Origin of the sequence: Caviibacterium pharyngocola, from assembly GCF_002795405.1 — a bacterium.
Classification (GTDB): Bacteria; Pseudomonadota; Gammaproteobacteria; order Enterobacterales; family Pasteurellaceae; genus Caviibacterium; species Caviibacterium pharyngocola.
Window position 1 is genome coordinate 1 of the sequence record NZ_PHGZ01000032.1, and the last position, 57671, is coordinate 57671.

At 42.2% G+C, this 57671-nt stretch carries 61 protein-coding genes, 2 tRNA genes and 1 pseudogene (1 of these 64 running past the window's edge); 33 read left to right on the forward strand and 31 right to left on the reverse strand.

Annotated elements, in window-relative coordinates; all coding sequences use genetic code 11:
- Nucleotides 1-115 precede the first annotated feature (115 nt).
- From CVP04_RS11285 to CVP04_RS11375, 19 genes are all read left to right on the forward strand, one after another.
- Entirely contained in the window at nt 116-1354 is a 1239-nt protein-coding gene (locus tag CVP04_RS11285; protein ID WP_100297612.1) for a phage portal protein, read from the forward strand.
- Nucleotides 1338-1694, forward strand: coding sequence for a phage head closure protein (locus CVP04_RS11290; RefSeq protein ID WP_165772799.1), 357 nt, complete (start codon nt 1338-1340; stop codon nt 1692-1694). The genes CVP04_RS11285 and CVP04_RS11290 overlap by 17 nt, the downstream gene beginning before the upstream one ends.
- Nucleotides 1681-2001: a head-tail connector protein gene (locus CVP04_RS11295; RefSeq protein ID WP_100297614.1), complete on the forward strand. Its 321-nt coding sequence runs from the start codon at nt 1681-1683 to the stop codon at nt 1999-2001. The genes CVP04_RS11290 and CVP04_RS11295 overlap by 14 nt, the downstream gene beginning before the upstream one ends.
- A 7-nt stretch (nt 2002-2008) precedes the next feature.
- Nucleotides 2009-2371, forward strand: coding sequence for an HNH endonuclease signature motif containing protein (locus tag CVP04_RS11300; RefSeq protein ID WP_100297615.1), 363 nt, complete (start codon nt 2009-2011; stop codon nt 2369-2371).
- 345 nt (nt 2372-2716) lie between these two features.
- The gene (locus tag CVP04_RS11305) at nt 2717-3085 is read left to right on the forward strand and encodes a phage terminase small subunit P27 family (protein WP_100297616.1); all 369 of its coding nucleotides are present in this window, start codon (nt 2717-2719) and stop codon (nt 3083-3085) included.
- Nucleotides 3086-3087: 2 nt separating this feature from the next.
- The gene (locus tag CVP04_RS11310; protein WP_100297617.1) at nt 3088-4755 is read left to right on the forward strand and encodes a terminase large subunit; all 1668 of its coding nucleotides are present in this window, start codon (nt 3088-3090) and stop codon (nt 4753-4755) included.
- Nucleotides 4756-4831: 76 nt separating this feature from the next.
- Nucleotides 4832-5284 (forward strand): HK97-gp10 family putative phage morphogenesis protein, encoded by a 453-nt coding sequence (locus CVP04_RS11315; RefSeq protein WP_100297618.1) that lies wholly within the window; start codon nt 4832-4834, stop codon nt 5282-5284.
- A gap of 135 nt (nt 5285-5419) precedes the next feature.
- Nucleotides 5420-5803: a hypothetical protein gene (locus tag CVP04_RS11320; protein WP_100297619.1), complete on the forward strand. Its 384-nt coding sequence runs from the start codon at nt 5420-5422 to the stop codon at nt 5801-5803.
- A 104-nt stretch (nt 5804-5907) separates the two neighbouring features.
- Nucleotides 5908-6942, forward strand: a complete 1035-nt coding sequence (locus CVP04_RS11325; RefSeq protein WP_100297620.1) for a SlyX protein — start codon at nt 5908-5910, stop codon at nt 6940-6942.
- Between the two features lie 164 nt (nt 6943-7106).
- Nucleotides 7107-7316 (forward strand): helix-turn-helix transcriptional regulator, encoded by a 210-nt coding sequence (locus CVP04_RS11330; RefSeq protein ID WP_100297621.1) that lies wholly within the window; start codon nt 7107-7109, stop codon nt 7314-7316.
- Nucleotides 7313-7453 carry a hypothetical protein gene (locus CVP04_RS12295; RefSeq protein ID WP_165772798.1) on the forward strand — a complete coding sequence of 47 codons (141 nt, stop codon included), beginning with the start codon at nt 7313-7315 and terminating at the stop codon, nt 7451-7453. Before CVP04_RS11330 ends, CVP04_RS12295 begins: the two co-directional genes overlap by 4 nt.
- A gap of 527 nt (nt 7454-7980) precedes the next feature.
- A complete protein-coding gene (locus tag CVP04_RS12410) occupies nt 7981-8931 on the forward strand; it encodes a host cell division inhibitor Icd-like protein (protein WP_243385313.1) in 951 nt (316 codons plus the stop codon).
- Nucleotides 8924-9142, forward strand: coding sequence for a hypothetical protein (locus tag CVP04_RS11345; RefSeq protein ID WP_100297622.1), 219 nt, complete (start codon nt 8924-8926; stop codon nt 9140-9142). Before CVP04_RS12410 ends, CVP04_RS11345 begins: the two co-directional genes overlap by 8 nt.
- On the forward strand, nt 9139-9381 hold the full coding sequence (locus CVP04_RS11350) for a hypothetical protein (RefSeq protein WP_100297623.1): 243 nt from the start codon (nt 9139-9141) through the stop codon (nt 9379-9381). Before CVP04_RS11345 ends, CVP04_RS11350 begins: the two co-directional genes overlap by 4 nt.
- Nucleotides 9353-9565 (forward strand): hypothetical protein, encoded by a 213-nt coding sequence (locus CVP04_RS11355; RefSeq protein ID WP_100297624.1) that lies wholly within the window; start codon nt 9353-9355, stop codon nt 9563-9565. The genes CVP04_RS11350 and CVP04_RS11355 overlap by 29 nt, the downstream gene beginning before the upstream one ends.
- 4 nt (nt 9566-9569) lie before the next feature.
- A complete protein-coding gene (locus tag CVP04_RS11360) occupies nt 9570-10097 on the forward strand; it encodes a hypothetical protein (RefSeq protein WP_100297625.1) in 528 nt (175 codons plus the stop codon).
- A 2-nt stretch (nt 10098-10099) separates the two neighbouring features.
- The gene (locus CVP04_RS11365; protein WP_100297626.1) at nt 10100-11395 is read left to right on the forward strand and encodes a DUF5906 domain-containing protein; all 1296 of its coding nucleotides are present in this window, start codon (nt 10100-10102) and stop codon (nt 11393-11395) included.
- 10 nt (nt 11396-11405) lie between these two features.
- Entirely contained in the window at nt 11406-11933 is a 528-nt protein-coding gene (locus CVP04_RS11370; protein WP_165772800.1) for a primase-like DNA-binding domain-containing protein, read from the forward strand.
- A gap of 599 nt (nt 11934-12532) precedes the next feature.
- Nucleotides 12533-13150: a hypothetical protein gene (locus CVP04_RS11375; RefSeq protein WP_100297628.1), complete on the forward strand. Its 618-nt coding sequence runs from the start codon at nt 12533-12535 to the stop codon at nt 13148-13150.
- A gap of 72 nt (nt 13151-13222) precedes the next feature.
- On the opposite strand, the gene nrdR is transcribed toward CVP04_RS11375, so the two are convergent.
- On the reverse strand, nt 13223-13675 hold the full coding sequence (gene nrdR, locus CVP04_RS11380) for a transcriptional regulator NrdR (RefSeq protein ID WP_100297629.1): 453 nt from the start codon (nt 13673-13675) through the stop codon (nt 13223-13225).
- 184 nt (nt 13676-13859) lie between these two features.
- Between nrdR and tehB the strand changes: the two genes are divergently transcribed.
- Nucleotides 13860-14723: an SAM-dependent methyltransferase TehB gene (gene tehB / locus CVP04_RS11385; protein WP_100297630.1), complete on the forward strand. Its 864-nt coding sequence runs from the start codon at nt 13860-13862 to the stop codon at nt 14721-14723.
- A gap of 33 nt (nt 14724-14756) precedes the next feature.
- Here the strand turns inward: tehB and modC are convergent, their stop codons facing one another.
- The 3 genes from modC to modA all read right to left on the reverse strand — a co-directional run bounded on the left by modC (nt 14757) and on the right by modA (nt 17355).
- Nucleotides 14757-15815 carry a molybdenum ABC transporter ATP-binding protein ModC gene (gene modC, locus CVP04_RS11390; protein ID WP_100297631.1) on the reverse strand — a complete coding sequence of 353 codons (1059 nt, stop codon included), beginning with the start codon at nt 15813-15815 and terminating at the stop codon, nt 14757-14759.
- Entirely contained in the window at nt 15802-16530 is a 729-nt protein-coding gene (modB, locus tag CVP04_RS11395) for a molybdate ABC transporter permease subunit (RefSeq protein WP_100297632.1), read from the reverse strand. Before modB ends, modC begins: the two co-directional genes overlap by 14 nt.
- A 66-nt stretch (nt 16531-16596) precedes the next feature.
- Nucleotides 16597-17355, reverse strand: a complete 759-nt coding sequence (gene modA, locus CVP04_RS11400; protein WP_100297633.1) for a molybdate ABC transporter substrate-binding protein — start codon at nt 17353-17355, stop codon at nt 16597-16599.
- A 127-nt stretch (nt 17356-17482) separates the two neighbouring features.
- Here modA and CVP04_RS11405 point away from each other — a divergent pair, with 127 nt between their 5' ends.
- The gene (locus CVP04_RS11405; protein WP_100297634.1) at nt 17483-18259 is read left to right on the forward strand and encodes a TOBE domain-containing protein; all 777 of its coding nucleotides are present in this window, start codon (nt 17483-17485) and stop codon (nt 18257-18259) included.
- A 189-nt stretch (nt 18260-18448) separates the two neighbouring features.
- Here CVP04_RS11405 and CVP04_RS11410 read toward each other — a convergent pair whose 3' ends face one another.
- The 4 genes from CVP04_RS11410 to CVP04_RS11425 form a co-directional block, all read right to left on the reverse strand.
- Nucleotides 18449-18739 carry an ArsR/SmtB family transcription factor gene (locus CVP04_RS11410; protein WP_100297635.1) on the reverse strand — a complete coding sequence of 97 codons (291 nt, stop codon included), beginning with the start codon at nt 18737-18739 and terminating at the stop codon, nt 18449-18451.
- 106 nt (nt 18740-18845) lie between these two features.
- On the reverse strand, nt 18846-21032 hold the full coding sequence (gene uvrD, locus CVP04_RS11415) for a DNA helicase II (protein WP_100297636.1): 2187 nt from the start codon (nt 21030-21032) through the stop codon (nt 18846-18848).
- A gap of 126 nt (nt 21033-21158) precedes the next feature.
- Nucleotides 21159-22250, reverse strand: a complete 1092-nt coding sequence (gene rlmM / locus CVP04_RS11420) for a 23S rRNA (cytidine(2498)-2'-O)-methyltransferase RlmM (RefSeq protein ID WP_100297637.1) — start codon at nt 22248-22250, stop codon at nt 21159-21161.
- Entirely contained in the window at nt 22243-23139 is an 897-nt protein-coding gene (locus CVP04_RS11425) for a transcriptional regulator GcvA (RefSeq protein ID WP_100297638.1), read from the reverse strand. Before CVP04_RS11425 ends, rlmM begins: the two co-directional genes overlap by 8 nt.
- Nucleotides 23140-23609: 470 nt before the next feature.
- Here CVP04_RS11425 and CVP04_RS11430 point away from each other — a divergent pair, with 470 nt between their 5' ends.
- The 4 genes from CVP04_RS11430 (at nt 23610) to CVP04_RS11445 (ending at nt 25645) form a co-directional block, all read left to right on the forward strand.
- On the forward strand, nt 23610-24629 hold the full coding sequence (locus CVP04_RS11430; RefSeq protein ID WP_100297639.1) for a branched-chain amino acid aminotransferase: 1020 nt from the start codon (nt 23610-23612) through the stop codon (nt 24627-24629).
- A 117-nt stretch (nt 24630-24746) separates the two neighbouring features.
- On the forward strand, nt 24747-25304 hold the full coding sequence (pgsA, locus tag CVP04_RS11435; RefSeq protein WP_100297640.1) for a CDP-diacylglycerol--glycerol-3-phosphate 3-phosphatidyltransferase: 558 nt from the start codon (nt 24747-24749) through the stop codon (nt 25302-25304).
- 173 nt (nt 25305-25477) lie between these two features.
- Nucleotides 25478-25553 (forward strand) — tRNA-Gly (locus CVP04_RS11440).
- A 5-nt stretch (nt 25554-25558) separates the two neighbouring features.
- A tRNA-Leu gene (locus CVP04_RS11445) sits at nt 25559-25645 on the forward strand.
- Nucleotides 25646-25868: 223 nt separating this feature from the next.
- On the opposite strand, the gene CVP04_RS11450 is transcribed toward CVP04_RS11445, so the two are convergent.
- The 12 genes from CVP04_RS11450 to CVP04_RS11505 all read right to left on the reverse strand — a co-directional run bounded on the left by CVP04_RS11450 (nt 25869) and on the right by CVP04_RS11505 (nt 36599).
- Nucleotides 25869-26336 carry an Lrp/AsnC family transcriptional regulator gene (locus tag CVP04_RS11450; RefSeq protein WP_100297641.1) on the reverse strand — a complete coding sequence of 156 codons (468 nt, stop codon included), beginning with the start codon at nt 26334-26336 and terminating at the stop codon, nt 25869-25871.
- A gap of 165 nt (nt 26337-26501) precedes the next feature.
- Entirely contained in the window at nt 26502-28019 is a 1518-nt protein-coding gene (locus CVP04_RS11455) for a YfcC family protein (RefSeq protein WP_100297642.1), read from the reverse strand.
- A gap of 69 nt (nt 28020-28088) precedes the next feature.
- Nucleotides 28089-29018, reverse strand: a complete 930-nt coding sequence (arcC, locus tag CVP04_RS11460) for a carbamate kinase (protein WP_100297643.1) — start codon at nt 29016-29018, stop codon at nt 28089-28091.
- An 8-nt stretch (nt 29019-29026) separates the two neighbouring features.
- Nucleotides 29027-30031 (reverse strand): ornithine carbamoyltransferase, encoded by a 1005-nt coding sequence (locus CVP04_RS11465; RefSeq protein WP_100297644.1) that lies wholly within the window; start codon nt 30029-30031, stop codon nt 29027-29029.
- Between the two features lie 280 nt (nt 30032-30311).
- Nucleotides 30312-30632 (reverse strand): stress response translation initiation inhibitor YciH, encoded by a 321-nt coding sequence (gene yciH / locus CVP04_RS11470; RefSeq protein WP_100297645.1) that lies wholly within the window; start codon nt 30630-30632, stop codon nt 30312-30314.
- Nucleotide 30633: 1 nt separating this feature from the next.
- Entirely contained in the window at nt 30634-31326 is a 693-nt protein-coding gene (pyrF, locus tag CVP04_RS11475) for an orotidine-5'-phosphate decarboxylase (protein ID WP_100297646.1), read from the reverse strand.
- Between the two features lie 19 nt (nt 31327-31345).
- Entirely contained in the window at nt 31346-32536 is a 1191-nt protein-coding gene (lapB, locus tag CVP04_RS11480; protein WP_100297647.1) for a lipopolysaccharide assembly protein LapB, read from the reverse strand.
- Nucleotides 32536-32832: a LapA family protein gene (locus CVP04_RS11485; RefSeq protein ID WP_100297648.1), complete on the reverse strand. Its 297-nt coding sequence runs from the start codon at nt 32830-32832 to the stop codon at nt 32536-32538. Before CVP04_RS11485 ends, lapB begins: the two co-directional genes overlap by 1 nt.
- Nucleotides 32833-32925: 93 nt before the next feature.
- Nucleotides 32926-33210 carry an integration host factor subunit beta gene (locus tag CVP04_RS11490; RefSeq protein WP_100297649.1) on the reverse strand — a complete coding sequence of 95 codons (285 nt, stop codon included), beginning with the start codon at nt 33208-33210 and terminating at the stop codon, nt 32926-32928.
- 71 nt (nt 33211-33281) lie between these two features.
- The gene (gene rpsA, locus CVP04_RS11495; protein WP_100297650.1) at nt 33282-34928 is read right to left on the reverse strand and encodes a 30S ribosomal protein S1; all 1647 of its coding nucleotides are present in this window, start codon (nt 34926-34928) and stop codon (nt 33282-33284) included.
- 105 nt (nt 34929-35033) lie between these two features.
- The gene (cmk, locus tag CVP04_RS11500) at nt 35034-35717 is read right to left on the reverse strand and encodes a (d)CMP kinase (protein WP_100297651.1); all 684 of its coding nucleotides are present in this window, start codon (nt 35715-35717) and stop codon (nt 35034-35036) included.
- Between the two features lie 3 nt (nt 35718-35720).
- Nucleotides 35721-36599, reverse strand: a complete 879-nt coding sequence (locus CVP04_RS11505; RefSeq protein ID WP_100297652.1) for a VirK/YbjX family protein — start codon at nt 36597-36599, stop codon at nt 35721-35723.
- Between the two features lie 250 nt (nt 36600-36849).
- Here CVP04_RS11505 and CVP04_RS11510 point away from each other — a divergent pair, with 250 nt between their 5' ends.
- From CVP04_RS11510 to nadE, 3 genes are read left to right on the forward strand one after another with little or no spacing between them, the layout of a single operon-like run.
- Entirely contained in the window at nt 36850-37971 is a 1122-nt protein-coding gene (locus CVP04_RS11510; RefSeq protein WP_100297653.1) for a nicotinate phosphoribosyltransferase, read from the forward strand.
- A gap of 5 nt (nt 37972-37976) precedes the next feature.
- Nucleotides 37977-38996 carry a PTS sugar transporter subunit IIC gene (locus tag CVP04_RS11515; RefSeq protein WP_100297654.1) on the forward strand — a complete coding sequence of 340 codons (1020 nt, stop codon included), beginning with the start codon at nt 37977-37979 and terminating at the stop codon, nt 38994-38996.
- A gap of 28 nt (nt 38997-39024) precedes the next feature.
- Nucleotides 39025-39756 (forward strand): NAD(+) synthase, encoded by a 732-nt coding sequence (nadE, locus tag CVP04_RS11520; RefSeq protein ID WP_100297655.1) that lies wholly within the window; start codon nt 39025-39027, stop codon nt 39754-39756.
- An 81-nt stretch (nt 39757-39837) separates the two neighbouring features.
- On the opposite strand, the gene argG is transcribed toward nadE, so the two are convergent.
- The 3 genes from argG to CVP04_RS11535 form a co-directional block, all read right to left on the reverse strand.
- Complete coding sequence (argG, locus tag CVP04_RS11525; protein WP_100297656.1) at nt 39838-41172, reverse strand: argininosuccinate synthase; 1335 nt, start codon at nt 41170-41172, stop codon at nt 39838-39840.
- A gap of 111 nt (nt 41173-41283) precedes the next feature.
- Nucleotides 41284-42114 carry an SDR family oxidoreductase gene (locus CVP04_RS11530; protein WP_100297657.1) on the reverse strand — a complete coding sequence of 277 codons (831 nt, stop codon included), beginning with the start codon at nt 42112-42114 and terminating at the stop codon, nt 41284-41286.
- A 114-nt stretch (nt 42115-42228) separates the two neighbouring features.
- The gene (locus CVP04_RS11535) at nt 42229-43110 is read right to left on the reverse strand and encodes a phosphoribosylaminoimidazolesuccinocarboxamide synthase (protein ID WP_279324792.1); all 882 of its coding nucleotides are present in this window, start codon (nt 43108-43110) and stop codon (nt 42229-42231) included.
- A gap of 209 nt (nt 43111-43319) precedes the next feature.
- Between CVP04_RS11535 and prfC the strand changes: the two genes are divergently transcribed.
- Nucleotides 43320-44909 (forward strand): peptide chain release factor 3, encoded by a 1590-nt coding sequence (gene prfC / locus CVP04_RS11540; protein ID WP_100297678.1) that lies wholly within the window; start codon nt 43320-43322, stop codon nt 44907-44909.
- A 241-nt stretch (nt 44910-45150) separates the two neighbouring features.
- Nucleotides 45151-46320 carry an ABC-2 transporter permease gene (locus CVP04_RS11545; RefSeq protein ID WP_100297659.1) on the forward strand — a complete coding sequence of 390 codons (1170 nt, stop codon included), beginning with the start codon at nt 45151-45153 and terminating at the stop codon, nt 46318-46320.
- 143 nt (nt 46321-46463) lie between these two features.
- On the opposite strand, the gene CVP04_RS11550 is transcribed toward CVP04_RS11545, so the two are convergent.
- Nucleotides 46464-47624, reverse strand: a complete 1161-nt coding sequence (locus CVP04_RS11550) for a cytochrome-c peroxidase (protein WP_100297660.1) — start codon at nt 47622-47624, stop codon at nt 46464-46466.
- A gap of 239 nt (nt 47625-47863) precedes the next feature.
- On the opposite strand from CVP04_RS11550, the pseudogene CVP04_RS11555 reads away from it, so the two are divergent.
- Nucleotides 47864-48322 (forward strand): annotated as a pseudogene (locus tag CVP04_RS11555) (hemerythrin domain-containing protein); the annotation flags it as partial.
- A gap of 51 nt (nt 48323-48373) precedes the next feature.
- Here the strand turns inward: CVP04_RS11555 and qseC are convergent.
- The 3 genes from qseC to CVP04_RS11570 all read right to left on the reverse strand — a co-directional run bounded on the left by qseC (nt 48374) and on the right by CVP04_RS11570 (nt 51021).
- Nucleotides 48374-49750, reverse strand: coding sequence for a quorum sensing histidine kinase QseC (gene qseC / locus CVP04_RS11560; protein WP_100297662.1), 1377 nt, complete (start codon nt 49748-49750; stop codon nt 48374-48376).
- Complete coding sequence (locus tag CVP04_RS11565; protein ID WP_100297663.1) at nt 49737-50408, reverse strand: response regulator; 672 nt, start codon at nt 50406-50408, stop codon at nt 49737-49739. The genes qseC and CVP04_RS11565 overlap by 14 nt, the downstream gene beginning before the upstream one ends.
- Before the next feature lie 82 nt (nt 50409-50490).
- On the reverse strand, nt 50491-51021 hold the full coding sequence (locus CVP04_RS11570) for a YgiW/YdeI family stress tolerance OB fold protein (RefSeq protein WP_100297664.1): 531 nt from the start codon (nt 51019-51021) through the stop codon (nt 50491-50493).
- 115 nt (nt 51022-51136) lie between these two features.
- On the opposite strand from CVP04_RS11570, the gene CVP04_RS11575 reads away from it, so the two are divergent.
- Nucleotides 51137-52246, forward strand: coding sequence for a pyridoxal phosphate-dependent aminotransferase (locus CVP04_RS11575; RefSeq protein WP_100297665.1), 1110 nt, complete (start codon nt 51137-51139; stop codon nt 52244-52246).
- A gap of 16 nt (nt 52247-52262) precedes the next feature.
- On the forward strand, nt 52263-53558 hold the full coding sequence (locus CVP04_RS11580) for an L-cysteine desulfidase family protein (RefSeq protein ID WP_100297679.1): 1296 nt from the start codon (nt 52263-52265) through the stop codon (nt 53556-53558).
- Between the two features lie 240 nt (nt 53559-53798).
- On the opposite strand, the gene CVP04_RS11585 is transcribed toward CVP04_RS11580, so the two are convergent.
- The 4 genes from CVP04_RS11585 to purD all read right to left on the reverse strand — a co-directional run.
- Nucleotides 53799-54077: a DUF1294 domain-containing protein gene (locus tag CVP04_RS11585; RefSeq protein ID WP_100297666.1), complete on the reverse strand. Its 279-nt coding sequence runs from the start codon at nt 54075-54077 to the stop codon at nt 53799-53801.
- Nucleotides 54070-55329 (reverse strand): serine hydroxymethyltransferase, encoded by a 1260-nt coding sequence (gene glyA, locus CVP04_RS11590; RefSeq protein WP_100297667.1) that lies wholly within the window; start codon nt 55327-55329, stop codon nt 54070-54072. The genes CVP04_RS11585 and glyA overlap by 8 nt, the downstream gene beginning before the upstream one ends.
- A gap of 149 nt (nt 55330-55478) precedes the next feature.
- The gene (locus CVP04_RS11595) at nt 55479-56717 is read right to left on the reverse strand and encodes an MFS transporter (RefSeq protein ID WP_207761645.1); all 1239 of its coding nucleotides are present in this window, start codon (nt 56715-56717) and stop codon (nt 55479-55481) included.
- Nucleotides 56710-57671 carry the 3' portion of a phosphoribosylamine--glycine ligase gene (purD, locus tag CVP04_RS11600; protein ID WP_100297668.1) on the reverse strand. The gene runs 328 nt beyond the window's last position, so the window shows 962 of its 1290 coding nt (coding positions 329-1290); its start codon lies beyond the right edge, outside the window; its stop codon occupies nt 56710-56712. Before purD ends, CVP04_RS11595 begins: the two co-directional genes overlap by 8 nt.

The following is a 57671-nucleotide window of genomic DNA, read 5'->3' on the forward strand; positions in this document are numbered from 1 at the left end:
ACTGCTACATAATACCGTAACGTTCAGATTGCACAACGTTCGAAAGCGCGCGCCAAACAACGACAAAATCCGACCGCACTTTTAAGCAAATGGGCAGAATTAGCGGAGCTTTAAAATGTTGGGATTTTTTAAACGCAAAACAGAACGGCGCAACACCGTGACGATTGACGAATTGCTTTCTTATATGGGCGTCGCCAACACCGGCGCCGGCGAGTTTGTCAGTCCGCAGACGGCGGAGGCGTTGCCGGCGGTAATGAACGCCGTTACGGTGATCAGTGAGGCGGTGGCAAGTATGCCGTGCTATTTGTATCGATTAAAAGGTGACGGACGGGAAAGAGTGCTTGATCATCCGATTGATTATTTACTCAATGAAATGCCTAATCGGTCACAAACACCCTATCAGTTCAAATACACAATGATGAGGCATTGTTTATTAAACGGCAATGCTTACGCGGTGATCGGGTGGGATAAACAAGGACAGCCGGAAAGTTTAACGCCTTATGCGCCGAGTGCGGTCAATATTCAGCGCACACCGAAAGGCGAATATATTTATCAAATCACCGATTTAGACGGCAAAGTAAAAACCTATTTGCAAGATGAAATTCTCCATTTGCGTCATTCGTCCATTGACGGCTTTATGGGGCGTTCGCCGGTGGCGATTTGTCGCGAAACCGTGGGATTAGGTTTAGCACAGCAACGACACGGCGCAAGCGTAATGAAAAACGGTTTAATGGCAAGCGGGATTATTACTACCGGCGAATGGTTGGATGATGTCAAAGCGAATAAAGCGATTAAAGCGCTTGAACGCTATAAGGGTGCGAAGAACGCGGGTAAAACGCCCGTGCTTGAAGGCTCAATGCAATATCAACAGCTTGGAATGACAAACCAAGATGCGGAATGGTTACAAAGCCGCGCGTTTACGATTGCGGACATTGCGCGGATCTACAATATTAGCCCGATTTTCTTGCAAGATTATTCACATTCGAGCTATGCCAATTTTAGCGAGGCAAGCCGTGCTTTCTTGTCGCAAACGTTGCGCCCGTGGCTAACGAACTTTGAACAGCAATTAAAAGACGCCTTAATGATTGATATAACGGATCGCAATGCACCGCGCTATTTAATCGAATTTGATACAAGCGATTTATTGCGTATTAGTCAAACGGAACGCTTTCAGTCTTACGATGTGGCGATTAAATCGGGTGTAATGAACCCGAACGAAGTCCGCAGACGCGAAGGCTTGCCGCCTTATGCCGGCGGAGAGGAATTTAGTCAGGCGTGGAAACAAACCGTTAAAGTCGAAAAAGACGCCGATAAGGAAAAAGACAAAGAGGCAAGCAATGGCGAGAATGATTAAAGCCGGCAAATATAACAAACTTATCACGTTGCAAGCGCGCGATTTTGAACGGGAAAAGCAACATAATCAATATGGGGCGGGAACTCCGATTTGGGCGGATGTTGTCACGGTTCGGGCTAGCGTCGAACCGATTCAAGGGCGTGAATATTTTTCCGGTCCATTCCAATTAGGTGAAGACATTATTCGGGTACGCCTCCGCTATCTGCCGAATATTACCCGAAAAATGCGCGTGAAATACGGCGATCGCTATTTAGAAATTAATTCGGTGATTGATAGCAAAGAAGAACACCGAGAACTTCAATTAATGTGCAAGGAGGGTGAGGCTTATGGCAAGCGTTAATATTACGTTGGAAGAAATCAAGGCGCATTTGAACCTAATGGAAGATTTTGAACTTGATGACACCCTATTACGCACCTATGCGAAAGTCGCGCTTGAAGTCTCCCAGAATCATATAGGCAAAACATTCAGTGATGAAAACAGCGAAAAAACGGTGATATTCACCCAAGGCATAAAAGCCGGCTGTTTGATGTATATCGCTTATCTGTATGCTAACCGTGAGGCAGTAACGGATATAGCGAATCTAAACCCTGTACCTATGGGGATTAAATCGCTTTGGGAAGTCTATCGCGAGCCGTGCGTGTATTAGGTGATGTATGCCCTATCAACCGTTAAAGCGTTGCACCTATCCGAGTTGCAAGAATCGCGTAAAAGCCGGTCGGTGCGAACTTCACCAACAGAAGAAACCGGATAACCGCCTACCGGCAAGCAAACGCGGTTACGATCACAAATGGAGTAAATATCGCGCCGAGTACCTCAAACATAACCCGCTATGCGTGATGTGTTTAGCCAAGGGCATTTATACACCCGCAACCGTCATAGACCATATTAAACCCGTAGAGAACGGGCAAACCGACCCGCTATTCTGGGATATGCATAATCATCAAGCCTTATGCCGTGATTGCCATAGCTATAAGACAAGGGTAATCGACAAGCGTGGTTATGGGGCGAAGAAATAGACGGTTGCGCTATCACAACAGTTCAACCGTTACCCTATGGAAACCTTTAGTTGTGGTCATATGACCATAACTTAACCGTGGTGATATAACCATACTTCAGTTGTGTACATATGTACACAGTTGAACGGGCTCAAAATCGAGCTTGTTAACCAAACCGATTTTGGATTGGTTAAGTTATTGATTTTAAAACAAACCTCAAATCTGAGTTTAGTTTAAATTTTAATCAATGAAATGCAAATGAGAGAGGTGGGGGGGAGTTTTGAAAAGAAAAAGGCAACCCGAAAAAACCGCCCACCCACTCAAATTTTTACGCAAAACAATTTTTTAGAAAATAAGGAAAAAAGAATGACGAAACAAACTGCCTATAACGCACCGGATTTTTTGGATGACATTGCAAAAGCACAATGGAACGCCCGCATAGCACAGCTTGCCGAGCGTAACGATATTAAACCGGAAGATTTAACCAATTTAGAAATTTATTGCGTGAATTATTCATTATTTAGACAAGCGTCCGAAGATATTACGAAAAACGGCTTTTCTTTTAAGAATAGTCAAGGTTCACGCTCCCGCAATCCGGCACTTTCTGCTAAATCAGACGCCGAAAAAGTAATGATTAAAATGTCGTCTTTGTTAGGTTTCGATCCAGTCAGTCGCCGCAGAAATCCGATTGAAACCGAAGAAACGGACGTAATTGATGAAATTTTGAGTTTATAGTAATGAGTATCTGGCACGATTACGCCGAGCAAGTCAGAACCGGCGAGATTGTCGCGTGTAAGCGCATTAAACAAGCCGTCGAACGTTACTTTCAAGACTTGGCAAACCCTGACTATTATTTTGATGAAAATGTCGTGAATAAATTTATCGCCTTTTCTCAGTTATGCCCGCACGTCAAAGGGCATTTACGCGGACAACCGATAATACTTTCAGACTGGCAAGTTTTTTTATTTGCGAACCTTTTCGGCTTTAAGCATAAAAACACCGGCTTGAGAAAATACCGCTCCGCCTATATTCAAGTTGCGCGCAAAAATGCAAAATCCACAGTCGCGGCAGTGTTGGCAAATTGGTTTTTGATAATGGAAAGCGGACAGCAAGACATTTACACGGCGGCAGTTAGTCGCGATCAAGCGCGCATTGTTTTCGACGACGCGCGACAAATGTGCCTACTCTCCAAACCGCTTAGAAACCGCGTCAGCATTCAACAGCATAAAATGGTTAACCCAAAATCGAACAGCTTAATGCGCCCGTTAGCGGCGAAATCAAGCACAATCGAGGGCACTAACCCAAGTCTTGCGATTGTGGACGAATACCACTTACACACCGACAACAGCGTGTATAGTGCGCTTGAATTAGGGCAAGGCGCGCGCCCGCAAGGGCTATTATTTGCCATTACGACCGCCGGCAGTAACACGATTTCCGCGTGCAAACAGCATTATGATTATTGTTGCCAAATTCTGGACGGCAACGAACACAACGACAGCATTTTTATAATGATTTTCGAATTGGACGAAGAAAGCGAAATCGATCATCCTGAAAATTGGATCAAAGCTAACCCGAATATCGGCAAATCCATACCCTATTTAGACTTTGAAAACACCATAAAAAAAGCGCGCGGCATTCCTTCCGAATGGGTGGAAATGTTGACGAAACGCTTTAACGTCTGGTGCCAAGGTGCGACGCCGTGGCTTGCGCTAGACAGTTGGGCGCAGTGCAAAGACGACTACGACGATAGCGATTTATTGCACCTTGATTGTTATATGGGGCTAGATTTATCCAGTACGAACGACTTAACCAGTATTTGCTATACCTTTCCGCACGAAAATAAAGTGCGGTTATTTTGCCGGCATTATATCCCTGAATATCAGCTTGAGAACGTGGCAAATAAAAACCGCGCAATCTATCGGCAATGGGAGCGTCAAGGGTGGCTAATCACCACGCCGGGCGATTGTATCGATTACGACAAAATCCGCGATGATATTTTAAAAGACAGTGAACGATTTAATATCAAAATGATTGGTTTTGACGTATGGAACGCAACACACTTAAGAACGCAGTTGCAATCTGCCGGCTTAGAAGTGGAACCCTTTCCGCAAACCTATCAGCGGTTTAGTCCGGTGGCGAAATCCGCCGAGGTGCTTATTAATCGCAAAATGATATTACACAACGGCGATCCGGTTCTGGCGTGGGCATTATCTAACGTCGTAATGGAAACCGACGCAAACGCTAACATTAAACCGAACAAGAAAAAAGCCGCGAATAAAATCGATCCGGCAATCGCGTTTTTAATGTCATTCGGCACTTATCAGCTTGAATTTGGCGACGTCATTTTTGAATTATCGCCGGAACACCAAGCCTTACTCGAAAACTTTAACGGGATTGATTTATAAAATGCAGCTAGAAACAATTTATTTACTAATCTATAGTTCGATACTTTATGCGTTATTTTATTATTGGAGCGAATAAATGGGCGATTTTACACAGCAAATTGAGAAATTTCTTCAAAAAGTTGACACAAAATTAGCCCGTCATCCGAAAGCCGCACGCGAGGCGCTCGGCGAGGCGGGCAAAGCGATGAAAAAAGCACTCGAACCGAATGTACCGGTTCAGGGAAAAAGCACGCCGACGCGTCGCAAAGGGACATTAAAGCGACACGTTAAAGCACGCATAAAAAGAAAAGACGGTAGTCTGGTGATTTATGTCGGTATATGGAAGAAAGGCGCACAGAAAAATAAAGAAAAGAATTTAGCGAAAGGCAAACACGCCTATTTAAACGATCCGTTTTTCTGGCATTTTGTGGATAAAGGCACGCAGAAAATGAGTGCGCGTAATTTCTTATCAAGCAAAAAAGAACATTATGAACAAATAGGCTTTGACAAAATGAAAGAGGTTTATCTCAGTAAGATGACCGAAAAATAAAAAACGCCGGTTGATCAGAACGGCGTTATTTGTGCAAATCAATTTTAGAAGTTTGCTTATTTATCGTATCGAGGATGAACGACTAACCAAGCAATAAAATTATAGCAAAACAGTAAAAATCATCAAGGAAAACCTATGAACGACGAATTAAATTCATTATTAGACGATGTATCTACCGTATTGGAAGAATTAAAAAAAGTCGATAGAGATACCTTTATTAAACGGATATTTGAAAAACAAAATAAAGGCGAGGAAGTCAATAACACGGATGACATAAAATTTGTTTTTGAATATTTGAAAACAATCTTTTTCTATTTTGACCGAAACAAAACAAAAATCATTAAACTGATGATGAAAGACGAGCGATTTGATGACGAAGATAGACAACAGATTAATCAATTTATCAACGTGAATAATCAGAAATTGGACTGGATGATCGGTTTTATCGAACAAGCGCTAGCGGTGCATACGACAAGCCTAGATAAACAGCTCGAAGGCTTTAATCAGCGCCTGAATTAATTTATAATCATTGACAGACGCGCCTAGGGTCGCTCCCGAAAGCAAAGCACCTTACTTTGTCGGCGCGTTTCCATTCATAAGGACAAATGCAAAAGGGGCATTATATGAGTAATCTAAGAGTATTGCCTAAAAAGGCTTATTCTATCTCGGATGTCGTGAGATATATCACGATTAATCATCATATTAGCTTATCAGAAAGGGATATTCTTGAATATATCCAAAATGGTGATTTACAAGCGTCTATTTTTCTTCAAGGAAATATAAACGAAATCACCGCCATTAATAGAAAAACGATACCTAAAAAAGAGCATTTAGGCATAAGAAAAAGCAATATTTTTATAAAAATCAATCAAGCAATAACCGATTTTCAAGTTTCTTATTTTGGTGATGAATTATCTTACGAAATAAAAGCGAACAATCATTTATTCGATCTCAATATTTATCTAGATAGTCGTTATTATTTAGCAAGTTATTTTTCAGAAAACAATATCATTCAGCTTTTTAGCGGCGAAACAGATAAATTCAAACGTTTAACATTCACCAGTTATTTTAATTTACCTAAGCATATTTTTGAAAATCAAAATACAGATAATTTACTCGAAAGCAAAGTAATAAATTATTTTCCTAATATTTCTATAGCAGAAAAAGACGGTATTTATTTAAGTATTCCGGTCGCAGAAAATAAAACAAAAATATTGCTTGATGATATTTGTATATTACACGAAGATGTTTTGCGTTTCTTAGAAATGTTTTCCGTGATTGATTCCGAATCGAATTTAACCGAATTACAAAAACTCAACGAAGAAATTAACAAGAAAAATCAAGAAATCAACGCCCTTTATCAAAAAACCGAAAGTCAGAAAATAACGATTGAACAGCAAGCGAAAGAAATTAATAATTTAAAGATTGCCGCAAGCGAGGAAAATCGCCCTATTCTGCTTGGCGCTTATCGGGAAAAAGATCCGTTAAAAATAGCGATTGATATTCGACGGAAATATTGGGCTAACTATCCCGAAAATGTGAAAACTGATACACAAATCACAAATAACATTGTGCGAGATTATCAAGTCAAAAGAACGTTTGCCAAAGAAATAGAAAAAATCGCTTGCCCTATCGACAGAAGAAAAAACAAATCTTAACCTAACATATTGATTTTATTATAGCCTCCCTATATAGGGAGGTTATTTTTTTATCGCCTTGCTATAACACCGCCCTATTCCTTTAGTGCTTAAATACCTTCCGACGAAATACTTAACGGGATGCAACAGCGTACTACGCAGTTTAACAAATGGAGGGCATTTTTATGACAGACACACAAACCCAATCTAAACAGCTTATTTCAGGCAAAAAAGTCACTGAAATTGTCGGCATTGGTCGTACAAAACTCAATCTTTTAGTCAAAGCGAATCAATTCCCGCAACCTATCCGCTTTTCTCAAAATTTTATTCGTTGGGATTTAGAGGAAGTAAATGCGTGGATTGAAGAACAGAAAGAAAAACGAGTAACGCAATGAGTGATTTAAATCTGAGTGAACAAGGTGCAGACAATGCCGGTAAACGCATTTCAACAGGGATTTTATTTTTTCTTTGTTGCGGCGGACTGGCTTTATTAACCCTAGCAATAGCCTTCGGTTATTACTTGATTAAATAACGGATAAATAAAAACACTGCGGGAGCTATCCGGCTCGCACAGTGTTCGAAAGGAAAAAATTAAGACAATTTAATTGCGGGTGATTCAATATGAAATTAAATCAATTTAATTATAATATCAATGAAAACATTTCACAATCAAATTTCTTTACAAAGTGCAGTGAAAAATCCTATTATTTTCTTGCAGTCGCAAAATCGACCGCCGAGCCTGAGAACTCGAATCAATACAAGGCGAACAGTAGCACGCCATTAAACCGTGCTTTTTTTGTTCGTAACATTCGCACACCTGAAAAATTTAACCGGCTCAAAATCGAGCGTGTTAAATACACCAAAAGCAATGTGGCGGATTATATTAATAATTTGCCGAATTGTTTTTCTTCTATGGTAGCGTATGGCGGGAAAGGTTTCGCCCTTTGCTGTGTTCCTTGTATCGCAGTTTCTCAGCCCGTTATACGTTACCGCCAACACAAAAGCCTGAGAACTTTTCAAGCGGTAATTTCTACAAATCAATACAAGGAAAAACCGCAAATGAAACTATTCATTTTTGTGGCAATTCGCCGCACAGATTTAACCAACAAAACGCACAAAATCCGCATTATTGCCGAAAGTGAAATGCAAGCTCGCGCCCAATTAGCTCGGCAATTCATTCTATTTTGGGCGGGTGAAATCAATCTAAAAACTTTCCCAAAAAACACCGCACTTTTGCCGGCTGTAGAAAATAACCGCTTGCAAGGCGTCGCAGATGATTGTAGTATTGAAAGCACTACAACAGTTAACGGCTTGCGCAGTCGTCAAACAAGCGCTTTTTTTATGTCTCAAATTCCTTTCAATGGGCATTTAGCCTATTCACAAGCCGAATTTGTGACAAGGTCTATACGCCGAAATAAGGCGGAGTTTATCCGCACGAATAAGGCGAGCCGATTAACTGCGGTAGTTGAAGCCTTGTCACACCTTACACAGGACGGCAAGTCAATTTTTACTAATACAGTTAAGAGAAATTCACAAATGAAAACCAATCAAAACACCGCACTAATGCCGGTGCGTTCTACCCTATCCGTTCAACCGTCTGCGCCGGCACAAGGGGCGTTTATGTGTAATCTGAATAAATTACCAGTATTGTCAAATTCAATCTGTCGCGCTATTATCGCAAGCACTACAGCAAAAAGCGGAACCCGCACCCGTAAGACTTGCGGATTTTTATTGTCAAAAATTCATTCCTTGAACGTTCCTGTAAAATCAGGCGCGCTTTTATATATCGAATTTGCGGCAAGGTTAAGAGATCGAAATAAGGCTTTAAGCACGAATAAGATCCGCCGACTTTTTGCGGTAGTTGATACCTTGTCGCACCCTACTACGGGCGATACCTTAAACACTGTAACAAAAAGAGATCCAAAAATGAAAACCAATCAAAACACCGCACTAATGCCGGTGCGTTCTACCCTATCCGTTCAACCGTCTGCGGGGGTGCGCTATGCGTAATTTATCCAAAGAAACCGCCGATTTAAGAGCCGAACTAATCGACTTGTTGAAAGATGTTGATTTTATCGAGCATTGCCTAGTCAACGCACAAGCGGAGAAATGGCAAGCAATCGCCCTAAAAAACCTAAATAGTGCTTACAGACAAATGCAGTTATTTAGCGAAATTGCACAGATGAAAGCACAGCAAGCAGAACAAGGAGGCGAACAATGACTGATATTCTAAACATTCAAGACAAGCTTTCACAACATATCGAACAAGCAAAGGCGATCGTCGATTATTTAGCGGCGGATATAGCTTGTAATGACAGCTTTTCGGCAAACAAAGACATTATTGCAAACACCTTGTGGGCGGTGCAAACGTTGCTAGAAAACGCCTCAAATTCACAAGGCGAGTTATTCGACGCAATAAAGGAGGTTAAAAATGGCACGCAGAAAAACCATAAAAATTAAACCTTTTCAGCCCAAAGATGACCGATTACCAACGTGGGAGCAGTTAGTAAAAGCGATAAAAGAGACAGATCTCTATCTCGGCTTTGCTAAAACATACATTCACAACGGACATTTACAGGGCGCAACCCAAGCCCTGAGATCAATTAAAAGAGCAACCACAACAGGATTAAAAATCAAGGAGTAACAAAATGGCAACCTCAAAAATTAACGCACTGGCAGATTTAAAACAATGGAAAGGTCAATTTAACCAAACCAAAAACGGAGGGATTGCCCGCCTTAAACATAAGGGCGACGCTCAAAGCAATAACGCGCCGTCAAAAGCACTTGATAGCGTTCAGCCACCAAAGAAAACGCTAAAACCGTTCAACCCGTTCGCCCTGAAATTAGCGCAGTGCAATCGAATGTTCGATTTGACCCGTCAAGCGATTGAACGCTGTAAACGTGATTATCCCGATTATTACTATCACAAGCGCAAAATGGCAACGGAGTGCAACGAAATTGTCCGGCGACTAAATGACGGGCGCGCACTAATTAAACGCTTAACCGCTTATACAGCAGAGCAAGACCCGACACAACAAGCGACGATCAAAGAAAGTTTGCAAGCGATTAACTATCTTTCCGTGAAATTCAAAGAATTAGCGGACTATGTGGCGCAAGTGGACGGTAACGGCGATAAATTGGAATCGTTAGACAATAAAACCGATTTAGAGGTGTAAGAATGGGAAGATTAAAAAATGCGCCTTTGCTCGCTAAGGCGAACAATTCAAACAGCAACGCGCTCGATGAATTTTTTATCCTCGCCGGCGCCGGCGTCTGGGAATTTTACCGAGATAAAGCCAAACAAAACGGCGCGGGCGAAGGTTGGCGATTATTGTGCGATATATTCAAAATGCCATACAGCGAACAGCCTAGCGCATTGACGGATGAACAGCTTGAAAACTTATCGCAGTATCACATAGCGCCAAGCAATCGCCAGATAATCAGTATTATCGAATGTAACGAATTAACTCAAGCACAGCGCACCACAATCAGCCTAAACCTCGCCCGAAACACGCGGGCGAAAACGGTAGTATTTCGGTCGATTGCCGGCGAAATCTTGGAAAACGTCAGCGGATATGTCGAACGCTTACGCAATGACAAGGAAGTCGTCGCGCAAGCCGAAATGATTGCGCCGGAAGAAATCGATTTAAATTCTTCCGCAGTCACGGAAGAAATGCGAGTAAATGCGTTCTTAAAATGGCACGCCGAACCATTGGCAAGAGATACGCACAAAAATCAAACACTAAAATATAACGGTAGATTTTGGGAACCCTTGCAAGATGAAGATGTTAAGCGATTAATTTTAGACTTTTTCAAGGCATATCACGCCGATTATTCAATAAACCGCATAAACAAATTATGCGAATTGATTAATTTAAGTATTGACCGTTTTGAACATACTAGCAATAAATATCTAGGCTTTAATAATGGCGTACTGAATAAACTCACATTAGATTTTGAAGCGCATAAGCCGGAGCATTATCTAAAAGGCGTGGAAGATGTGGAATGTAATATTCAAGCGACCGACACACCGCACTTTTTTAACTGGCTTGATTTTGTCAGCAACGGCAATCAAGAAAAACGTAACGCCCTACTTGCCGGCTTATATATGGTTTTAACAAATCGCTATGAATGGCATTTATTTCTCGAAATTACCGGCGTCGGCGGGAGTGGAAAAAGTGTTTATTCCGAAATCGCCCGAATGATTAACGGTGAATTTAATACCGCCTATTTGACACTGGAAGATTTGGAAAGCGATAAAAAGCGCTCAATGCTAATTAATAAAAGTTTATCCATATCGCCCGACCAAAAACGCTATAAAGGTTCCGGCGAAGAATTAAAAGCTATTACCGGCGGGGGAAAAATTAGCGTTAAGATTAATTATAAAGATCCGTTTGACGCCTTGCTTACACCGGTCATTATGGTTGTCACCAACGAGCCGCTAATCTTCACCGACCGCAACGGGGGGGATTAAACGGCGCCGAGTGATAATCTTATTCGATCGCAAAGTGCCGGACGGAAAAGTTGATCCGTACTTCCTCGATAAAGTGCGGGCGGAAATTTACGGGATTGTGAAATTCTTAGCGGCGCAATTTCCTATTCCTGACGCCGCACGAAAAATTCTAGTCGAATATAAAGACAGTATCGACGCCAAAGAAACCAAAAAGCACGCCAATCATTTAATTGAATTTGCCGACGTGTTCGAGGTGCGGAAATTGCCCGAAAATCCGGACAGACAACAATTAAAGGATAACTTTAGCGGGCTAATATGGGGGAGCGCGAGAAGTACAAAACAGCCACACGAAACGCTATATCTGGCTTATCTCTTTTTTTGTGACTGTATGAATATAAAGCCGATTCCGCTTAATACATTCAAAAGCGCCCTACCGGACGCACTCAAAGAAACCGGACAACAAGCACCGATACAAGAAAGAGTTAAAGACGGCTATCTGGTAACGAATATTTACTGGAAAACGCCACACCAAGATACATTTAAACGGTGGGAAAGCTAAAAACCTAATGAAAGCGACTGTAAAAAGTCGCTTTTTTTATAGCAGTGAATAATTCCACTGAACTCAAGTATAATACAAGTGATTTAATCACTGAAAAAATTATTATACATTTCAACAAGATAACACTAAAAATAGTGAATAAGTGGAGAAGTGACTAAAAATGCTATAAAAAGTATAAAAAAACTTGCACAATTCTTTTATACTCAAGAAACTAATTAGCTAGATTTGAAACAAAAAAACCTATGTAACCACGGATGTAACCAAAACAAAAAACAAAATAAAAAATAACATATATTTCATACGGTTAAATTGAATTTCAAGTCTCGCTCAGGCACCAGTTGACTAAACAAAGCCTTGCATAACTTAACGCAAGGCTTTGTTTTTTCTAGTAAATTCAAGCTTTTTACGAATTTCTCTTATCATAGTTTAACGTCGCTAAACGGCGCTAATCGCAAATTTTAGGAACACTGTTAGTAACACTGTATATGTTTGTTATTATTTTTCCATTTATAGCGTTGTGACTTAGATCAATGAATCTAATTTTTAAGAATAGTAGGATTATAAAACAATCCAAAATCTTATATTAAGGAGAATTTAAAATGAAAAAATGGCTATTACTTTATCTACTATTTCCCTTTATGGCTGTAGCTCAAGAAACAGGAGAAAGCTGTTCTCAGATAACAGACAATGATAAACGTTTAGAATGTTATGATAGCGTTTTTATAAAACAAGATAATGATACAAATAAATCGAAAGAAATTGATAGTCAATTAGCAAAATTAATGTCTTGGGAATATAGAGAAACTAAAGATGAAATGAGGGAAACTACAAACTATTTTGCCTCTATTTTATCGTCAAATAAAGTTGAATTTTCATTTCCTTACCAAGGTGGATCGCATTTATATATGACATTAAGAAAACATTCGGAACTAGGTAATGATGTAATGTTTATTATTAGTAAAGGGCAATTCAGTTGCCGCATAAATGGCTGCAAAATATCTGTGAAATTTGATAATAATAAAGTAGAAAATTACACAATGAGCGAACCTGATAGTGGGGGTAGTGATACATTATTTATTAGCTCGTCACAGGATATTAAAAAATTTACGGATAAACTAAGAAAATCAAAGAAAGTAATCGTTGAGCTACCATTCTATGAGCACGGAAAAAAACAATTTACTTTTGATATTGAAGGATTAACTTGGTCGCATTTTTAAAGAATACAAAACAACCGCACCAAGAACCCAACAGGGCGTATTATACAAATACGCCCTATTTTATAATGCCCTCTAGTTTCCCTTCAATTTTTCAATTTCTTTACTGAATTCGTTAATATCATCAAAGCTCAAATATACTGAGGCAAAGCGAATATAGGCGACTTTATCTAATGCTTTTAATTCATTCATCGCTAAAGTGCCGACCAGTTTGCTCGGTACTTCGCGCTCTCCTGTTGCGCGCAGTTGGTGGATAATTCGGCTGATCGCTTTTTCGACATCATCGGAGCTGACCGGCCGTTTTTCCAAGGCGTGTAAAATGCCGCGTCGTAATTTATCTTCGTTAAACGGTTCTCTGCCGCCGTCGGTTTTAATTACTTTCGGTACGATAAGTTCTGCGGTTTCAAAGGTGGTGAAACGTTCGTGGCAGTTGCCGCACTCGCGCCGACGGCGAACTTGGTATCCGTCGGAAACCAAACGGCTATCAATAACTTTTGTTTCTTCGGTGGAACAAAAAGGACAACGCATAATCTTCTCACTTAATAGGAATAACCCGTTCAGTTTAGCAAAAGCATTCGGAATTTACGATATTTTTCCGTGTTTCAACCCTATTTTTACTAATTAGATCACGGTATTTTCATTCTTTAATCTTGCATATTTTCGCTTTATTTCCTACTATAATACTCAACTATTTTATATTTGGAGAAATAAAATGAAAAACGAGTTAATTTGCTATAAAAAAATGCCTGTCTGGAACAAAGATTCCCTACCGAAAATGTTTCAAGAAAAGCACAATACGAAAGTCGGCACTTGGGGAAAAGTGACTGTTTTACAAGGAAAATTAAAATTTTATATGTTAACGGAAGAAGGAGAAATCGTTAGCGAACATATTTTCACGCCCGATGTGGAAACGCCTTTTGTCGAGCCACAGCTGTGGCATAAAGTGGAAGCGCTGTCCGATGATTTGGAATGTTATTTGGAATTTTATTGTCGTAAAGAAGATTATTTCAGCAAAAAATATAATATGACGGCAACCCATTCCGAAGTGAAAAGTGCGGTGGAAATTATCAATCCTTGTAAAGTGTTGGATCTCGGTTGCGGCCAAGGTAGAAATTCGCTATTTTTAAGTTTATTGGGTTATGATGTGACGGCGTGGGATCACAATGAAACCAGTCTCCGCTTTTTAGCGGAAACCGCCGAGAAAGAAAATTTGTCAATTCGCACCGCACTTTATGATATTAATTCGGCTGCGATCCAAGAAAGTTACGATTTTATTCTTTCCACCGTTGTTTTTATGTTCTTAGATCGTGCCGCCGTGCCGAATATTATCCGTAATATGCAGGAAAAAACCCGTTCCGGCGGTTATAATTTAATCGTTGCGGCAATGAATACGCAAGACGTGCCTTGCCCGTTGCCGTTTTCGTTCACCTTCGGTGAAGGCGAGTTAGCGCAATATTATCAAGGTTGGGAATTGCTCAAATACAATGAGGAAATGGGTGAATTACATAAAACCGATGAAAACGGCAATCGGATAAAAATGAAATTCGTCACAATGTTGGCGAAAAAATCCGAATAAACAATTTGCCTTAAGATAGGATGCGGCGGCATCCTATCTTACGACGGATACCGCTTTTATTTGTGCATAAACCGCTTGTCCGACCGATAAGTTCAATTCGTCCGCCGACCATAAACTCACATCCGACCAAATTTTCTGTTCGCCGATGGCGATTTCTACGCGCATTTGATTAGGTTGTGGGAAAAGTGCGGTGATTTTTCCGGTTAAAATGTTGCGGATACTGCTTTTTTCCGGCAACCTTAGCGCAAGCGATACGTCGGACGCCATAATGCAAACACGCACTTTTTTGCCTACCGCCGCTAAACGCTCCCCAACCCACAATGTTTGTCCGTTTATATCCAAGGCACTCATATTATAGGCGGAATGATGAGATTGTACCGGCAAAGACAGCAACGCACTGCGTTCATTATTAGTTTTCCACGCGGAAAATAACGGACTTTGCCAGACATTTTCCAACACATCATAGGCTTTGACTTTTCCTTCATCCAATAACACGACGCGCTCCGCCAAACGCAATAATTCGTCCAAACTGTGCGTCACATAAAGAATCGGAATCTGAATTTCCTTGGATAAAGTTTCCAAATAAGCTAATAATTCGCGTTTGCGCGGCAAATCCAGTGCAGATAACGGCTCATCCATCAACAAAATTTCCGGCTCGGTTAATAGCGCACGCCCAATCGCGACCCGTTGTTTCTCGCCGCCGGATAAGGTGATCGGGTAACGTTTCAATAAATGCCCGATACCTAATAGCTCGACAATACGCTCAAGTTTCGCTTTATTCTCTTTTTTGCAACCGTAACATAAATTGCCTTTCGCCGTATAATGCGGAAACAAGCGCGCATCTTGAAAAACATAGCCGATATGCCGATGATTCGGCGGTAAATTAATCCCGCGTTGCGTATCCGTTAAAGTGCGGTTGTTTAAACGAATAAATCCTTGATCCGGCGCGATCAATCCGCCGATTAAATTGATCAGCGACGATTTTCCCGAACCGGATAACCCGAATAACGCCGTGATACCTTGATTTGGAATCTGTAAATCGGCGGCAAAATCCAGTTGCCCCAATTTCTTCCTGACACTAATCTCTAACATCCGTTTGTCCTAATTTTTTTTGCGCACGTTTTGCCAACCATTCCGAAATCAATAATGAAACCAACGAAATCAAAATGGCGATAAAACACAATCTGGCGGCGGCATTTTCCGCGCCCGGTGTTTCAATAAAGGAAAACATTGCCAACGGAATGGTTTGCGTGACTTTCGGGATATTCGACACAAAGGTAATTGTAGAACCAAATTCGCCTAATGATCGCGCAAAACCTAAAATTAATCCGGCTAAAATCCCCGGCAATGAAAGCGGTAAAGTAATGGTGAAAAAAGTTCTGATACCGGAGGCGCCTAATGTGCGCGCCGCTTGTTCCAATTTAAAATCCACGCCTTCCAACGCCAATCGAATCGAACGAACGACCAGTGGAAACGACACGATCGCCGACGCCAATGCTGCGCCGTACCAGCTAAAGCCGAAACTAAAATCAAACCATTGCAACAAATGTCGCCCGATTACGCCGTTGCGTCCCATTGTCACCAATAATAAATAACCGATCACAACCGGCGGCAATACCAAAGGCAAGTGAATGATCCCGTTTAAAACGGATTTTCCCCAAAAATTTTTCCGCGCTAATAACCACGCAATAAAAATCGCAAAAGGTAATGCGGCAATCACAGACACTACAGCGACTTTTAAACTCAACATAATCGCGTTGATTTCAGGCTGGGACAAATGAAAATAATTCAATAATGAGGTCAACATAGTCTATTATAATTTTTATCCGACTCGATTAAAAAAGATCGGCGGATCATTGACCCGCCGAACCGATTATTTCGCAGAAAAACCGTATTGTTCAAAGATTTTTTTCGCTTCATCGGTTTTTAAATAATCAAAAAAGGCTCGACTTTCCGGATTATCGTGACCGGCAATTACCGCTGCCGGATATTCTACCGGCGGATGAGAACCGTCAGGGAAAGTCGCCACAACTTTCACTTTTTGACTTGCCGCCGCATCGGTCGCATACACCACGCCTAACGGTGACTCGCCTTGCTCGACTAACGCTAAGGCTGCACGAACGTTATTTGCGCGCGCAAGTTTATCTTCTAAATCGTCCCATTGGTTTAAATAAGTGAATGCCGCTTTCGCATATTTTCCTGCCGGAACGTGTTCCGGATCACCGACGGCCAAATAAGTGCCTTTTAATGCCGCTTGCCATTTTTTATCGGTTAAATCCACCGCACTTGTTTGGCTTTTTTCCGGTGCGATCATCACTAATTTGTTGCCGACCAAATCAAAACGGCTGTCCGCCACAATCGCATTTTTTTCCGCTAAAAAATCCATCCATTTTTGATCCGCGGAAATAAATAAATCCGCCGGCGCACCTTCGGTAATTTGGCGAGCAAGCACGGAAGAAGAAGCAAATGAAAAATCAATTTCTCCTTTCGGATTGGCTTTCAAATATTCCGTTTTCACGTTTTCCAACGCATTGGTCATCGACGCTGCGGCAAATACGGTAATTTTCGCTTGTGCGTTTAAAGATAACGCCGCACAAGCGACCGCTAAAGTTAACATTGTTCTTTTAAACATCATTTACTCCGTTAAGGGTGAATAAAAGTTGTATATAAAATTATATAACGAATTAAAAAATAAAAGCTACATAAAAAAATGCTTTACATTAAAATGTGATCATCGTCTCTACGATTTAGGATAAATTATGTCGGAAACAGAAATTCTTCTTACAATCAAATTGCAACAACAGCTTTTTGTGGAGCCAAAACGGATTCGATTACTTAAAGAAATTCAGCAATGCGGTTCTATTAATCAGGCGGCAAAAAATGCCGGCGTAAGCTATAAAAGCGCTTGGGATCATTTGGAAATGATGAACAAAATCAGCCCGAAACCGCTATTAGAACGTAACACCGGCGGCAAAAACGGCGGCGGTACGGCATTAACGCATTATGCCCGACGACTTTTACAACTTTATGATTTATTGGAACAAACGCAACAAAAAGCCTTTGAAATCTTGCAAGATGAAAGTGTACCGCTAGGTAGTTTACTGTCGGCAACCGCGCGTTTTTCTTTGCAAAGTAGCGCAAGAAACCAATTTTTCGGCAAGGTTTCCGCCTTGCGACAACAAGATATTCATTGTTATGTTTCTATCGAATCGGATGATTTCACTCAACCGTTAATCGCCTCCATTACTCAGCAAAGTGCGGTACGTTTACAGCTTGTTTCGGGCAAAGAAGTAATGGCAATGATCAAAGCGCCGTGGATTAAGATTTATCCGAACCGTCCGGATAAAGCGCATAACTGTTTTCCAGCGACAGTCAATGCGATCACGGACAAAGGCGAATTTAAAGAAATCATTCTGACATTGGGTCAACATATCCAATGCTGTGCAACGGCAAGCCACGAAGAAACTTTTACCATCGATCAAGAAGTTTATTGTTATATTGATCCGGAGCAAATCGTATTAGTAACGTTATATTAGGGCGAGTGAACTTTTCTACCTTATGATCAGCTTGCGACTAATTTAGCCTCTCCGGACTGTATAAAGTGGCGGAGCAGTTCTGCTATGGGTAACTGATTCCGACAGCAGATCGCTGTCGGGCAAATTCAATCATAAAAAAACCTATAATAAGCTACTATTACAGGTTTTATCAAAGATTCGAAACGGAAATTAATTCTCACAAAATAGACGATGTAATAATTTAATAACTTCTTCGGATTTTTTATCGTTAATATAATATCGTCTTTCGCGATGATGAATTTCGCAGTCCACTAACCCCGCTTCACGCAGCACAGCCAACTGATTAGACATTGCCGCTTGCGGAAGATTAATCAACTGCGTTAATTCGGTGACATTGCGATGCCCCTCGGATAAGCAACATAATACCGCCAACCGATTCGGGTTTGCCAAAACTTTTAAGAAAATCGCCGCTTCCTTGCTTTTTTGTAAAATATCATCCATTGATACCGCCCTTTTCTGCTTATGTTATTGTAATTATTCTAACATTCTCGCATTATTCGAGCAGATTTTCTTTGTCAAAGATCATAAAATGACATTCCGTTTCATTTTATTTATTCACTTTTTCCAATTTAGCCAAGGCGGCAATCAACCACTTAATTCCTTGACCTTGAAATGCTACTTGTAGGCGGGTGTTATTTTCCGCCCCCTCCACATTGATAATCGTACCGAAACCGAATTTTTCGTGTTTGACTTTTTGCCCGATTTTCCATTCGTTATCGGATAAAATCGGTGTCTGCGCAATGCCGCTGACTTGGCGGTTATAGGCTCGTGTCACCGTTCCGCGCAAACGAATTTCGCGAATGCATTCTTGCGGAAGTTCGGCGATAAATCGTGACGGCAAATGACGTTCTTCTTTAGCATATAAGCGACGACTTTCCGCATAACACAGCGTCAGTTTTTGTTTCGCGCGTGTAATTCCCACATAGGCTAAACGCCGTTCCTCCTCCAAGCGTCCCGGTTCTTCAAAGGATCGAAAACTTGGAAACACACCTTCTTCCACGCCCACAATAAACACGCGGGCAAATTCCAGTCCTTTCGCGGAATGTAACGTCATCATTTGCACGCAATCTTGATGCGGCGAGGCTTGTTCTTCCCCCGCCTCAAGCGAGGCGTGCGTTAAAAAAGCGGTTAATTCCGTCATTTCTTCCGCATCGTCCGGCTTAATAAATTCACGCGTCGCACTGACCAATTCCTCCAAGTTTTCTATCCGCACTTCACCTTTTTCACCTTTTTCCTGTTTATACATTTCATATAAACCCGAATGTTTGATGACAAAATCCGTTTGTGCGAACAATGGCATTTCCATTGTGTCTTGTTGTAAAGAATTCACCAGTTCGAGAAAACGTAACAAGGCGGTCGCCGCACGACCGGCAAGCATATTTTCTCGAATTGCAATTTGCGTCGCTTGCCATAAAGTAATTTGACGATCGCGGGTTAACGCACGCAGAATTTCCAAGGTACGATCGCCGATACCACGCGGCGGCGTATTAACGACCCGTTCAAAAGCGGCGTCATCTTGACGGTTGGCGATTAAGCGTAAATAAGCTAAGGCATCTTTAATTTCTTGGCGTTCGAAGAACCTCATTCCGCCATAAATTCGGTACGGAATTTTCGCTCGAATCAAGGCTTCTTCGATAACCCGCGATTGGCTGTTACTGCGATATAACACGGCACATTCGTTTAATCGTCCGCCGTTTTCCGTCCATTCATTAATCTGTCCCGCAACAAATAAGGCTTCATCCAGTTCATTAAAGGCGGCGTAAATTCCGACGGGATCGCCCTTTCCGCCATTCGTCCAAAGATCTTTACCTAGCCGATTGCTATTGTTTGATATTAATTGATTTGCCGTTTGAAGAATATTACCGGTGGAACGATAGTTTTGTTCCAACCGGATGGTTTTCGCTTGAGAAAAATCCTGTAAAAAACGATGAATATTTTCAATTTGCGCTCCGCGCCAGCCGTAAATGGATTGATCATCATCACCGACAATCATTAATTTGCCTTGTTCTCCCGCCAGTAATTTGATCCACGCATATTGAATTTTGTTGGTATCTTGAAATTCATCCACCAAAATATGCTGAAAGCGCTGTTGATAACGTTGCAAAATAACCGGCTTTTTCAACCAAAGTTCATAAGCGCGCAGTAATAATTCGGAAAAATCCACCAATCCCGCACGATCACAGGCATCTTGATAAATTTGATAAATTCGGATCCATTCCCGTTCTTGTCGGTCATTGTTATCATCGATTTGATCCGGTCGTAACCCTTCTTCTTTTTTGTTATTGATATACCAACAAGCTTGTTTATGCGGAAATATTTTTTCATCGTATTGGTGTAATTTCATCAATCGTTTGACTAAACGAAGTTGATCTTCGGCATCCAAAATCTGAAAATCTTGCGGCAATCCGGCATCGGAATGATGCGCTCTCAATAAACGGTGTGCAATGCTGTGGAAAGTACCGACCCACATTCCGAATAATTGGCGGGAAGAATATTTGGCTAGGGTGCTTTCGATGCGGTGACGCATTTCCGCCGCGGCTTTATTGGTGAAAGTCACTGCCATAATGCTGCCTTCGGGAATATTTTCGACGGCAATTAACCACGCGATACGATAAGTTAACACGCGGGTTTTTCCGCTCCCCGCACCGGCTAAAACCAGATAATTTCCCAAAGGTGCGGCAACCGCTTCGCGTTGTTTGTCATTTAAACCGTCAAGTAATTCCGAAATATCCATTATATCACCACTGTTTTTTTGTACAGTCTGATTATAGTGGATTTTTATCGAAAGGCAATAAGTGCGGTCGGCATTCGAGTAATTTTTCTCAAAAATGTACGCCGCCGAATATCAGCGGCGCGTCATTTAGTTTTTGATTCGAATATGAACGGTGATTTCTTCCCGATCGTGATAAAGATGTTTCGCTTGAATTTGAAAGTTTAATCCTTGTTTTTGCAAGTTATCTTCGAGGTACTGCAGGCATTGTCTCACTTCGGCATAACGTTTTTTCATCGGTAATTTCAAATTAAAAATCGTTTCGCGACACCAACCGTTAACCAGCCATTTACAAATTAATGCGGCGATACGGCTCGGTTGTTCGACCATATCGCACACTAACCAATCGATTTTGCTGCGTTTCGGCGGCTGGAATTTAAATCCGTCTTCCGAACAATGCTCAATGCGTCCGGTTTCGTGCAAACTTGCCGCCATTTTGCCGTGATCAACGGCATAAACGAATACGCCGCGTTTCACCAGTTGATAAGTCCAACCGCCGGGACAAGCGCCCAAATCGACGCCGGACATTGTGTCGTTAAAACGTCGGCTTTCCTCTTCGCGCGGAATAAATGTAAGGATCGCTTCTTCCAATTTCAGTGTCGAGCGGCTCGGCGCTTCGGGCGGAAATTTTAACCGAGGAATCCCCATAAAATGCGCGGAATGATTGTCGTTGTAAGAATAACCGACATAGCAAGCATTCGATCGAATGAAAAAAATATGCAAAGTCAGACCGCACTTTTGTCCTTCCCTTTCTTTCAACCAACCTTGGTTTTTCAAGGCGTTACGCAACGGAACGGTAAATTTGCGACAGAACGCGGATAATTCTTTGGCTTCGTTGGTATCCGCCGTTTCCACGCGAACCTCACTACTTTGCCGCAATTTAATGGTTTCGTTAAGTTGTTGATATTGGGCAATAATCGGGCTAATGCGATCTTGCGGTGATAAATCCGTCAGTAAATCGGAGACCACAATCAGCTGGCGCGCAAAGATCAGTTGATTAAAAGGAATCTCTCTTGCCAGTCGATCCGCTTCTCCCGTTTGATAACATTCAAATACGACATAGCCCGCATTATCCGTCACGCGGGCAAAACCGAATATGCCTCGTTCCGCCGCTTTATCGGAAATTTCCGCAGCAACTTCTTTTTCAAATCCGATTCGACAGTATAAAATCAACTTATTCATTAATTTCTTCCCGTTTCATTTCATTTGTGATCCAATTACGAAACGCCATAATTTGTTCGTTATTTATTTTATCCAGATGATGTACGACATAAAACGATTTCGGATCTTTAAATCGAGTCGGCAAAACAACTTTGAGATTGCCGTTATTCATTTCTTGTTGAGCCAAAATTTTATTGGCGAGTACAATCCCTTGCCCGTGCACCGCCGCTTGTAGCGCCATAAACGTATGGCTAAACAACGGGCCGTGTTGAATATTCATTCCTTCCACTTGCAAATAGGTCGCCATATTTTGCCAATTATCGCGCGTGTGAATGTGGATCAAGGTATGATTTTTCAGATCATCTTTATGATGAACGGGTTGTTGCGCCAATAATTTCGGCGATGCAAGCACTAGTAAATTTTCTTCTGCCAGTTTTTCCACTTGCAGATTATCCCAATTTCCTTTGCCGTAATAAATGGCGATGTCCACTTCTTTGCTGAGCAAGCCTTCGTCTTGATCAACGCCTTTTAAACGCACTTCAATATCGGGATATTGACGATTAAATTCACTTAAGCGCGGCACCAACCATTGAATCCCGAAGGTTTGCGGTACGCTGATAGTTAGGTATTTTTCATTTTTTTGCGCCAGTAATTTATCCGTAGCGTCGGAGAGTTTGTGGAGAATTTTCGCCACATCGACAAAATACGCTTTGCCCGTTTCCGTTAATTCCAACGAGCGATTTTTCCTTTTAAAGAGTTCAATGCCTAAAAAATCTTCTAATAATTTTATTTGATGACTCACTGCAGCTTGGGTGACAAACAATTCTTCCGCCGCTTTGGTAAAACTTAAATGACGTGCGGAACATTCGAAAGCTTTCAGTGAATTCAAGGGAGGCAAACGTTTATACATAAATCTTCCCAATGCTTAAAATTTAATTTATAATAATAAAGATCCGTTTCGGATTAGTTTTTCTAATGCGTCAAATAAAAAAAATATCCTTTGTCCTATTTTTCTATTCTCACTACAATACGCCCATACTTAATGATTGGTAATTCCTTACTGGTTAAGAGTTTCGGACTTAAGTATGATGTTGTGTTTGCATATTGTTCGGGAAACCGAACGGAGTAACCTTAATTAGGTTACTTATTTCACTTCCTGTATATTTTTAAACCCTATTTAGGTTATTCGCGCCGCTCCTCTTGAGCGGCGTTTTTTTATCTGTTCACTATATCACAATTTCACTCAAATTTCTTCGCTAAACGATATAAACGCACAAAATCATCCGAAATACCGATATTTTTATCACGAACTGTTTGCAACTTTTTGAGAATGGTGTAGATTAAAAAATATTATGTCGTATATATGGTTAAGGAAATAATATGAGTAAAAATATCGATTGGAAAAATCTAGGCTTCGGATATATCAAAACCGATTATCGCTATATCGCTTACTGGAAAGACGGTCAGTGGTCTAAAGGCGAGTTGACGCAAGATAATGTTTTACATATCAGCGAAGGATCCACCGCACTTCACTACGGTCAGCAATGTTTTGAAGGATTAAAAGCCTATCGTTGCCAAGATGGTTCAATCAACTTATTCCGTCCGGATCAAAATGCCAAGCGGATGCAAACTAGTGCGCGTCGCTTGCTAATGCCGGAAGTACCGGTCGAAATGTTCGTTGACGCTTGTAAACAAGTGGTAAAAGCGAATGAAGAATGGGTTGCCCCTTACGGCACCGGCGCAACATTGTATTTACGTCCGTTTTTAATCGGCGTAGGTGATAATGTCGGCGTCAGCCCTGCACCAGAATATATTTTCTCTATTTTCTGTTGTCCTGTCGGCGCGTATTTCAAAGGCGGAATGAAACCGACTAACTTTATCGTATCCGAATACGACCGTGCCGCACCGCAAGGTACCGGCGCGGCAAAAGTCGGCGGAAACTACGCTGCAAGTTTATATCCGGGTAAAAAAGCGAAAGAACATAACTTTGGCGACTGTATTTATTTAGATCCCGCCACGCATACTAAAATCGAAGAAGTCGGTTCGGCAAATTTCTTCGGTATCACGAAAGATAATAAATTTGTGACACCGCTATCACCGTCCATTCTTCCAAGTATTACAAAATACTCTTTGCTCTATTTGGCTCAAAATCGCTTGGGTATGGAAGCTGTTGAAGGCGATGTGTATATTAACGAACTGGATCAATTTAAAGAAGCCGGTGCTTGCGGTACGGCAGCCGTTATCACACCGATTGGAGGCATTCAATACGGCGATGATTTCCATATTTTCTATTCTGAAACAGAAGTCGGTGAAATCACTCAGCGTCTTTATAATGAGCTGGTCGGCATTCAATTCGGCGATATTGAAGCACCGGAAGGTTGGATTGTAAAAGTCGAATAATAAATTCATAAAAATTGGGCCTACGCGCCCAATTTTTTTCACGAAAATCCACTGTTCTATAAGCACAATATGCATTAGAATAATAAGTGTTTATCTATTATTCGGCTGATGTCCTCTATGAAATTAAATTTCCCTACGATTCTAACTTTATTTCGGGTGATTCTGATCCCGTTTTTTATTATAGCCTTCTATCTCCCCTTCACTTGGGCGCCGCTGGTTACCACCGCGATTTTTTTCATCGCCTCAGTAACGGATTGGTTTGACGGCTATCTCGCACGGAAATGGAACCAAAGCACGCCTTTTGGAGCGTTTTTAGATCCCGTTGCGGATAAAGTAATGGTTGTTGCTGCGCTTGCTTTGGTGATGGAATATCAACATTCTTTTTGGGTTACGCTACCTTCAATCATAATGATTTCCAGAGAAATTATTATTTCGGCATTACGCGAATGGATGGCGGAAATCGGCAGTCGAAATAAAGTTGCGGTATCGTGGTTAGGGAAAGTTAAAACCGCCTCCCAAATGCTCGCATTAGGCGGGTTGCTTTGGCGTTACAACGTGTTAATGGAAATTGCCGGTATTATTTTCTTATATGTCGCAGCAATTCTAACCGTTTGGTCAATGTTGCAATATTTAAAAGCGGCGAAAAATAATTTATTGGACGAAAACAACACCTAAACAAGCAAAAGTGCGGTGAAAATAAATCCATTTTATGGATTAATAACGGATTGTTTAAAATTTGATTTCTTTTTAAACAATCAAACAATTTTTTGAATTTTCTATTTGACTAATACGTATAAATCCGTAAAATGCACATCGTTGTTTGGCAATGTGCAAACATTCTTAAATACGCGGGAATAGCTCAGTTGGTAGAGCACGACCTTGCCAAGGTCGGGGTCGCGAGTTCGAGCCTCGTTTCCCGCTCCACTCAAGCCCGAGTGGTGAAATCGGTAGACACAAGGGATTTAAAATCCCTCGACTTTCGAGTCGTGGCGGTTCAAGTCCGCCCTCGGGCACCATTTAATTCTATTCTTATAATTCATCACTTATTCGATTTATACTTTTTATTTCGTATCTTATTACATATTTGATTTATTAAAATTTCCAACTGTTCATATTGATTATTTTTTATAAAAAGTAGATTTTATGTAATATATAAAAATATAAAGCGACCGTTAAAAATTAAAAATAATTTCTCACAATCGCTTAATTAAATATAATTTATTACAATAAAATCAAATATTACAAAGGTAATTCCGTTGTATTTTTGACTGTCTGTAAAATAATTTCTGATTTTAATGTCTTTATGCCTAATTCTTTAGTTAAATATTTCTTTTTATAAGCATAAAACTCATCTAAATCGGCAACTTGAAGTTTTAAAATGAAATCATAATCACCTGCCATTAAATGACATTCCGTAACCTGTGACAATAATTTCATTTCAAAAATAAAACGTTCTCTTTGTTTAAAATCCTCTTCAAAAAAGGAACCTAAAGCATAAACCGTTAAATTACAATTTACTTTTTTCGGGCTTAAAATCGCTACATATTTATCAATGATGCCTTGTTCTTCTAAAATATTAACTCTTCTTAAACAAGCGGAATTTGATAATCCGACTTCTTTCGCCAATTCATTATTTTGTAAACGTCCATTTCTCTGTAAAGCGCGTAAAATTCGGGTATCAAGATTATCCAATACTTTATTTGCCATACAATACCTCGCTAAATGCGATTAATAAAATTAAATATTAAAAATAAAAATCAAAGATGAATTTAATAATAAATATATTCGTCATTCATTATATATAACAACTTATTAGACTCAAGGCCGTTTATTCAAATATGTGATCTAAACAGCCTTTTTATCTTTTTAAAATCAAGTATATAATTGAACTTGGATAACAAGTAAAACCGATCCTATCAATAATAACGCGCCAATCATCGGAAGAACGAATTTCACCCATTTATTAAACGGAATATGTAACATTTGTAATGTCACCAAGACTAACCCTGTCGGTGCTAGGAATAACATTGCATATTGTCCCCAGTTATAAGCCGACACAACAATATGGCGCGGAATTCCTACGGCGTCTGCCAAAGGCGCCATAATCGGCATTGAAAGCACCGCCAAGCCGGAAGAAGACGGAACAAACAATCCTAAGAAAATAAAAACGACTAATTGAGCAAGAATGAAAATACTGCCCGGCATACCGGAAACTAAATCCGACATATATGCCAATATGGTATCGGAAATCATTCCTTCGTCTAAAACAAGGTTCACCCCGCGCGCCAAGCCGATAATTAAGGATACGGCAACCAATTCGGAAGCACCTTCGGTAAAGGCATTTACGATTTCATCTTCTGTGAGTTTGGAAATGAACATTATGATAATGGTTAATGTCAGGAAAGAGGCTGCCATTTGTGGGAACCACCAACCGCCGAACATTACGCCCCAGATCATAATCGGGAATGCGATACAGAAAATGGATAAAATAATTTTTCTTCTGGCAGTGAATTCCAGCAATTTACTCGGATCATAATTTTTCATATACCGATGTTGAAATTCTTCTCTTTCATCATAGGAATAGGAAAAAGTCGGATCTGCTTTTATTTTCCGGCAATACCAATATAGATAAACAATTACGCAAGCGGAACCTAAAATTAACCCGACAGTGCGAAAACCGATACCTTCCGTAAATTGAATACCGGCGGCGTTAGAAGCGATAACGACGGAAAACGGATTAACCGTTGAAAATGCCGTTCCCATTGAAGAAGCAAGGAATATCGCACCGACGCAAACAATCGCGTCATAACCTAATGCGATGAAAACAGGGACTAATATCGGATAAAAGGCGACGGCTTCCTCCTCAATACCGCAAGTCGTACCGCCGATAGCCATTAATACGCAGACGCTAAAGACGATAAAGAATTCATTTCCTTTCGTTCGTTTTGCTAACGCCGTCAAGCCCGCATTAAACGCACCGGTTTTATTAATAACACCGATCATTCCGCCCAGCACAAAAATAAACACCATTACATCCGCCGCTTCAATAGTCCCTTCCACCATACTAATGGCGATATCTTTGATACCTTTCGGATTTTGTTCGACACGTTGATAAGATCCCGGAATTGCGACCGGTTTTCGTATAGTACCTTCGGTAAAATTTTGCAACTCAATTTTAATATTTAATTGATCTAAGGTTTCTTTTGTCGGAGGTAAAACGCGATCCGGTTGTTGGTATGTTTTTACGACGAAATGATTTGTTGAAGAATTATAAATCAATTTGGAATAAGATCCCGCAGGAATAATCCAAGTTAATCCGACGGCAATAATTAAAATAACAAATAAAATAGAAAATGCCGTAGGGAATTTAAAAGCCTTTTTTGTACTCATAATAAACTCCTTGTCATAATACCCTTTTATAATACGGGAATACGACACCGTATTCCCGTTAATTTTAAATTAATAATATTCGATCTCGGAGACGCTATTCGTCACTCTCGTGCCCGCTTTACCTTTTACGATATCAACAATATCGGATAAGGAACCGATCACGGCATCTTTTCCCGTTTGTTGCACAAAATTAACCGCCGCTTGAACTTTAGGCCCCATTGATCCTGCGGCAAACTTCATTGCGGAAATAACATCAGGAGAAACTCTGGCAATAGCTTTTTGTTCAGGCTTGCCCCAATCTAAGAATACGGCGGAAACATCCGTAGCAATAATAAACAAATCCGAATCAAGATTTTCTGCTAACAGCGCCGAGCATAAATCCTTATCAATCACAGCTTCGACACCTTGCAAATTACCTTGTTCATCATAATAAGTCGGAATACCGCCTCCACCGGCACAAATCACAATGCTACCTTTTTCAAGCAACCATTTCACCGGACGAATTTCAAAAATACGCTTCGGTAACGGGCTCGGCACAACACGACGATATTTATCGCCGTCTTGCGCAATCGCCCAGCCTTTTTCTTTTGCTAAAAATTCCGCTTCTTCTTTGCTATAAACCGGACCGATCGGTTTCGTCGGATGGTTAAATGCCGGATCATCCCGATCCACTTCCACTTGAGAAAGCAAGGTGGCAAAAGGCACTTCGAAAGGCACTAAATTACCTAACTCTTGTTGAATCATATAACCGATCATCCCGACGGATTCGGCGCCCAACACATCTAACGGATAAGTCGGCACATCTTTATAGGCAGCACCTTGCAACGCAAGTAACCCCACTTGCGGCCCATTACCGTGTGCAATAACCAATTCATTATTAGGATAAATTTTTGCGATTTGTTCGCAAGCGATACGCACATTCTGACGCTGATTTTCCGCCGTCAAAGGCTCTCCTCGTCTCAATAATGCATTACCGCCGAGTGCAATGACAATTCTCATATGTCCTCCTAAATTAAGCTGGCAACCATAACCGCTTTAATGGTATGCATCCGATTTTCGGCTTGTTCAAACGCCACATTCATCGGTGATTCGAAAACATCCTCGGTCACTTCAATACCGTTTGCCAATTCCGGATATTTTTCCGCAATCTGGCGACCAACTTTCGTTTCGCTATTATGGAATGCCGGTAAACAATGCATAAATTTCACTTTAGGATTACCGGAACGTTGCATTAATTCAGGCGTGACTTGATAAGGTAACAATAATTTAATCCGTTCGCCCCAAGTTTCCAACGGTTCGCCCATTGAAACCCAAACGTCAGTATGGACAAAATCCACATCTTTAACCGCTAAATCAATATCTTCCGTGACGGTAACGCGCGCGCCGCTTTCCGCACCGAATTTTTGACACATTTCAACCAGTTCCGCATCCGGTAACAATGCCTTCGGCCCGCAAATACGCACATCCATTCCCAATTTCGCGCCGATTAATAATAAAGAATTTCCCATATTATTACGCGCATCTCCGATATAAACATATTTAATTTCGCTAAGCGGCTTGTCGCAGTTTTCAATCATTGTCAGTACATCCGCAAGCATTTGCGTCGGATGAAACTCATCCGTTAAGCCGTTAAATACAGGCACGCCCGCATAAGCGGCAAGTTCATCCACAACCGATTGTTTAAATCCGCGATATTCAATGGCATCATACATACGACCCAACACGCGCGCCGTGTCTTTCATACTTTCTTTATGACCGATTTGCGAAGAAGTCGGATCAATATAAGTGACTTGAGCGCCTTGATCATAAGCTGCCACTTCAAACGCGCATCGGGTGCGCGTGGAGGTTTTTTCAAAAATCAACGCAATATTTTTGCCTTTTAACACTTGTTTTTCATTACCCGCATATTTTGCGCGTTTAAGATCTCTTGATAAGTCTAATAAGTATTTAATTTCACGCTCAGAGTGATTTACTAAACTTAATAAGTGTCTGTTTTTAATATTAAAAGCCATAATAAATTCTCCCTAATGTTTATTTATTCATACTTGTCGGTAGTGGTTTACTACGTTGGCTATAATAATTAAAAGCGAATTGAATTTGATTGCGTAATAAAAAGAGTTATGTAAAGATTTCGCATAAAATTCGAATTTTTCATTCGATTAACACATTTAATGCTAATCTTGAATAATAAACGTTATTTTATTTCATAAAACAAAACGGCCGCACTTATAAAAGTGCGGTCGTTTTATTAAGAAAAATGGTCATTAAAATGACCATCTGATATAGGAGAGATTAACCGCCGGATAACTTAACCTTAAAGCCTTTTTGTTCTAAGATTTGTTTAAGTAATTCCCGCTTGTCGCTTTGAATTTCGATCGTTGCGTTTTTTACCGTGCCGCCGCAACCGCAACATTTTTTCAGTTCTGCCGCCAGTTTTTTCATCGTTTCTTCATCCGAATCCAAACCGGTGATCACACTGACGCCGCTGCCTTTTCGTCCGCTGGTTTGGCGGGAAATTCGCACGATACCGTCACCCTTCGGTGGAAGGTTTTGCGGTTTTTCCTGTTTGATTCTGCCGCTTTCGGTCGAATAAACCAATACGCTATCAGACATATTATGCGATCGAAGCATTAATCGAACGTAACACTTCCGCCGGATTATCCGCTTGAGTAATCGGACGACCGATAACAAGATAATCCGACCCCGCTTGAATTGCCGCTGGCGGTGTCATTACGCGGCGTTGATCACCGAAATCAGCGCCGATCGGGCGAATTCCCGGTGTCACCAACTTAAAGTCTTTTCCGCAATGAGCGCGTAAAATTTCAACTTCTTGCGGCGAACACACCACGCCGTCCAATCCCGCTCGTTGTGTTAAATTTGCCAAACGGATCACTTGTTCCATCGGTGAAGCGTTAATCCCGATTTGCAATAAATCCAAATCTTCCATACTGGTTAAAACGGTGACACCGATTAAAATCGGCGCATCTTTTCCGTAAGGTTGAAGAATTTTTTTTGCTTCTTCCATCATTCTTAAACCGCCGCTTGCGTGCAAATCCACCATCCACACGCCTAAATCCGCTGCAGAACGCACCGCTCTTGCCACCGTATTCGGAATATCGTGGAATTTTAAATCTAAAAATACATCAAAATGGCGATTATGAAGCTGTTTAATAAAATTTGTTCCGAGCGTCGTAAACATTTCTTTACCGACTTTTAAACGGCATAAGCTCGGATCAATTTGATCAACAAGCGCTAAAGCTTGTTCTTCTTTTTCATAATCTAATGCAACAATGACTTTACTGGTCATAACATCTTCCTTCTTAAGATTAATTGTGTTCGATTCCACGAATAGGCTTAATGCTTTCCCATTGACGACAAGACGGGCAGCACCATATTAATTTATGCGTTTGATAACCGCAATTTACACAACGGTAATCGAATCCTTGACGAATTCGTTCCCCCACCATTTTATGTAATAAAACCAAGCTATCTTTCGCGCGTCCGTCCTCCGCATTATCAATTTGATATTGAATAAAACGATGAAAAACAAAGGTGCTCGGATGCTGGTTAAGTTGTTGATACAATTTTGTTTGTGCGGCAAGCGTGCCGTCTTTTTCCGCAATTAAATCGGCAAGCGCCAAATCCACGGCACTATTATGACAAATTTGGCTGGCTTTAATCAAAAATAATTCGAAATTATCTAACTGAGATAATTCTTGGTAGCAAAATTTTAAATCCGATAACACTTCGCCGATATAAGCAGGATTCTGCTCCAACACATTTTCTAAATTTTTGACCGCACTTCGGTAATTTTTTTGTTGAATAAAGACATTCGCCAATAACATTGAGGCACGCACGCAAGTCGGAGAAACTTTCAGCGCCGTATGCAATATTTCGACCGGATCCTCTTTAGCCTCGACGGATAAACTCGCCGCATATTCGCAATAATAATGTGCCAGTTCGATATTGTCTTCTTTCGGTGCGATTTTCGCCAATTTTTCGGCGACATTCACCGCCTTTTTCCATTCTTTTGTTTTTTGATAAATTACGGCAAGCTGCTGTAATGCCCCTTCCGCAAATTCGGGTTCGTCCACCAGCATTATATACAAGGCTTCCGCACGATCATAAAATCCGACGGTAATAAAATCTTTCGCAAGTTGCTGTTTTGCCAAGAGTTTTTGTTCAAAGGTATAATTCGGACTGCGATCCAATGCTTGGTGAATGCGTAAAGCGCGATCCACTTCGCCACGCGAACGAAATAAATTGCCGAGCGTTAATTCGGCTTCAAATTGGGAGCTATTTTCGATTTCATTTTCCGTTTCTTGTTTTTGTAGCATATCCAAAAACAAGTCAACCGCTTTTTCCGGTTGATTAGAAAGCAAGAAATTTACCCCGGTAACATAATCGCGGGATAATTTATTGCTAATATCTTCCTGATCTTTTTTAGCGCTGCGATGTCCCATATACCAACCGTAAGCGGCGGCAATAGGTAAAAGAAGGAAGAGTAATTCCAGCATTATTGTGCAGCCTTGTCTCGGCTGGTCGTCAATTCGTTAATTTGTAATGTTTGACGTTTAACTTGACGCGCCAACGACATATTTTTTAATTTTAATTTGAGATAGAAAAAGCCGGTAATAAACCACCCTAAAATTAAGCCCAAACCGAATAAAATCGCCACTAAGGTCGAAAGCTGAATTTCGCTTTTTGCAATAATGTAATTAAAGGAAATCACTTGATCGTTATTAGCGCCGACGGTAATAGCGACTAAAATAACGGCAAGTAAAATAATAAAGCCCAAAATATATTTAATCATCGGTATTTCTCCCTAACAAATCCGACTATCATTATGCCAAAAATACAGACAAAAAACGACACAAAAGTGTCGTTTTTACGGTTAGCAAAATAGTTACGCTTGAATGTCAACGCGTTCTCTCAGTTCCTTTCCCGCCTTAAAGTGCGGTACGGATTTAGCTTCTAATTTGACCGGATCACCGGTTCTCGGATTACGCCCTACACGAGGTTGACGAAAATGCAATGAAAAACTTCCGAATCCGCGCACTTCAATGCGTTCACCGTCTTCCAACGTTTGCGACATTTGCTCTAAAATTTCTTTTACCGCATTTTCAATATCTTTCACCGCTAACGTCGGATTTTTTAGAACCAAATTTTCAATAAGCTCTGACTTCGTCATAGTATTCTCCTAACCTTTTTACGATGAGTGTAGAAAAATTCCTACACTCATCATTTTAAGGGAACTTACAATTATTCGCCTTTAGCAGCTTTGAATGCTTCAGCCATTGCGTTCGGAATTGCAACGTCTTCTTGTTTGTTCACGCTGGCAACCGCTGCCGCTTCTTCCGCTTGGTCTTTCGCTTTTACGGATAAGTGAACGATACGCGCTTTACGATCTACGCCGGTATATTTGGCTTCAACAACGTCACCAACTGCAACTTCGCCGGTTAAATCAGCAGCACGGATATAACCTTCCACGCCGTTATCCAATTCGACTTTAGCACCTTTTGCGTCAGCTTCAACAACTTTCGCGCTCACTACTGCGCCTTTTTTGTTGACTGCAACGAAGTTATTGAACGGATCTTCTTCAAGCTGTTTGATACCTAAAGAAATGCGTTCTTTGGCAGAATCCACTTGTAATACGACTGCAGCGACTTCATCACCTTTTTTGTAGTTACGAACCGCTTCTTCACCCGGAACATTCCAAGAAATGTCAGATAAGTGAACTAAACCGTCGATACCGCCTTCAAGACCGATGAAGATACCGAAATCAGTGATAGATTTGATTTTACCGGAAACTTTATCACCTTTGTTGTGAGTATCGGCAAATTGCAACCACGGATTAGGTTTGCATTGTTTTAAACCTAAAGAAATACGACGACGTTCTTCATCGATTTCCAATACCATTACTTCAACAACATCACCAAGACTTACGACTTTAGACGGATGAATGTTTTTGTTTGTCCAATCCATTTCAGAAACGTGAACTAAACCTTCAACGCCTTCTAAGATTTCAACGAAACAACCGTAGTCGGTTAAGTTGGTTACTTTACCGGTTAATTTGCTGTTTACCGGATGATTTTCAGCGATTGCCGCCCAAGGATCTTGACCTAATTGTTTTAAGCCTAAAGAAACACGGGTACGATCTTTGTCGAATTTCAATACTTTAACAGTGATTTCATCACCGACATTCACGATTTCGCTTGGGTGTTTAACACGTTTCCAAGCCATATCGGTAATGTGTAATAAACCGTCAACACCGCCTAAATCAACGAATGCACCGTAGTCAGTCAAGTTTTTAACCGTACCTTTCACTTCCGCGCCTTCGGCAAGGTTCGCTAAGATTTCTTCGCGATCTTGGCTGCTTTCGGATTCGATAACCGCGCGACGTGAAACAACGACGTTGTTACGTTTTTGATCAAGCTTGATGACTTTGAATTCTAATTCTTTACCTTCAAGGTGTAAGGTATCGCGAACCGGACGAGTATCTACTAATGAACCCGGTAAGAATGCGCGAACACCGTTTAACTCAACTGTGAAACCGCCTTTCACTTTACCGTTGATTAAACCGATAACAGTTGCTTGTTCTTCGAATGCTTTTTCCAATTCGATCCAAGATTCGTGACGAACCGCTTTCTCGCGAGAAAGTTTGGTTTCACCGTAACCGTCTTCCACTGCGTCTAATGCAACGTTGATCACGTCGCCGACTTTAACGTCCAATTCGCCTTGTGCGTTTTGGAATTCTTCAGCCGGAATACGCGCTTCGGATTTTAAACCTGCGTCCACATAAACGAAGCCTTTTTCGATAGCGACGACTGTACCGTTAACGATTGAACCTAAACGGGTTTCAAGGTCTTTTAATGATTCTTCAAATAGTTGAGCAAAAGATTCTGACATAATTAATCTTCTAAATATAGTTAATAACGTCCACTTCATATCCTTAGAAAGTGGGGCTGATAATAAAAGTTCATTCCATCCTTGAACGAACGTATTTCATTTGATTTAAGCCGTTACACCGAGCTTTTTTCGAATATAATCAAGCGATTGTTCGATCACTTGCTCGATACTTAATTCGGTGCTGTCGAGCAATAATGCATCCTCGGCAGGTTTAAGCGGCGCCACAGGGCGATTTCTATCACGAAAGTCGCGATCTTTTATCTCGGCTAAAATCTGTGCAAAGTTACCATTAATCCCTTTATTTTGCAACTGTTTATAACGTCTTTTCGCTCTTTCTTCCGCACTGGCATCTAAAAACAGTTTCACTTGCGCATTCGGAAATACCACCGTGCCCATATCACGCCCGTCCGCAATCAGCCCGCCGTGTTCGGCAAAATTGCGTTGCAGCTGCAAAAGTGCGGTGCGAACTTGCGGAAAAACTGCGATTTTCGATGCCGCATCCGCCACTTCTTGCGTTCGAATCAATGCGCCGACAGATTCCCCTTCCAAAATAATATCCACTTCGCCGTTCACCGGTTGAAAACGAATATCCAATTCGCTCGCTAATCGCGTCAACTCGGCTTCGCTATCCAAAGGCACATTCTTTCTCAATGCGGCAAGCGCCGTGACGCGATAAATCGCCCCGCTGTCCAATAAATGAAAATTCAATGCCTCCGCCAACGCATAACACAACGTGCCTTTACCCGCACCGCTCGGCCCGTCAACAGTAATTACGATTTTTTCCGCCATAATTTATCCTTGATTAAAAAGCCGGTTAATTCGCACCGCCGCAGATTCGAACATTTCATAACGTTTACGATACATCGAACGCTTTTTACTTTGAATTTCTTGCAACGGTTTCATTTCGATTTTTTTCGGCAACGTCCAATAACCCGACGAATTAAGAACGGCACCGTTTTCTTGCCAAAAACTATTATAATCGAAAAGTAGCTTGGTCGAATCGTTCCATCGATATTTCGTTTGATTTTTATGCGCAATGCCTAATAATTCGCAATCTAAGGTTTGAGCAAGCATTTTAAACCCGTTGATTAACATAAACATCGGGCGTACGCCGTGTAATCGTTTGGTTGCCGCCCGAACGGATTCTTGCGCTTGCGCGTCATTCGGTCCTTGAATCGATGCGATAAGTAATTTATTCGGCGCTAAAAAGGTAAAAGAAGCATCATAAACACTCTTTTGTTCGTGATCGGCAATATTCAACGAAAAAAAGCCTTCGAAGGGATCAATTTGATTAATATTCAGGTATAAATTTAATTCCTCGGTTAATTCCGCCAATAAAATACGCCCGTCGTTCACTAACTTTTCCGCGTGCGCCGCCGAAAAATTTTGTTCTGCTGAAACAAAATTATCGATAATCGCATTCAATCGTTGTTCCGTATTGAAACGCTTATCGCAATATTTCGACAATAATGTATTCATCCGATAAGGCGTTTGTACGAATAACGTCGCCCACAACGGATGTGCGGTTAAAAAATCTACTAATTTGAGAATGTGCCGTCGGTATAATCGGGTACGAATTTTATAGCGAAAATAATCTCTCATCCGCTTATTTAAGCGTTTTTCGTGCGGATGCATTTCGTTAAAAGTCGGAAAATGAAATAATTGTGGCATAACAAATTAATCTGAATGTCAAAATGACTAAAAATCATAGCAAAAAACCACCGCACTTTAAAGACCCTTTAAGTTTCAATTAGTTAAATGCAATATTTTTCTACACTCTTATTTTTTCATAAAAAATAAAACATTATTGCTACAAAATTAGCATCAGGATCTTGATATTTAGTGCATTTAGGGATAAATTACGCACAAAGTGTAGCATATACATAACATTTCATCGTTTCAATGTTAATTAAGGGGAAATATGGAAAGCATCGGCAAAGAATTCGAATTAAAACGACAAGGCAAAATCGCCCGTTTAACCAACCGCACTTTTAAATTCGACGCACGAATTAAAGAGGGCTGGTTTTCCGCCGTTTATTTTCTTAAAACGAAAGAAATCATTAAGCAACGTCGTCCGAAACAGCAAGTGACAATGCAATTCTTCCAGAAAAAAGATGCGATTTTATGCGGTGTGGATGAAGCCATTGCGCTATTACATACCTTTGCGGAAAATCCGCAAGATCTCAAAATTTGGGCGTTAAACGACGGCGATAAAATTAAACCTTTCGAGACGGTTTTAATGGTCGAAGGTTTTTATGAAGATTTCGGTTATTTGGAAGGCTTGATCGACGGCGTACTGGCGCGTCGCACTTCTGTGGCGACCAATGTGTATAACGTAGTGCAAGCCGCCGGTGATAAACAAGTGATTTTTATGGGCGATCGCGATGATCATTTCTCTCAACAAGCCGGCGACGGCTATTCCGCTTATATTGGCGGTGTCGCGGCACAAGCGACGCACGCAATGAACGAATGGTGGGGCAACGAAGGTGTCGGTACAATGCCGCACGCCTTAATTCAGCTCTTCGACGGCGATTTGGTCAAAGCTTGCGAAGCCTATTTAGCCACTTATCCGAAAGATAATTTGGTCGCCTTGGTGGATTATCATAACGATGTTATTACCGACAGCCTCAATGTCGCGCAACATTTCGGCGATCGCTTATACGGCGTGCGTTTGGATACGGCGGCGAATATGGTGGATCAATATTTCTTACGCAATCAACACGAATTCGGACAAGAAGATTTACGCGGCACCAACGTTAGTTTGGTGCGTCGTTTGCGTGAACATTTGGATGCGGCGGGCTACCCGAAAGTCAAAATTATCGTCAGCGGCGGCTTTGACGCCGACAAAATTCGCCGTTTCGAAAGCCAAAATGCGCCAGTCGATTCCTACGGCGTCGGTTCCAGTTTATTGAAAGTGAATATCGGTTTCACCGGCGATTGCGTGCGCTTAAACGGTAAAGAACAAGCGAAACAAGGACGTCGCTATAGCTTTAATCCGCGTTTAAGTGCGGTCGAATTTTCCACCGTTTTAGAGGATGAATAAGAAAAATGCCGAGCAAATTTTCCGCTTTTCTCGCGCGCCAAAACGTTCGCTTCGATTTACGTCGTTACAGTATTGACGCAATGAATTTTATGGCGTTGGGCTTATTTTCCTCGTTAATTATCGGATTAATTCTAAAAAATCTCGGCACTTGGTTAAATCAGCCTTGGTTAATCGAACTCGGCGGTCAATCGCAAAGCGCAATGGGCGCAGCAATCGGCGTCGGTGTAGCATATGCATTACAGTCGCCGCCGTTAGCGCTACTTGCCAGCGCTACTACCGGCATTCTCGGTGCGACACTGGGCGGGCCTATCGGCTGTTTTGTTTCTGCGTTAATCGGCGCGGAATGTGGCAAATTGGTACATAAAACGACGCCGATAGATATTCTCATCACACCCGCCGCTACATTAATTGCCGGATTCGCCACAGCAAAACTAATCGGACCGTTCCTCGCCGTATTAATGCAAGAAACCGGCGCGTTGATTATGTGGGCGGTGGAACTGCATCCGATTCCGATGAGCATTTGCGTATCGGTCTTAATGGGAATGATCCTCACCTTGCCTATTTCCAGTGCCGCCATTGCAATCACCCTTTCCTTAAGCGGATTAGCCGCCGGCGCCGCAACAATCGGTTGTTGCGCGCAAATGGTCGGTTTCGCCGTAATGGGTTTCCGTGAAAATCGCTGGGCGGGATTGTTAAGCCAAGGTTTAGGTACCAGTATGCTACAAATGCCGAATATCGTTAAAAATCCTAAAATTTGGATCCCGCCGACTCTTGCCGGCGCTGTGATCGCACCTTTTGCTACGGTTTGGTTTCAAATGCAAAATATTCCCGCCGGCGCCGGAATGGGCACCAGCGGACTGGTCGGTCAAATCGGCACGCTCAACGCAATGGGCAATTCCCTATTTGTTTGGAGCGCCATATTGTTATTACATTTTATCTTACCCGCCGTTCTCACCCTATTTTTTGCCGCAATTTTGCGCCGAAAAGGTTGGATTCGTTCGGGCGATTTAACGTTAACCGTTTGATTTAAAAATAAAACGAAAGGAGAGCAAAATGGAAAATTATTTAACCTATCTCTTACAATGGTTAGAACAACAACGCCTTGAATACGGCGCCAAAGGTTATGTCATCGGCATTAGCGGCGGTATCGATTCCGCCGTCGTCGCGCATTTACTCACGCGCTGCGACGCACCGGTGCAAGGCTTAATTCTGCCGTCGGAAACCACTTCGCCGCAAGATATTGCCGATGCTTATGCCGTAGCGAAAAGTGCCGGTTGTCCGGTATTGGAAGTGCCAATCATTGAAACCTACCGCACTTTTATGCAAACAATGCAACCTTTGTTTAATCAGCAAGCGGAACGACAAAATGTAATCGCAGGAAATTTACAAGCACGTTTACGAATGATCTCGCTATATACTTACGCGCAAAGCAATCAGGCGATTGTGGTCGGCACGGATAATGCGGCGGAATGGCACACCGGCTATTTCACTAAATTCGGCGACGGCGGCGTGGATATCGCTCCGCTGCTACATTTGCGCAAAGAACAAGTATATGAATTAGCGAAATTACTTAACGTACCGCAACAAATTTTGGATAAATCGCCGAGTGCCGGATTATGGCAGGGGCAAACCGACGAAAGCGAAATGGGCGTCACTTATCAAGAAATCGACGCCTTCTTACGCGGCGAAAGCGTGTCGGAACAGGCATTAAAACAAATCGAATTTTGGCATAACCGCTCGCACCATAAACGTCGTTTACCGGCAACGCCGAAACCGCTTGATTAATTTTTTATCCTAGCACGGCAAAGCCGTAAGTCAGATAAAAAAACACCGCACTTTACAAAGTGCGGTGTTTTTTATGCAAGATTATTTTTTATCCAGTTGCGGTAACATAGACTCTTTGCCGACCGTTAATAAACCGGTATTGGTATAAATACCGAGTTTATCGCGGGTGTCCACAATATCAAGGTTACGCATTGTTAATTGACCGATACGATCGATCGGATCAAAAGGTGCGTTTTCCACTTTTTCCATACTCAAACGTTCCGGATGATAAGTCATATTCGGTGAAGAAGTATTCAAAATAGAATAATCGTTACCACGACGAAGCTCTAAAGTCACTTCGCCCGTTACGGCGCGCGCTACCCAACGTTGTGCCGTTTCGCGCAACATTAAAGCTTGCGGATCAAACCAGCGACCTTGATATAACAAGCGACCCAAACGCAAACCGTTGATACGATATTGTTCGATCGTATCTTCGTTATGAATCGCCGTCACCAAACGTTCGTAAGCGATATGGAATAATGCCATTCCCGGCGCTTCGTAAATACCGCGTGATTTTGCTTCGATAATACGGTTTTCGATTTGATCGGACATTCCTAAACCGTGGCGACCGCCGATACGATTCGCTTCCAAGAATAATTCCACAGCATCGCCGAAAGTTTTGCCGTTTAAGGCGACCGGAATCCCTTCTTCGAAACGCACGGTCACTTCTTCGGCTTTCACTTCAACTTCTTCTTTCCAGAACGGTACGCCCATAATCGGGTTCACGATACGAATGCCGCGGCTTAAAAATTCCAAATCTTTTGCTTCGTGCGTTGCGCCGAGCATATTGGAATCGGTGGAATAAGCTTTTTCTACCGACATTTTATAATCGAAACCGTTGGCAATTAAAAATTCGGACATTTCTTGGCGACCGCCCAATTCGTCGATAAATTGTTGATCCAACCAAGGTTTATAAATTTTCAAATTCGGGTTGGTTAATAAACCGTAGCGGTAAAAACGCTCAATATCGTTACCTTTGAAGGTACTGCCATCACCCCAAATATTCACATCATCTTCTTTCATTGCGGAAACCAACATTGTTCCCGTTACCGCACGGCCCAAAGGTGTTGTGTTGAAATAGGTCACGCCGCCGGTGGAAATATGAAACGCACCGCATTGAATCGCCGCGATCCCTTCGTGCGCTAATTGTGCGCGACAATCGATCAAGCGAGCGTTTTCCGCGCCGTATTCCATCGCTTTACGCGGAATCGCATTATAATCATCTTCATCCGGTTGACCTAAATTCGCCGTATAAGCATAAGGCACGGCGCCTTTTTGGCGCATCCATAATAATGCCGCGCTCGTGTCCAATCCGCCGGAAAACGCGATGCCGACTTTTTGTCCGATAGGAAGATGTTGTAAAATTGTGTTTGACATAGTGAGACCTTTTCTATATTTCGAGGTTAAAGTTAATTATATTATGCATAAACAACGGATTTTTGTAAATAAAAATTCATTTTTTATACATAAAAATTCATTTTCTAATTTTTAACGTTCCGTCGGTAACATTAAATAAGGATCGGGATATTGATATACGAAGCCCAATTCCTGACTAATTTTATCCGCTTTAATAATCCGCTGCGGATCCTGTGCCGAGCAAATAAAGTGCGGTAATTCTAAACCGAGTTTTTCCGCCGTCTGCGTATAATAATCACTGCGGGTCGGGTGTTTTGCCGCCGATAAATGATATAGGCGCTGATAACTCGGCGTTTCAAGCAATAACTGAACGGCTCTAGCGCAATCGTCAATATGCACCAAATTCACCGGACTGCCGCCCGCCGTAATGTCTTGTTTTCCCGCCAGTGAATAAACCGGATGACGATCATCGCCGACCAAGCCGGCAAAACGAATAATATCGCAATCGATATCGGTTAAACCGAACAGCCAGCGTTCGATTTCCACTAATGCCTTACCGATATCACCGGCAGGTTGCGGCACGATATTTTCATCAAACTCGCCCGATATTTCAGGAAACACCGACGTAGAACTAATGAAAATAATATGCTGAACATTATGTAATAACGCTTCGTTAACCAAATTTTTCACGCCTTGTACATAATGGTTCAAGTCGAAAAAATATTGGCTCGGGGGAATATTAATCACCAACGAATCGACGGAAAGCAATGCGGTCAAATCATCGGGATCAATATTTAAATCCGGCGTAAGTTCCAAATGATAAGCTTCCAAACGCAACAAACGCATTTGCTCGGCACCTTCGTGCGTGCGCTTACTACCTTTAACATCCCAACCTAAATTCTTCAAATGGCGCGCAAGGGGCAAACCCAGCCAGCCTAGGCCGACGATTGAAACGGATTTCATACTGTACCTTGTAATTTTATGTTAACGCGCATCTCGCGCCTCGCAAAAATTACTATTCCACAACCAAACTAAATTAATGTCAAGACAAGGGCGAATCAAATTCGCCCTGCTCCGTTATTTTGTTAATAAATCCAACGCTTCTTGATATTTATCAACGGTTTTTTGAATCACGTCCGCCGGCACTTTCGGCGCAGGCGGTTGTTTGTTCCAACCGCTGTTTTCCAACCAATCGCGCACGAATTGTTTATCGAAAGACGGCGGATTCGTTCCTTCTTGATAGGTATCGATCGACCAAAAACGGCTGGAATCCGGCGTCAATACTTCGTCCATTAAAGTCAACACACCGTTTTCATCCAAACCGAATTCAAACTTCGTGTCACAAATAATAATACCCTTGGTTAACGCATATTCCGCCGCCGCCGTATAAAGCGCAATGGCTTTTTCTTTCACTTGCGCCGCCAAATCCGCGCCGATTAACCGTTCGCATTCCGCATAGCTGATGTTAATATCGTGATTGCCTACTTCTTCTTTGCTGGACGGGGTAAAAATCGGCGCCGGCAATTTACTGGCTTCCACTAAGCCTTTTGGCAATTCCAAACCGCAAATCGTACCGGTTTGGTTGTAATCTTTCAGTCCGCTGCCGGTTAAATAACCGCGTACGATGGATTCGATTTTGATCGGCGTTAAACGTTTACAAACCACCGCGCGATCTTTGACTAAATCCGCTTCTTCTTTCGGCAACACGTCATAAACCGTTTCGCCGGTAAAATGATTCGGCATAATATGCGCCAATTTGTTAAACCAAAAATTCGAGATTTGCGTCAAAATTTCGCCTTTACGCGGAATCGGATCATCCAAAATCACATCAAACGCCGACAAACGATCCGTCGCCACCATTAACATCCGTTTATCGTCAATTTCATATAGATCCCGCACTTTACCGGAATAGATTTTTTTCAAGCTGAGTTGTGTCATTTGCGCTACCTTTTGGCTTATAAATAAAAAGTGCGGTTATTTTACCGCACTTTTTTCTTCGCGCAAACGTTTACGTTTTTTTTATTGTCACAATATTTCCTTTATATCGCCCTCTTTCGAACGAAGATCAAAATTCCCGCCGTCGCATTACAGAAAAAAACGTTGAGTCTCCCACTGTTTTGGGCGAAAATACGCCGTTTCTTATTCAATTAACGGTTTCATTAAATAAAATGTCATTAAACGATTATCCACAACAAGTAAACAAACGTCGCACCTTTGCGATTATTTCTCACCCTGACGCGGGTAAAACCACTATTACGGAAAAAGTTTTGCTTTACGGCAACGCCATTCAAAAAGCCGGCAGCGTGAAAGGCAAAGGCACGGCGCAACACGCGAAATCCGACTGGATGGAAATGGAGAAACAACGCGGAATTTCCATTACCACCTCCGTAATGCAATTTCCTTATAACGATTGCTTGGTAAACTTATTGGATACGCCGGGGCACGAAGATTTCTCGGAAGATACTTACCGCACTTTAACCGCGGTGGACAGCTGTTTAATGGTGATCGACTCGGCGAAAGGGGTTGAGGAACGGACAATTAAATTAATGGAAGTCACCCGCTTGCGCGACACGCCGATTTTGACCTTTATGAACAAGCTCGACCGCGATATTCGTGATCCGATGGAATTATTAGACGAAGTAGAAAACGTGTTGAATATTCATTGCGCGCCGATTACTTGGCCGATCGGTTGCGGAAAATTGTTCAAAGGCGTTTATCATTTATACAAAGACGAAACCTATTTGTACCAAACCGGTCAAGGTCACACCATTCAAGAAGTCCGGATCATCAAAGGATTGGATAATCCGGATTTGGATCAAGCGGTAGGCAACGATTTGGCGCAACAACTGCGTGACGAATTGGAATTGGTGCAAGGTGCGTCAAACGAATTTGAATTGGACGCCTTTTTAAACGGCGAACTTACGCCGGTCTTTTTCGGCACCGCGCTAGGGAATTTCGGCGTGGATCATTTCCTTGATGGTTTAACCCAATGGGCGCCGGCACCACAAGCCCGTCAATCGGACGTTCGTTTGGTGGAAAGTGCGGAAGAAAAATTAACCGGATTCGTGTTTAAAATCCAAGCCAATATGGATCCGAAACACCGCGACCGCGTTGCCTTTATGCGCGTAGTTTCGGGCAAATATGAAAAAGGAATGAAATTAAAACACGTTCGAATCGGTAAAGATGTAGTGATTTCCGACGCGCTCACCTTTATGGCGGGCGATCGCACGCACGCCGAAGAAGCCTATGCCGGCGACATTATCGGTTTGCACAATCACGGTACGATTCAAATCGGCGATACTTTTACGCAAGGCGAAGATCTAAAATTTACTGGCATCCCAAACTTTGCGCCGGAATTGTTCCGCCGTATTCGTTTGAAAGATCCGCTAAAACAAAAGCAATTATTAAAAGGCTTGGTACAACTTTCCGAAGAAGGTGCGGTGCAAGTTTTCCGCCCGCTAATGAACAACGATTTAATCGTAGGCGCGGTGGGCGTATTGCAGTTCGACGTAGTGGTTTCCCGTTTGAAAACCGAATATAACGTGGAAGCGGTGTATGAAAACGTCAACGTCGCCACCGCCCGTTGGGTGGAATGTGCGGACGCGAAAAAATTCGAAGAATTTAAACGCAAAAACGAACAAAATCTTGCCCTAGACGGCGGCGATAACCTCACCTATATCGCACCGACAATGGTGAATCTAAATCTGGCGCAGGAACGTTATCCTGATGTGACCTTCTTCAAAACCAGAGAACATTAAAAATCCATTTAGGTTTATATGGCGGCTAAGGAAATTAGCCGCCATTTTTTTGCCCGCTAATATCCAAAAACTTAACTTCTTTCTACTTAAATTGTTTATTTATAGAACAATTATTGCGCAAAAAAAAACGATTTATAATATCCTTGTAATTTATAAGATTACAAATAGAACTAATCTCTCATTTGTACAATAAATTCATTTATTCAAATCTACAGCATCATTCATTTACAAGGAATTTCATATGTCTCTAGAACAACAAGAAAACATATATCAACAAACTAAGGCAAAATTTAACGAATTAATGCCTTTATTTGAAAAAATGTTCGCACAATACAATAAACTGGACAATCAGGCGGCAGAAATTAATAATGAGCAAAAACGTCAGTTAGACCAAAAAATAAATGAACTCAACAAAAATCAAGAAAAAGAGCTAGAAAAATATAAAAATACGAATTCTTTAAGAAACAAACTTAGCAATAGACTGGAAAACAGCAATTTTTTCAATTTACTGGCATATACGCAGATCATTGCACTAGTGCTTTTTTTTATAAATCCAAATATACAAGAAACATTATTTTACTCACTAAATATTGAAGGTGAATTTATATCTATTCTCTCCGACATTATCAATTTCTTTGTCATATTTTTAGTATTATCTATTCTCTATTATAAAACCGGTTTTATAATGAATAAAAAGATTGCCATTTTAGTTTCTGTAGCAATATTTTTATTCCACCTAAATAATATTACCAATGGTCATATAGCTGAAATCATAGCGCAATATCCATCGTTTATCTTACAAGGATTCATACTTCCATCTATTGTCATCCCTATTTTGTTAATATTTAGCTTATTAATGCTAAAAGATAGAAAAAAATTAAAGACGTTAGAGGAACAATCTAAAAAAATAGACCAAATCAAGTTAAAATATAAAAACTTAGCGGCTCAAGAAACGCAAAATTATAATGCTGAACATAAAGCACTCAGAGAAAAAATGCTTCTAACGGATTTTTATGCTGAGGCGGAAAAAAATCCTGAATTTAAACCGTTATTTGATTATATCCCTAAAGAATTTTTATCTTTAAATATCAAAAATTGGACGCCTATATATGCAATAAAACTGATAGAAAGAACCGACTTCTATCAACTTAATCAAATTATTCAATCAAAACGCGCTTACTCTCTGACTGAAGCAATCAGAGCCTTAGATGAACAAAAACATCGAGAAAAATTAGAGGAAAAAGCAGAAGAAGCAGAAAGAGCGAGTCAATACGCAAAAATTCAAGCTTCAGAAGCATTAAGACGAGCCGATCTAGCTGAGCAGCAAGCTAGACAAGCTGAATGGAAAGCTAGACAAGCTGAAATTAGAGCGCGCGATGCGGAATATGAAGCGAGTAAAAAATATTATTAGCTTGTAACCTTAATGCAAAAGATCGAGACTTTCGTTTCAGACTGATGACAAACCTTAATTTATTGTATTTTCAATACGGACGCACTGCGTGCGTTCAAATATACAAAGCTCTTTGTCAATAAACTAGCCGCACAAAAGTGCGGTTATTTTTTTAATAGTTTTTCATAACGTTCGTCGGTTAAGCTGTTTAAAAAGGCTTCCAAGGCATCGATTTCTTCATCGGATAGCGCCGGTGCTTTTAGCTGCGAATGCGCGATTGTCGGTTCATATTCCGCTTGCATCCAAGGTTGTCCGGTTTCCGGATTAATTTTGCGCGTCGGATTATTGTAATGATCCAAAAACAGCAACACCGTGCGCAATTCCTTAAAAACGCCGTTGTGCATATAAGGTGCCGTCACTGCCACATTGCGCAATGTCGGCACTTTAAATTTTCCTTTTTGTGCGGGATCGCCCTTTACTGCGGGATTATCCGCCAAGCCGTTATCCACAAAACCCTGCGCCAGTTGATTGTGCAAAATTAAGCGCTGATTTTTCGGCACGCCGAGATTGTAATAATGATAATTGCTGAAGGTTTCTTGCGGATGATTTTCTTGTTGCGCTTGATGACAACTTGCGCAATTCGTTCGATTTTTATCGAAAAATAACGACCGCCCTTTTTCTTCTTGCGCGTTTAATTGCGCTTCGCCGCGCAGAAATTTGTCGTATTTGCTATCAAAGGGCGCCAGTAATTTTTTCTCTTGCTGAAAAGTCGCCAAAGCATCTCCCATTGCTGCATAAACGCTTTCCGGCGATTGCCAAACCGACTCGCCGTAATGCTGGGTAAAGAGCGCTGCATACATCGGTTGACCAATCAAGCGTTTCGCCACTTCTAATTTATTCGGCATTCCCATTTCTTTCGGATCCAACGGCGGCCCGCCCGCTTGTTCGGCTAAATTTTTCGCCCGACCGTCCCAAAATTGCCCGCCGACATATTCGCCGCTGTCCGCATCAAAATAAAAACTCGGCGAATATTTACTATATAACATTGTCGGTGCATTACGATTGCCGAAAAAATGCGGATTATCGCCTTGCGACACCATTTTCTCCGCGCTGTTTTCCCGCTGATCGACAAATGCCGCATCGGGACTGTGGCAAGAAGCGCAATTTTGCGTTTGGTTATAAGAAAGCAGCGTATCGAAAAATAAAATTTGCCCCAATAATGCCTTGTCAATGCCCTGTTCCGGCATTGTTCGCGGTTCTTTTTCCAATGCGAGACTATAATGGCAAGCCGTTGCAAATAATAAAAAAGTACAAAATAAACGCATTCGTCACCTCTTAGTTCATCCGTTAACAAGCTCTAGAATACACAGAATATTCGGCAAACTCTCTACATATTTTCAGGTAGAAGATTTGATATGAATCATTTTTTTCCTTGTTTTTCGTAAAAAACGCTTTTTAGCCCGAAGATTATATCATACTATTTTAGTCGGATTTATTTTAAGCTGAAACACGGAGCGATTTTATGTCTTTAGAAAATACCTTTCAAACCGATCAACAACTTAACGCGGCAAGCTACGCGGACACTATCGATTATATTTTGACACGTTTTCACGAACGTCACAGAGAACAGCTACAAACCTTAATTCCGCTTGCGGAAAAATTGGAAAATCGCCACGGCGAGCGCGAAGATTGTCCGATGGGTATTGCTGCGGCATTGCAAAACGCCTATGCGGATTTATCCAGCCATATGATGAAAGAAGAACAAATTTTGTTCCCGATGATCAATGCGGGCAATTATGCAATGGCGAGAATGCCGATTCAGGTAATGGAATTCGAACACGACGAACACGGCGCAACTATCGAATTATTACGCTCGCTCACCAATAATATGACCCCGCCGCAAGACGCTTGCACCACTTGGCGTACGCTATATAGCGGCATCGCGGAATTCGTGACGGATTTAGAACAACATATCCATACGGAAAACAACATTCTATTCCCGCGCGTTATCCGCGAAAGCTAAGTTTTCACCGATTTAAAAAAGGCACGGATCATCAATCTGTGCCTTTCTTTTTTACTTCAACAAAATCGTCGCGCGTAACCCTTGTTGTTGTGCGGAATTCGTGTAATTTTCCAACCGCACTTGATAATGATGTAGCTCGGCAATGCGGTAAACGATAGACAACCCCAGTCCGCTGCCCTTTTCATTTTGTCCCGCCGGACGGTAAAAACGTTGACCCAGTTTTGCCAGATCCGCCGGATTTACGCCGCCGCCGTTATCTTCCACCACGATTTTATCGGCGAATAAACGCACATCGATTCGGCTTTGTTCCGGACAATAACGAATGGCGTTATCAATTAAATTGCGCAACATTAGCGCTAATAATAACGGCTGTCCTTGTCGAACGAGCGGAGTTTCGATTAACTCGAAAGTCAATTCCGTGCGGCGTTTTTGCGCATTAAAGTATAATTCGCCGATTAAAGACGGAATCAGTTTATCCCAATGAATTTCTTGCAAATTATCCAATTCTTTCAAATTATCCAAGCGCGAAAGGGTTAATAATTGCTCCACTAATTGCGTGGCGCGATCGATACCTTGGGTTAAATTCGACAAGGCTTGCGCACGCATTTTTTCATCATCGCCGGCAATTTGCGCCACTTCGGTTTGAATACGCAATGCCGCCAACGGGCTGCGTAATTCGTGCGCCGCGTCGGAGGTAAAGCGCCGTTCGCGCAATAACATCGTCGAAGTGCGGTCAAAAAATCCGTTTAAACTGTTGACCAACGGCAAAATTTCACTCGGTAATCCCTCGGTTGCTAAAGCGCGATGATCTTCCGGCATGCGCAACGCCACTTGTTCGCCCACTTTTTGCAAAGTGCTTAATTCGCGCGAAATCACCCAAACGATTAACCCGAGCAAAAACGGCAAACTGGCAAACCAAATCCACATTTGCCCGAACACCATTTTATTGATCAACTGATGACGATATTCCAGCTCTTGCCCCACGGCGATAATCAGCCGCCCGTCGCCTGCCGGCAACCAGAAAATGCGCCATTTGTCGTCGTCATCTTGCAATTCGGTATCGGCAAAGCCGCGTTTCGGCGCAAAAATAAAATTATTGCCGTTTTCACTGTCGCTTAATACCAATTCGCCCTCTCGGGTAAATACGGCAAACGCCAAAGCGTCATCTTCATATTTCGGTTTTTTAAAGTGCGGTCGTTTTCTGCCCGATATTGCGCCACCGCGATTTCGTTCGATTAAAATGCTGTGCAAATCGGACGATGCCAATCGTTTCGCCAATAAAATTTGTTGCGCGTCAAACACTTCATCCACTTGCTCGCGCACTTGAAACCACGCCACCGCCGTAGAAAAACACCACACGCCTAACGCCACCAAAGACAAAATCGCCATTAGGCGCAATCTTAAACTACCGTTTTTAAACCGTTTCATCATTTTTACCCAAGGTGTAACCGACGCCGTGAACCGTGCGAATGAATTGCTTGCCCAGTTTTTGCCGCAAATTATAAATATGCACTTCCAAAGCGTTGCTGCTGACTTCATCGTCCCAAGTATAAAGTTTTTCTTCGATAAACGAACGAGAAAGCACCCGCTCTTTGTTGTGCATAAACAGTTCCAACAGCTTATATTCGCGCGTCGTCAGCACCACTTCTTCATCACGCAAAAACACCTTGCGTTGATTCGGATCGAATTTTACTAAACTATGTTTGATAATCGGATTGGTTTGCCCGTAACGGCGACGAATCAACGCTTGCAGGCGTGCCACCACTTCCGCCAAAGCGAAAGGCTTACATAAATAATCGTCCGCACCGCGTTGCAAGCCGGTAATACGCTCGTCCAGAGTATCACGTGCGGTTAAAATCAATACCGGCACATCTTCATTATTACGCCGCCATTGCTGCAAAATATCCAAGCCGTCAAGCTTCGGCAGCGTAAGATCCAGCACCACCGCGTCATAAGGCGCGCTTTTAATCGCCTCTAAGCCGGTTTTACCGTCGGTAAACCAATCCACGCTGAAGCCTGATTTGCTTAAGCCCATTTTCAATCCGTCGCCGATTAACGGATCGTCCTCAATTAATAAAATTCGCATAATTTCTACCGCACTTTTTGTTATTCTTCCGGCATTTTATACAAAAAAAGTGGCAATTTCGCCACTTTTTATGCACAAGATTTTATTTCACTTTTTCAATATGGTGAATTTCAATTTCCGTTTTCTTCCAAGATTTATCCACTTCACCGATTAATTTCACTTCATCGTTCGGTGTAATTTCTTGTCCGCGCCACGCACGACCTTCGATTTCGACGGTAATTTCACCGCTCGCATCACGGAACAAGAAATCCTCTTTACCGACTTGTTCGACAATTTTACCTTGCAAAACAATCACTTGATCATCTTTCCAAGAAGCGGAATCCGCCACTTTCGCCACCGGTAAATTTAATGCCGGATGACGGGCTTTTTGTCTTTCTTTCACCGGATGCGCCGGATCCACAAAGCCGCCGCGCGGTTTGTCTTCGCCGCGATATTTTCTGTCACCGTGGTGTTTTTTTCCGTCGTGGAAATCACATTTCCCGTCGCGCGGCGCTGGTTGGGTGAGTGTCGGTTTATCGGCATCTTTTGTGGCGGTCGTTTGAGCATTGTCCGCATAACTAAAGACACTTACGGCGGATAGTGCTAAAATGGTCGCTAAACTACGTTTTTTCATCGTATTTCTCCTCTCAAATTCAGGTTAATTAAAACAAGACGACTTGCCTTGTTGAAACGAATTAAAACAAAAAAATATTAAGAAGATCTTAAGAACATCAAAAAAGGAAAAAATTATGCGTTGCGATAAAATGTCGGCATTTATTGTTATGGATATTGTGCGCGAAGCGGCGAAATATCCGAATGCGATTCATTTTGAAATCGGACAACCCGATCTGGCGCCTTCGCCGAAAGTCACCGAAGCCTTGCAAAAAGCCGTGCTTGATAACCGTTTCAGCTATACGGAAAGTTTGGGCATACAAGCCTTAAGAGAAAAAATCGCCGATTATTATCACCGCACTTACGGCGTCGAAATTGCGCCGCAGCGTATTTTGCTAACGCCGGGTACCAGCGGCGCATTTTTAGTGGCTTATGCCCTCACATTAAATCAAGGTGATAAATTAGGTTTAACCGATCCTTCTTATCCTTGCTATAAAAATTTCGCTTATATGATGGATATTCAGCCGGAATTTATGCCGGTAGATAAGCAAGATTGTTACCAACTTACTCTTGAACAACTGAAAAAAACCAATGTGCGCGCCTTGCAAATTTCCTCGCCGGCAAATCCGACCGGCAATATTTATACGCCGGCGCGCTTAAAAGAATTGAACGATTATTGCATTTCTCACGATATTGCATTTATTTCCGACGAACTTTATCACGGTTTGGTGTATGACGAAAATGCCGCCACTGCGCTGCAATTTAATCCGAACGCTTATGTAATCAACGGATTTTCTAAATATTTTTGTATGCCGGGAATGCGTTTAGGCTGGTTGATTGTGCCTGAAAATAAAGTGCGCGAGGCGGAGATCATTGCGCAAAATATCTTTATTTCCGCACCGACATTAAGCCAATACGCCGCGCTGGAAGCCTTTGACGAAAGCTATTTGCAAGAAGTTAAAGAAAAATTCCGCGCCCGCCGCGATTTTCTGTACGAGCAGTTAAAAGACGTATTTACCATCGAATTTAAACCGCAAGGCGCGTTTTATTTGTGGGCGGACGTGTCGAAATATACCGACGACAGCTATGAATTCGCGAAAAAAATGCTGCACGAGATCCAAGTCGCCGCCACACCGGGCATTGACTTCGGCGCAAACGGCACCAAACATTATTTACGTTTCGCCTACACCAGAGACATCACGCATTTGCGCGAAGGCGTCGAACGAATCAAACATTGGCTAAAATAATAAGGAAATCAGAATGATGTCGTTTTCCGCAAATATTCAACAACAAATTCTGCAAACCGTTAAACAGGAAGTCGTGCCGGCACTCGGCTGTACGGAGCCGATTTCTTTGGCACTTGCCGCTGCAACGGCACGCCGATATTTAAATAGCGTACCGGATAAAATTGAGGCGAAAGTTTCGCCGAATTTAATGAAAAACGGAATGGGCGTGACCGTGCCCGGCACGGGAACTTTAGGGCTAACAATGGCGGCGGCAATCGGTGCGATCGGCGGCGATCCCGATGCCGGTTTGGAAGTATTAAAACATATCACGCCGGAACAAACCGCCCAAGCCAAAGCCTTAATCGCCGAGGATAAAGTTTCCGTTTCCATTTTGGAAACCGAACATATTTTATATTCCGAAACAACTTTATTTCAAGGCGACGAGCAAGTTTGCGTACGCATTGCGGCGCACCACACCAATATTATTTATATTGCCAAAAACGGTGAAGTGCTGTTTTCTAAGCCTTGCGCGGTGGAAACCGATCATTTAAACGAAATTTTCACCGCACTTCGCGCCAAAGATATCTTTGATTTTTCGATGAATGTCGATGAAAGCGAAATTGCCTTTATTCGCGAAGCGGCAACATTAAATGAAGCCTTATCGCAAGAAGGATTGCGCAATGATTACGGTCTGCACATCGGACGAACCTTGCAAAAACAAATCGAGCGCGGGTTATTAAGTGATGATTTGATGAGCCGCATTATTATCGAAACCGCCGCCGCTTCCGACGCCAGAATGGGCGGCGCGAATTTGCCGGCGATGAGCAATTCCGGTTCCGGTAATCAAGGGATCACTGCAACAATGCCGGTTGTGGTGGTGGCACGGCACATTAATGCAACGGAAGAACAACTTACGCGTGCGCTTTTTCTTTCACATTTAATGGCGATTTATATTCATAGCAAATTGCCGAAACTTTCCGCCTTATGCGCGGCAACCACGGCGGCAATGGGCAGCTGCGCCGGTATAGCTTGGCTATTAGGCGGCTCATTTGACACCATTAGCCGCGTAATCAGCAGTATGATCGGCGATATTAGCGGCATTATTTGCGACGGCGCGGCAAACGGCTGTGCGATGAAAGTTTCCACCGGCGTCACATCGGGATATAAAGCCGTACTAATGGCGTTGGATAATACCAATGTCACTGGCGACGAAGGTATCGTGGAACATTGTCTCGATCGCTCGATTAACAATCTGTGTAATATCGCCTCACGCAGTATGCAACACACGGATCGCCAAGTGATCGAAATTATGGTGAATAAACCGAAAACATAATATCCGCACGACGAAAAGCCGATAAAAAAATACCGCACTTTTATAAAAAAGTGCGGTAATTTCAGACTGATGACAAACCTATATAATCGTTTATCATCATTTTTTAGGTGAGAGTTTACAGATGAATGTAAACGATGTCTTTGGGTTACGATGTAAACTATGTTATCAGGTTGTACCGATTGTACTTTGTCAACAAACTGAAATTACCGCTCTTTTATAGCAAAGTGCGGTAATTTTTGGTTATTTTGTAAGGTAAAACACGGAAAACGGCAATACAGCCAGCCAAAGAATTGCGCTGACACTGACGATAATCTTGAAACTAAGATGTTGAGTTTTATGGCGAAAGTGTTTCATTCCTAAATGTATGCCGATAAATCCGCCGCATAAACACAATAAAAACAGCGTTTTTTCTGCAATACGCCATTGTTGTTTAACGGCTTTTTGCTTATCAATATACATCAAAAAATAAGCGGCGATATTCACCGCCGCTAAAAAACAAGGAAGAATCCAATTAAGCATAAACAGGCAAGCGTTTACAAATCGCCAACACTTTTTCTTTGGTTTCTGCGATCACTTGTTCGTGGTTGTCTTTGTTGATGCTGTCTAACACATCGCACATCCAACCCGCCAATTCGATTACATCCGCTTCTTTGAAACCGCGACGGGTAACGGAAGGCGTACCGACGCGAATACCGGAAGTGATAAACGGTTTTTGCGGATCATTCGGCACCGCATTTTTATTCACGGTGATATTGGCACGACCTAACGCCGCATCCGCCGCTTTACCGGTTAAACCGTGGCTGACCAAATCCACCAAGAACAAGTGGTTTTCCGTGCCGTTTGACACCACGTTATAACCGCGTTGTTTAAACACTTCCACCATTGCTTTCGCGTTTTTCAACACTTGAATTTGGTAAGCTTTAAATTCAGGTTCTAACGCTTCTTTGAAGCATACCGCTTTCGCCGCGATAACGTGAACCAACGGGCCACCTTGACCGGCAGGGAACACAGCGCTGTTTAATTTTTTGTAAAGTTCTTCGTCACCGTTCGCCAAAATCAAACCGCCGCGCGGGCCGGCTAAGGTTTTGTGCGTTGTTGTGGTCACAACGTGCGCGTGCGGCATCGGGCTCGGATAAACGCCCGCAGCGATAAGACCGGCAACGTGCGCCATATCTACGAACAAATAAGCGCCAACTTCATCGGCGATTTCACGCATTTTCGCCCAATCCACCACTTGAGAATATGCGGAAAAACCGCCCACAATCATTTTCGGTTTTACTTCGTGCGCTTGTTTGCGTAACGCGTCGTAATCAATCAAACCTTCGGAAGTAATGCCGTATTGCGCCGCATTATAAATTTTACCGGAAAAACTTACGCTCGCACCGTGGGTTAAGTGACCGCCGTGTGCCAAACTCATCCCTAAAATGGTGTCGCCCGGATTTAACAATGCCATATAAACCGCCGCATTAGCTTGCGAACCGGAATGCGGTTGCACGTTGGCATAATCCGCGCCGAATAATTCTTTTGCACGATCAATGGCTAATTGTTCGACGATATCCACATATTCGCAACCGCCGTAATAACGTTTGCCCGGATAACCTTCGGCGTATTTGTTGGTTAATTGAGAACCTTGCGCTTCCATTACGCGCGGGCTGGCATAGTTTTCGGATGCGATTAATTCGATATGTTCTTCTTGACGACGATCTTCGTTTTGAATGGCTTGCCATAATACCGGATCATAGTCGGCGATGTTCATACTTCTTTTTAACATTGTTGTGTCCTCATTAGTGGAAAGTAAATAACAAATGTATTGTAAAGGCTTTATGTGCTTTTATATACACTTTTTTTAACTAAAATTCGATGCTTAATTTTCATTGCGGATATGAATTAAATTCATTTAAAGTGCACCGCACTTTTATTTTATTGCGCAATTTTCGGCTTTTCTTCTTTAATCGGCAAATTGCTAATCGCTGCTAAAAAGGCGAGTAACATATCCGCATACCACATATATTGATAATTGCCGAAATAATCCATTGCCAACCCACCCGCATAAGCGCCGAAAAACGCGCCGATTTGGTGGCTAAACAAGGCAAACCCGAATAAGGTCGCCAAATAACGCACGCCGAATAATTTTCCGATAGCGCCGGCGGTGGGCGGCACGGTTGCCAACCACGTTAACCCCAAACCTATTGCAAAAATATAAAATGTTAACGCGGTTTGCGGCATAAACAAATAAATTGCGATCAAGATGACGCGGCTTAAATACATCCAAAATAAAATATATTTGCATAAAAATCGATTCACGCACCAGCCCACAAACAGGCTGCCGACCACATTCGACAAACCGATTAATCCCACCGACCAAGAGGCGACATCGGATTGCAAACCGGCAAGGCTGACTTCAACCGGTAAATGCGTCACCAAAAATACGACGTGGAAGCCGCAGGTAGCAAAAGCCAGATGAATCAGAATATAACTCGGATTTTTACACGCGGTTTTGATCGCTTGCAATAACTTTTGTTCGCCTTCGGCATTGTGATGCGTTTGTTTCGCCGTCACGCCTTTAGTCAAATAAAACGAAAGCGGCAGGCACAATAAACTGATGATCGCCAGCGCATAAAACGTATTATTCCAGCCGATCATCGGTACGGCAATCAAGGTTTGTACCAAGGGTGCGAATAAAAACTGACCGAACGACGATCCGGCGTTAATAATACCGGAAGCCGTTCCGCGCTGTTGCGGCGAAATTTGATTCGCTGTGACACCCATCAATACGGAAAAACTGCCTGCCCCCGTACCGAAAGCAACCAAAATGCCCAAGGTTAGCACCAATCCCCAAGCGGAAATCAACATAGGCACTAGCAACCAACCGAGCACCAATAATAATGTTCCGCCCAACAATACCGGCAGCGCGCCGAATTTATCCGCCAAGCCGCCCATTATCGGCTGCGACAATCCCCACATTAACTGCATTACCGCCAATGCAAAGCTAATTTGCACAATGTTGATTTCCGTATCGGCGGTAATCGGTTCGACGAATAACCCGACGGTTAACCGCATACCCGATGTCACCAATAAAATCGCAGAGGCAATAAAGACGACAAGCCACGCGTTTTTATTATTCGATGACATTGCAAAAGTGCGGTCAAATTTACGCATTTTTCTCTCTTGCCACCGCGCGATAACCGATATCGCGACGATAGAAACGACCGTTCCATTGAATTTGTTCGGCTAATTTTAGTGCTTGTTGTTGCGCATCAAAAACCGTATTGCCTAATGCCGTAGCACAAAGCACGCGTCCGCCGTCGGTCAGTAATTTGCCTTCTTGTTGTTTTACGCCGGCTAAAAAAACTTTTTGATTTTCCACCGCACTTTGCGGAAGTCCTGTGATTTCATCGCCTTTACGATAATCGCCCGGATAACCTTCGGCAGCTAGTACAATACCTAATGCGGCGCGTTCATCCCATTGAGATTGAATTTCATTGAGTTTGCCATCGCAAGCTTTTAGGCAAAGTTCCACCAGATCGGATTTCATTCGCATCATAATCGGCTGAGTTTCCGGATCGCCGAAACGACAGTTGAATTCGATCACTTTCGGCTGACCGTTTTTGTCGATCATCAATCCGGCATACAAGAAACCTTTATACACATTATTTTCCGCCGCCATTCCGCGCACCGTCGGATAAATAATTTGCTCCATTACGCGATCGTGAATTTCCTGCGTCACCACCGGCGCCGGCGAATACGCGCCCATTCCGCCGGTATTCAAGCCTTTATCGCCTTCGCCTACACGTTTGTGATCTTGCGAGGTTGCCATCGGTTCAACATTTACGCCGTCCACCATTACAATAAAACTGGCTTCTTCACCGTCTAAAAATTCCTCAATCACTACGCGACTGCCCGCGTCGCCAAAAGCATTGCCGGAAAGCATATCTTTAATCGCAGCTTCCGCTTCTTCTAATGTCATTGCCACAATCACGCCTTTACCCGCCGCCAAACCGTCGGCTTTCACCACAATCGGCGCACCTTTTTCACGCACATAGGCAAGGGCTTTTTCCACCTCGGTGAAATTTTGATATTCCGCCGTCGGGATATTGTGACGTGCTAAAAAGT

Bases quoted from the DNA above. Each gene is read 5' to 3' on its own strand.
- CVP04_RS11285 (WP_100297612.1), top strand. From the start codon at position 116: ATGTTGGGATTTTTTAAACGCAAAACAGAACGGCGCAACACCGTGACG.
- CVP04_RS11290 (WP_165772799.1), top strand. From the start codon at position 1,338: ATGGCGAGAATGATTAAAGCCGGCAAATATAACAAACTTATCACGTTG.
- CVP04_RS11295 (WP_100297614.1), top strand. From the start codon at position 1,681: ATGGCAAGCGTTAATATTACGTTGGAAGAAATCAAGGCGCATTTGAAC.
- CVP04_RS11300 (WP_100297615.1), top strand. From the start codon at position 2,009: ATGCCCTATCAACCGTTAAAGCGTTGCACCTATCCGAGTTGCAAGAAT.
- CVP04_RS11305 (WP_100297616.1), top strand. From the start codon at position 2,717: ATGACGAAACAAACTGCCTATAACGCACCGGATTTTTTGGATGACATT.
- CVP04_RS11310 (WP_100297617.1), top strand. From the start codon at position 3,088: ATGAGTATCTGGCACGATTACGCCGAGCAAGTCAGAACCGGCGAGATT.
- CVP04_RS11315 (WP_100297618.1), top strand. From the start codon at position 4,832: ATGGGCGATTTTACACAGCAAATTGAGAAATTTCTTCAAAAAGTTGAC.
- CVP04_RS11320 (WP_100297619.1), top strand. From the start codon at position 5,420: ATGAACGACGAATTAAATTCATTATTAGACGATGTATCTACCGTATTG.
- CVP04_RS11325 (WP_100297620.1), top strand. From the start codon at position 5,908: ATGAGTAATCTAAGAGTATTGCCTAAAAAGGCTTATTCTATCTCGGAT.
- CVP04_RS11330 (WP_100297621.1), top strand. From the start codon at position 7,107: ATGACAGACACACAAACCCAATCTAAACAGCTTATTTCAGGCAAAAAA.
- CVP04_RS12295 (WP_165772798.1), top strand. From the start codon at position 7,313: ATGAGTGATTTAAATCTGAGTGAACAAGGTGCAGACAATGCCGGTAAA.
- CVP04_RS12410 (WP_243385313.1), top strand. From the start codon at position 7,981: ATGAAACTATTCATTTTTGTGGCAATTCGCCGCACAGATTTAACCAAC.
- CVP04_RS11345 (WP_100297622.1), top strand. From the start codon at position 8,924: ATGCGTAATTTATCCAAAGAAACCGCCGATTTAAGAGCCGAACTAATC.
- CVP04_RS11350 (WP_100297623.1), top strand. From the start codon at position 9,139: ATGACTGATATTCTAAACATTCAAGACAAGCTTTCACAACATATCGAA.
- CVP04_RS11355 (WP_100297624.1), top strand. From the start codon at position 9,353: ATGGCACGCAGAAAAACCATAAAAATTAAACCTTTTCAGCCCAAAGAT.
- CVP04_RS11360 (WP_100297625.1), top strand. From the start codon at position 9,570: ATGGCAACCTCAAAAATTAACGCACTGGCAGATTTAAAACAATGGAAA.
- CVP04_RS11365 (WP_100297626.1), top strand. From the start codon at position 10,100: ATGGGAAGATTAAAAAATGCGCCTTTGCTCGCTAAGGCGAACAATTCA.
- CVP04_RS11375 (WP_100297628.1), top strand. From the start codon at position 12,533: ATGAAAAAATGGCTATTACTTTATCTACTATTTCCCTTTATGGCTGTA.
- nrdR (WP_100297629.1), bottom strand. From the start codon at position 13,675: ATGCGTTGTCCTTTTTGTTCCACCGAAGAAACAAAAGTTATTGATAGC.
- tehB (WP_100297630.1), top strand. From the start codon at position 13,860: ATGAAAAACGAGTTAATTTGCTATAAAAAAATGCCTGTCTGGAACAAA.
- modC (WP_100297631.1), bottom strand. From the start codon at position 15,815: ATGTTAGAGATTAGTGTCAGGAAGAAATTGGGGCAACTGGATTTTGCC.
- modB (WP_100297632.1), bottom strand. From the start codon at position 16,530: ATGTTGACCTCATTATTGAATTATTTTCATTTGTCCCAGCCTGAAATC.
- modA (WP_100297633.1), bottom strand. From the start codon at position 17,355: ATGTTTAAAAGAACAATGTTAACTTTAGCGGTCGCTTGTGCGGCGTTA.
- CVP04_RS11405 (WP_100297634.1), top strand. From the start codon at position 17,483: ATGTCGGAAACAGAAATTCTTCTTACAATCAAATTGCAACAACAGCTT.
- CVP04_RS11410 (WP_100297635.1), bottom strand. From the start codon at position 18,739: ATGGATGATATTTTACAAAAAAGCAAGGAAGCGGCGATTTTCTTAAAA.
- uvrD (WP_100297636.1), bottom strand. From the start codon at position 21,032: ATGGATATTTCGGAATTACTTGACGGTTTAAATGACAAACAACGCGAA.
- rlmM (WP_100297637.1), bottom strand. From the start codon at position 22,250: ATGAATAAGTTGATTTTATACTGTCGAATCGGATTTGAAAAAGAAGTT.
- CVP04_RS11425 (WP_100297638.1), bottom strand. From the start codon at position 23,139: ATGTATAAACGTTTGCCTCCCTTGAATTCACTGAAAGCTTTCGAATGT.
- CVP04_RS11430 (WP_100297639.1), top strand. From the start codon at position 23,610: ATGAGTAAAAATATCGATTGGAAAAATCTAGGCTTCGGATATATCAAA.
- pgsA (WP_100297640.1), top strand. From the start codon at position 24,747: ATGAAATTAAATTTCCCTACGATTCTAACTTTATTTCGGGTGATTCTG.
- CVP04_RS11450 (WP_100297641.1), bottom strand. From the start codon at position 26,336: ATGGCAAATAAAGTATTGGATAATCTTGATACCCGAATTTTACGCGCT.
- CVP04_RS11455 (WP_100297642.1), bottom strand. From the start codon at position 28,019: ATGAGTACAAAAAAGGCTTTTAAATTCCCTACGGCATTTTCTATTTTA.
- arcC (WP_100297643.1), bottom strand. From the start codon at position 29,018: ATGAGAATTGTCATTGCACTCGGCGGTAATGCATTATTGAGACGAGGA.
- CVP04_RS11465 (WP_100297644.1), bottom strand. From the start codon at position 30,031: ATGGCTTTTAATATTAAAAACAGACACTTATTAAGTTTAGTAAATCAC.
- yciH (WP_100297645.1), bottom strand. From the start codon at position 30,632: ATGTCTGATAGCGTATTGGTTTATTCGACCGAAAGCGGCAGAATCAAA.
- pyrF (WP_100297646.1), bottom strand. From the start codon at position 31,326: ATGACCAGTAAAGTCATTGTTGCATTAGATTATGAAAAAGAAGAACAA.
- lapB (WP_100297647.1), bottom strand. From the start codon at position 32,536: ATGCTGGAATTACTCTTCCTTCTTTTACCTATTGCCGCCGCTTACGGT.
- CVP04_RS11485 (WP_100297648.1), bottom strand. From the start codon at position 32,832: ATGATTAAATATATTTTGGGCTTTATTATTTTACTTGCCGTTATTTTA.
- CVP04_RS11490 (WP_100297649.1), bottom strand. From the start codon at position 33,210: ATGACGAAGTCAGAGCTTATTGAAAATTTGGTTCTAAAAAATCCGACG.
- rpsA (WP_100297650.1), bottom strand. From the start codon at position 34,928: ATGTCAGAATCTTTTGCTCAACTATTTGAAGAATCATTAAAAGACCTT.
- cmk (WP_100297651.1), bottom strand. From the start codon at position 35,717: ATGGCGGAAAAAATCGTAATTACTGTTGACGGGCCGAGCGGTGCGGGT.
- CVP04_RS11505 (WP_100297652.1), bottom strand. From the start codon at position 36,599: ATGCCACAATTATTTCATTTTCCGACTTTTAACGAAATGCATCCGCAC.
- CVP04_RS11510 (WP_100297653.1), top strand. From the start codon at position 36,850: ATGGAAAGCATCGGCAAAGAATTCGAATTAAAACGACAAGGCAAAATC.
- CVP04_RS11515 (WP_100297654.1), top strand. From the start codon at position 37,977: ATGCCGAGCAAATTTTCCGCTTTTCTCGCGCGCCAAAACGTTCGCTTC.
- nadE (WP_100297655.1), top strand. From the start codon at position 39,025: ATGGAAAATTATTTAACCTATCTCTTACAATGGTTAGAACAACAACGC.
- argG (WP_100297656.1), bottom strand. From the start codon at position 41,172: ATGTCAAACACAATTTTACAACATCTTCCTATCGGACAAAAAGTCGGC.
- CVP04_RS11530 (WP_100297657.1), bottom strand. From the start codon at position 42,114: ATGAAATCCGTTTCAATCGTCGGCCTAGGCTGGCTGGGTTTGCCCCTT.
- prfC (WP_100297678.1), top strand. From the start codon at position 43,320: ATGTCATTAAACGATTATCCACAACAAGTAAACAAACGTCGCACCTTT.
- CVP04_RS11545 (WP_100297659.1), top strand. From the start codon at position 45,151: ATGTCTCTAGAACAACAAGAAAACATATATCAACAAACTAAGGCAAAA.
- CVP04_RS11550 (WP_100297660.1), bottom strand. From the start codon at position 47,624: ATGCGTTTATTTTGTACTTTTTTATTATTTGCAACGGCTTGCCATTAT.
- qseC (WP_100297662.1), bottom strand. From the start codon at position 49,750: ATGAAACGGTTTAAAAACGGTAGTTTAAGATTGCGCCTAATGGCGATT.
- CVP04_RS11565 (WP_100297663.1), bottom strand. From the start codon at position 50,408: ATGCGAATTTTATTAATTGAGGACGATCCGTTAATCGGCGACGGATTG.
- CVP04_RS11570 (WP_100297664.1), bottom strand. From the start codon at position 51,021: ATGAAAAAACGTAGTTTAGCGACCATTTTAGCACTATCCGCCGTAAGT.
- CVP04_RS11575 (WP_100297665.1), top strand. From the start codon at position 51,137: ATGCGTTGCGATAAAATGTCGGCATTTATTGTTATGGATATTGTGCGC.
- CVP04_RS11580 (WP_100297679.1), top strand. From the start codon at position 52,263: ATGTCGTTTTCCGCAAATATTCAACAACAAATTCTGCAAACCGTTAAA.
- CVP04_RS11585 (WP_100297666.1), bottom strand. From the start codon at position 54,077: ATGCTTAATTGGATTCTTCCTTGTTTTTTAGCGGCGGTGAATATCGCC.
- glyA (WP_100297667.1), bottom strand. From the start codon at position 55,329: ATGTTAAAAAGAAGTATGAACATCGCCGACTATGATCCGGTATTATGG.
- CVP04_RS11595 (WP_207761645.1), bottom strand. From the start codon at position 56,717: ATGCGTAAATTTGACCGCACTTTTGCAATGTCATCGAATAATAAAAAC.